Origin of the sequence: Psychrobacter alimentarius (genome assembly GCF_001606025.1) — a bacterium.
GTDB classification, from domain to species: domain Bacteria; phylum Pseudomonadota; class Gammaproteobacteria; order Pseudomonadales; family Moraxellaceae; genus Psychrobacter; species Psychrobacter alimentarius.
The window spans coordinates 980,412-1,038,082 of the sequence record NZ_CP014945.1 but is presented as its reverse complement, the minus strand read 5'-3'; the positions used below and the strand labels follow the sequence as shown (position 1 = coordinate 1,038,082).

Annotated in this window: 41 protein-coding genes and 2 pseudogenes (2 of these 43 cut by a window edge); 14 read left to right on the top strand and 29 right to left on the bottom strand. The window is 41.5% G+C overall.

Going from position 1 to position 57,671, the window contains the following annotated elements; genetic code table 11:
- Together A3K91_RS04380 and A3K91_RS04375 are read right to left on the bottom strand one after the other, a co-directional pair.
- Positions 1 to 1,319: the 5' portion of a SurA N-terminal domain-containing protein gene (locus A3K91_RS04380; RefSeq protein WP_062844163.1), read on the bottom strand. It extends 556 nt beyond the left edge of the window; the window shows 1,319 of its 1,875 coding nt (coding positions 1-1,319); the start codon lies at positions 1,317 to 1,319; the stop codon falls past the left edge of the window.
- Positions 1,320 to 1,718: 399 nt separating this feature from the next.
- Positions 1,719 to 1,991, bottom strand: a complete 273-nt coding sequence (locus A3K91_RS04375; RefSeq protein ID WP_045445077.1) for an HU family DNA-binding protein — start codon at positions 1,989 to 1,991, stop codon at positions 1,719 to 1,721.
- Positions 1,992 to 2,485: 494 nt separating this feature from the next.
- Here A3K91_RS04375 and A3K91_RS04370 point away from each other — a divergent pair, with 494 nt between their 5' ends.
- The 8 genes from A3K91_RS04370 to fdx all read left to right on the top strand — a co-directional run bounded on the left by A3K91_RS04370 (position 2,486) and on the right by fdx (position 9,659).
- Entirely contained in the window at positions 2,486 to 3,130 is a 645-nt protein-coding gene (locus tag A3K91_RS04370; protein WP_062844162.1) for a hypothetical protein, read from the top strand.
- Positions 3,131 to 3,573: 443 nt separating this feature from the next.
- Positions 3,574 to 4,083: an Rrf2 family transcriptional regulator gene (locus A3K91_RS04365; RefSeq protein ID WP_062844161.1), complete on the top strand. Its 510-nt coding sequence runs from the start codon at positions 3,574 to 3,576 to the stop codon at positions 4,081 to 4,083.
- Positions 4,080 to 5,306: an IscS subfamily cysteine desulfurase gene (locus A3K91_RS04360; protein ID WP_062844160.1), complete on the top strand. Its 1,227-nt coding sequence runs from the start codon at positions 4,080 to 4,082 to the stop codon at positions 5,304 to 5,306. Before A3K91_RS04365 ends, A3K91_RS04360 begins: the two co-directional genes overlap by 4 nt.
- 185 nt (positions 5,307 to 5,491) lie before the next feature.
- On the top strand, positions 5,492 to 5,890 hold the full coding sequence (gene iscU / locus A3K91_RS04355) for a Fe-S cluster assembly scaffold IscU (RefSeq protein ID WP_062844159.1): 399 nt from the start codon (positions 5,492 to 5,494) through the stop codon (positions 5,888 to 5,890).
- 217 nt (positions 5,891 to 6,107) lie between these two features.
- Positions 6,108 to 6,428, top strand: coding sequence for an iron-sulfur cluster assembly protein IscA (gene iscA, locus A3K91_RS04350; RefSeq protein WP_021814983.1), 321 nt, complete (start codon positions 6,108 to 6,110; stop codon positions 6,426 to 6,428).
- Between the two features lie 63 nt (positions 6,429 to 6,491).
- Positions 6,492 to 7,073: a Fe-S protein assembly co-chaperone HscB gene (gene hscB / locus A3K91_RS04345; RefSeq protein ID WP_062844158.1), complete on the top strand. Its 582-nt coding sequence runs from the start codon at positions 6,492 to 6,494 to the stop codon at positions 7,071 to 7,073.
- 272 nt (positions 7,074 to 7,345) lie between these two features.
- Positions 7,346 to 9,226, top strand: coding sequence for a Fe-S protein assembly chaperone HscA (gene hscA, locus A3K91_RS04340; RefSeq protein ID WP_062845862.1), 1,881 nt, complete (start codon positions 7,346 to 7,348; stop codon positions 9,224 to 9,226).
- Positions 9,227 to 9,320: 94 nt separating this feature from the next.
- Complete coding sequence (gene fdx / locus A3K91_RS04335; RefSeq protein ID WP_062844157.1) at positions 9,321 to 9,659, top strand: ISC system 2Fe-2S type ferredoxin; 339 nt, start codon at positions 9,321 to 9,323, stop codon at positions 9,657 to 9,659.
- 103 nt (positions 9,660 to 9,762) lie between these two features.
- Here fdx and A3K91_RS04330 read toward each other — a convergent pair whose 3' ends face one another.
- The 5 genes from A3K91_RS04330 to A3K91_RS04310 form a co-directional block, all read right to left on the bottom strand.
- Positions 9,763 to 11,181, bottom strand: a complete 1,419-nt coding sequence (locus A3K91_RS04330; RefSeq protein ID WP_062844156.1) for an adenylate/guanylate cyclase domain-containing protein — start codon at positions 11,179 to 11,181, stop codon at positions 9,763 to 9,765.
- A 306-nt stretch (positions 11,182 to 11,487) separates the two neighbouring features.
- Entirely contained in the window at positions 11,488 to 11,919 is a 432-nt protein-coding gene (locus tag A3K91_RS04325) for an HIT domain-containing protein (protein ID WP_062844155.1), read from the bottom strand.
- Between the two features lie 174 nt (positions 11,920 to 12,093).
- Positions 12,094 to 15,798: a transcription-repair coupling factor gene (mfd, locus tag A3K91_RS04320; RefSeq protein WP_062844154.1), complete on the bottom strand. Its 3,705-nt coding sequence runs from the start codon at positions 15,796 to 15,798 to the stop codon at positions 12,094 to 12,096.
- Positions 15,799 to 16,103: 305 nt separating this feature from the next.
- Positions 16,104 to 16,619, bottom strand: coding sequence for a ribonuclease E activity regulator RraA (gene rraA / locus A3K91_RS04315; RefSeq protein ID WP_062845861.1), 516 nt, complete (start codon positions 16,617 to 16,619; stop codon positions 16,104 to 16,106).
- Positions 16,620 to 16,758: 139 nt separating this feature from the next.
- A complete protein-coding gene (locus A3K91_RS04310) occupies positions 16,759 to 17,460 on the bottom strand; it encodes an NAD-dependent epimerase/dehydratase family protein (RefSeq protein WP_062844153.1) in 702 nt (233 codons plus the stop codon).
- Between the two features lie 611 nt (positions 17,461 to 18,071).
- On the opposite strand from A3K91_RS04310, the gene rpsT reads away from it, so the two are divergent.
- Positions 18,072 to 18,338, top strand: coding sequence for a 30S ribosomal protein S20 (rpsT, locus tag A3K91_RS04305; protein WP_010200097.1), 267 nt, complete (start codon positions 18,072 to 18,074; stop codon positions 18,336 to 18,338).
- 142 nt (positions 18,339 to 18,480) lie between these two features.
- Here rpsT and A3K91_RS04300 read toward each other — a convergent pair whose 3' ends face one another.
- The 20 genes and pseudogenes from A3K91_RS04300 to A3K91_RS04210 all read right to left on the bottom strand — a co-directional run bounded on the left by A3K91_RS04300 (position 18,481) and on the right by A3K91_RS04210 (position 41,615).
- Positions 18,481 to 19,317 (bottom strand): histidine phosphatase family protein, encoded by an 837-nt coding sequence (locus A3K91_RS04300; protein WP_062844152.1) that lies wholly within the window; start codon positions 19,315 to 19,317, stop codon positions 18,481 to 18,483.
- A gap of 159 nt (positions 19,318 to 19,476) precedes the next feature.
- Positions 19,477 to 20,274 carry a metallophosphoesterase gene (locus A3K91_RS04295; protein WP_062844151.1) on the bottom strand — a complete coding sequence of 266 codons (798 nt, stop codon included), beginning with the start codon at positions 20,272 to 20,274 and terminating at the stop codon, positions 19,477 to 19,479.
- 268 nt (positions 20,275 to 20,542) lie between these two features.
- On the bottom strand, positions 20,543 to 21,241 hold the full coding sequence (gene pyrF / locus A3K91_RS04290) for an orotidine-5'-phosphate decarboxylase (protein WP_062844150.1): 699 nt from the start codon (positions 21,239 to 21,241) through the stop codon (positions 20,543 to 20,545).
- A gap of 74 nt (positions 21,242 to 21,315) precedes the next feature.
- A complete protein-coding gene (locus A3K91_RS04285; protein WP_062844149.1) occupies positions 21,316 to 21,723 on the bottom strand; it encodes a lipopolysaccharide assembly protein LapA domain-containing protein in 408 nt (135 codons plus the stop codon).
- Positions 21,724 to 21,836: 113 nt separating this feature from the next.
- Positions 21,837 to 22,142 (bottom strand): integration host factor subunit beta, encoded by a 306-nt coding sequence (locus A3K91_RS04280; RefSeq protein ID WP_062844148.1) that lies wholly within the window; start codon positions 22,140 to 22,142, stop codon positions 21,837 to 21,839.
- A gap of 336 nt (positions 22,143 to 22,478) precedes the next feature.
- Positions 22,479 to 24,167, bottom strand: coding sequence for a 30S ribosomal protein S1 (rpsA, locus tag A3K91_RS04275; protein ID WP_062844147.1), 1,689 nt, complete (start codon positions 24,165 to 24,167; stop codon positions 22,479 to 22,481).
- Positions 24,168 to 24,461: 294 nt separating this feature from the next.
- Positions 24,462 to 25,205, bottom strand: coding sequence for a (d)CMP kinase (cmk, locus tag A3K91_RS04270; protein ID WP_099046720.1), 744 nt, complete (start codon positions 25,203 to 25,205; stop codon positions 24,462 to 24,464).
- Between the two features lie 190 nt (positions 25,206 to 25,395).
- On the bottom strand, positions 25,396 to 25,965 hold the full coding sequence (tadA, locus tag A3K91_RS04265; protein ID WP_099046691.1) for a tRNA adenosine(34) deaminase TadA: 570 nt from the start codon (positions 25,963 to 25,965) through the stop codon (positions 25,396 to 25,398).
- Positions 25,966 to 26,703, bottom strand: a complete 738-nt coding sequence (locus tag A3K91_RS04260) for a uracil-DNA glycosylase (protein WP_062844145.1) — start codon at positions 26,701 to 26,703, stop codon at positions 25,966 to 25,968. It abuts the gene before it with no gap.
- 163 nt (positions 26,704 to 26,866) lie between these two features.
- Positions 26,867 to 28,894 (bottom strand): annotated as a pseudogene (locus A3K91_RS04255) (AAA family ATPase); the annotation flags it as partial.
- Positions 28,895 to 29,095: 201 nt separating this feature from the next.
- Positions 29,096 to 29,377 (bottom strand): annotated as a pseudogene (locus tag A3K91_RS14385) (Clp protease N-terminal domain-containing protein); the annotation flags it as partial.
- A gap of 769 nt (positions 29,378 to 30,146) precedes the next feature.
- Positions 30,147 to 30,542, bottom strand: a complete 396-nt coding sequence (locus A3K91_RS04250) for an ATP-dependent Clp protease adaptor ClpS (protein WP_062845859.1) — start codon at positions 30,540 to 30,542, stop codon at positions 30,147 to 30,149.
- Positions 30,543 to 30,803: 261 nt separating this feature from the next.
- Complete coding sequence (locus tag A3K91_RS04245; RefSeq protein WP_228139910.1) at positions 30,804 to 31,568, bottom strand: hypothetical protein; 765 nt, start codon at positions 31,566 to 31,568, stop codon at positions 30,804 to 30,806.
- 204 nt (positions 31,569 to 31,772) lie between these two features.
- Entirely contained in the window at positions 31,773 to 32,840 is a 1,068-nt protein-coding gene (gene argC, locus A3K91_RS04240; protein WP_062844142.1) for an N-acetyl-gamma-glutamyl-phosphate reductase, read from the bottom strand.
- 129 nt (positions 32,841 to 32,969) lie between these two features.
- Complete coding sequence (hemE, locus tag A3K91_RS04235; protein WP_062844141.1) at positions 32,970 to 34,106, bottom strand: uroporphyrinogen decarboxylase; 1,137 nt, start codon at positions 34,104 to 34,106, stop codon at positions 32,970 to 32,972.
- Positions 34,107 to 34,360: 254 nt separating this feature from the next.
- Positions 34,361 to 35,533, bottom strand: a complete 1,173-nt coding sequence (proB, locus tag A3K91_RS04230) for a glutamate 5-kinase (RefSeq protein ID WP_062844140.1) — start codon at positions 35,531 to 35,533, stop codon at positions 34,361 to 34,363.
- Positions 35,534 to 35,611: 78 nt separating this feature from the next.
- Entirely contained in the window at positions 35,612 to 36,817 is a 1,206-nt protein-coding gene (cgtA, locus tag A3K91_RS04225) for an Obg family GTPase CgtA (protein WP_062844139.1), read from the bottom strand.
- Positions 36,818 to 37,128: 311 nt separating this feature from the next.
- Complete coding sequence (locus tag A3K91_RS04220; RefSeq protein ID WP_062844138.1) at positions 37,129 to 38,574, bottom strand: glyceraldehyde-3-phosphate dehydrogenase; 1,446 nt, start codon at positions 38,572 to 38,574, stop codon at positions 37,129 to 37,131.
- Positions 38,575 to 38,918: 344 nt separating this feature from the next.
- Positions 38,919 to 40,064: a lipocalin family protein gene (locus A3K91_RS04215; RefSeq protein ID WP_062844137.1), complete on the bottom strand. Its 1,146-nt coding sequence runs from the start codon at positions 40,062 to 40,064 to the stop codon at positions 38,919 to 38,921.
- 453 nt (positions 40,065 to 40,517) lie between these two features.
- A complete protein-coding gene (locus A3K91_RS04210; RefSeq protein ID WP_062844136.1) occupies positions 40,518 to 41,615 on the bottom strand; it encodes an NUDIX domain-containing protein in 1,098 nt (365 codons plus the stop codon).
- Positions 41,616 to 41,922: 307 nt separating this feature from the next.
- On the opposite strand from A3K91_RS04210, the gene hemP reads away from it, so the two are divergent.
- Positions 41,923 to 42,081 (top strand): hemin uptake protein HemP, encoded by a 159-nt coding sequence (gene hemP / locus A3K91_RS13935; protein ID WP_227672156.1) that lies wholly within the window; start codon positions 41,923 to 41,925, stop codon positions 42,079 to 42,081.
- Positions 42,082 to 42,191: 110 nt separating this feature from the next.
- On the opposite strand, the gene A3K91_RS04205 is transcribed toward hemP, so the two are convergent.
- A complete protein-coding gene (locus A3K91_RS04205; protein WP_062844135.1) occupies positions 42,192 to 47,186 on the bottom strand; it encodes a translocation/assembly module TamB domain-containing protein in 4,995 nt (1,664 codons plus the stop codon).
- 69 nt (positions 47,187 to 47,255) lie between these two features.
- A complete protein-coding gene (locus tag A3K91_RS04200; protein ID WP_062844134.1) occupies positions 47,256 to 50,780 on the bottom strand; it encodes a BamA/TamA family outer membrane protein in 3,525 nt (1,174 codons plus the stop codon).
- A 442-nt stretch (positions 50,781 to 51,222) separates the two neighbouring features.
- Between A3K91_RS04200 and A3K91_RS04195 the strand changes: the two genes are divergently transcribed.
- The 4 genes from A3K91_RS04195 to A3K91_RS04180 all read left to right on the top strand — a co-directional run.
- On the top strand, positions 51,223 to 52,554 hold the full coding sequence (locus tag A3K91_RS04195) for an MFS transporter (RefSeq protein ID WP_062844133.1): 1,332 nt from the start codon (positions 51,223 to 51,225) through the stop codon (positions 52,552 to 52,554).
- Between the two features lie 278 nt (positions 52,555 to 52,832).
- Positions 52,833 to 53,477, top strand: coding sequence for a 2-polyprenyl-3-methyl-6-methoxy-1,4-benzoquinone monooxygenase (gene coq7 / locus A3K91_RS04190; RefSeq protein WP_062844132.1), 645 nt, complete (start codon positions 52,833 to 52,835; stop codon positions 53,475 to 53,477).
- A gap of 224 nt (positions 53,478 to 53,701) precedes the next feature.
- The gene (locus A3K91_RS04185; protein ID WP_062844131.1) at positions 53,702 to 54,886 is read left to right on the top strand and encodes a tetratricopeptide repeat protein; all 1,185 of its coding nucleotides are present in this window, start codon (positions 53,702 to 53,704) and stop codon (positions 54,884 to 54,886) included.
- A gap of 324 nt (positions 54,887 to 55,210) precedes the next feature.
- On the top strand, positions 55,211 to 57,671 hold the 5' portion of the coding sequence (locus A3K91_RS04180) for an esterase/lipase family protein (RefSeq protein ID WP_062844130.1). It continues 5 nt past the right edge of the window; the window shows 2,461 of its 2,466 coding nt (coding positions 1-2,461); the start codon lies at positions 55,211 to 55,213; the stop codon falls past the right edge of the window.

Genomic DNA, 57,671 nt, shown 5'->3' with positions numbered 1-57,671 from the left:
TCAAAGGCCTGTTTGATAACCGCTGGCTGAGACAGTACCGATTGATTATTTTCTTTAGTATAGTCTTTAATACGTTTGAGCGTTACATTCTCTTGCTGAGCAATATCTTCAATACTAAACCCATCTGCTGCCAAGTCATTAATTGCGGTCACTTTATCGGCATACATCTCTTGGCGTTTGTATTCTTTTGCTTTAGCGGTTAACTCGTCACGCATGCTCTCTAGCGTTGGCATCTTACTGCCATTGTCTTCTGTTACAGTAAATATCTGATAGCCAAAGCTGGTCTTAACTGGCGCGGTCACGCCACCAACACTCAGCCCTTCTAAAGCTTTTTCAACTGCTTCTGCGTCATTACCGAAGACCGTTGGGTTAAATCGACCGATATCGCCACCTGTCTCTCCTGATGGATCATCAGATTCTGCTTTTGCCAATGCTGCAAAAGACTCACCTTTATTTAGACGAGCTTTTATCTTATCTGCTCGTGCTTTGGCATCATCACCTGTCAATAAGATTTGACTAATTTGACGCTCATCATTGATTGCCTGACTTTGCTTATAAGCGTCATATTGCTGCTGCAAGTCTTCCTTAGTGACATCATTAACTTGAATAGATTGAGGGGTCAGTTGCAAATAAGCCAAATCTACCATCGCTGCACTTTTTAGTGTATTTTTATTGGCATCGTAATAAGATTGTATGTCGCTTTTACTTACTTTGACCTGCTCTGCATAATCTTGCCATTTGAAACGATACAGCCAGATATTACGTGACTCAAGCTGCAAATCAATCAGTTGACTAACGGCTTTCATTGGATACACTGCCGTACCTACGATACTGGCATTAAGCTGATCGAGACTAAGCTGATTGCGAAATTCTGCAAATAACTGGTTTTTAGTCATACCACGCTGACGCAAAAAGTTTGCAAATTGATCGTTAGAGAAATTACCCTCTGCATCCTTGAATATTTCTTCTTCACGCAATAAACGATTGATGGTGTCGTCAGAGACTGTCATGCCAAGCTTACCAGCTTGCTGTTCTAACAACGTACGATCAACAAGACCTTTTAGTACCTGCTCATGTAATACATCTTCATTCAATAGGCTGGCATCATCAACTTGCTCTAATATCTCAGTGCGACGGTTATTTACGGCAGTCTGATACTCTGACAATCCTACGCTAGCATCACCCACCTGAGCGATCTGGTTGGGATCAACCCCGCCGCCAAAATAGCTTTCGACACCCAGTAGAGCGAGCGGCGATAGGCATAAAATCAATAAAATGCGACCTGGCCAGCTTTTTAAAAAATCGCGCAATTTATCCATAATTATCTCTGCTTTATTAACCTATATTGATGAAAAACCATTGTAATATTATTATTAATATCAATGCTATCTAAGCAGGCAATGGTAAGAATAAGAACATATGCATTTACTGAAAAATAATAAGGCCGTATAAAGCAGCCTTGTTTAAACAACGCATCTATCGCGCGCCCTATGATACGTGATTTTTGATATATACTCAAAATATTCACGTTGTCTGATACAAACTATCCCAATAAAAAAAGCACCCAGTTATTAGGTGCTTTTTTTCGTTCAAATCTTTACTTAGAGTAAAACCCAAGTCATGAACGATGATATATCTGTATCACGGCCAGCAAGCGCTGTCTTTGTTTATCTGCTTTCATCATACAGCGCATGCAGCTTATCGCTTAAAAGAACGGCTTAGTTTAAGCGCTCTTTTAGGTTTTTACCAGCTTTAAAGCTTGGTACCTTACTTGCTGGAATGCTAAGCTCTTCACCAGTCTTAGGGTTACGACCAGTGCGTGCTTTACGGTCTTTTACGCTAAAAGTACCAAAGCCAACTAGTGAAATGCTATCGCCAGCTTCTAATGCTTCGCCAACACTTTCCATAACAGCGTTTAGGGCATCACCAGCTTGGGTTTTGTTTAGACCACTTTTGTCTGCGATGCTATCAATTAATTCTGACTTATTCATAAAATTTCCTTCAAGTTTAAGGGGGATAATAAACGCTCACGCCAAGCATTGTAACGTTCTCATAGCATTTAAGCAATAAGAACTGCCTGACTGGCATATTAACAGGTGTCGCTTTGTTATCGTCTTTATATCAAGGCAGCATAAGGAGCGCAAGTGATTTTACATATTTTCGTTCTCTGAACTACGTATTTGACACTCAATGTTACGCAAAGCCTTTGCAACTCTCCACATAGATGTTTATTTTAGCTAAAATATCGATGATTCTGTTAGCAAAATGATATGTGTTACCTTCTACTACATTGATAATTATGAGTACCAGCTTTTTTATTGACTGCCAAGTAATCAGGTAATAATTTATTAACCAGCAGAAACTAGCGTTACTTTTTATTATAAAGACGTTACTATAAGAAAATAACATTGCATCTATTGAGGCAGAATTTAAACCTTGTTTATCTTCTGCCTCAGATTTGTCAAATAAAAAACGGATTATTTACATGAAGCGTTCTACGTTGTCCCACTCTCTTCTTAATATTATTTTGGTATTCATCGAGTCGGCGCTAACACTATTGTTACGTTTGGATCCCGAACTGCGTAAAGCCGCTTATCCGCTAGCCAAACAAGGTACTGTTGTAGCACTACGTTTGTATTTACCCCATGTCGAGGTTTTTGCTACTTTTAGCACTAAGGGTGTATTGCTAGATGCTGAACTACCAATTGGTCGTAGTGAGCCTGATGTCATCATTAATGCTTATAGTGTTCAAATTATCAACGCTATCAGCACTCACGATAGCGAGGCAACTGAGAAGCTACAAATGCGCGGTGAGTCTGTCCAAGTACAACTGGTCAAGCAATTTATTATGCAGCTTGGTGTTGGTAATTTGATTCGAGGCGTGATTCAGAAGTTTAAGGGTGGAAAAGATAAAAGCCATCCTACTGACGCTGAAATGGCGGATAAAAAAGAGAGCTATCAGCTCCGTATTAAAGAGCAGCAAACCCAAATTAATACCTTAACCATTAAAAATCGCGAACTTGAAACGACGCTAAAAGAGTTACAGAGTAAGCAAAAAACCCTGATGATCGTAACGGTCATTGCCATCGTTGTTATGATTGGCTCTATCATAGCGCTATTGATGAATTAGTTTTGATTAAGTATTAATAGACAGTGCGGTGCCGTCTGTATAAGCGTTTGATGCCTGCTATCTGATGGGCATTAAACGCTTTTTTGTTTTTATATACTTGTTAATGTTGTGCATAGATTTTTATTTTTAAAACAAAAGCTTGACGTCCTCTCCTCATCTATGTGGTTCCTTCTCTTTTTAATGTCATTGTTTTTATCAATCATCATGATGAGCTAGATTAACCATTCAACCATACTTTAATCTTGACTAAATTACTCAGGATTAAGTATAATGGGTTCAATCGTTGCACACATCGGGTCGATCATCTGTTGTTTAATAACGATAAGACAAATCTTAGCCAGTATCACATTTTACAAGTAGTGCTCATATTATGGGCTACTGTCATGCTCAGCTCGCTAAGAACGTTGTTAAATAAAAATGACATAAAAGTTTGGAGATAACATATGCGTTTGACTACTCGAGGCAGGTACGCCGTTACTGCATTACTAGATTTGGCATTACAAACCAGTCAGCAGGATACTGCAGTTTCTTTATCAGACATTGCCAAAAGACAATCGATTTCTATCTCTTATCTTGAACAGCTATTTTCAAAGCTTCGCAAACGTGGTCTTGTTACTAGTATTCGCGGTGCCGCTGGTGGTTATCTTTTAGCCAAACCATTACATGAAATAGATGTGATGACCATCATATCGGCGGTTGACGAATCAGTGAATGCGATGCAATGTGAAGGACGCGGCGACTGTCAAGATGGTACAATGTGTTTAACTCACGACTTATGGTCTGCGTTATCCAACCATATCGAACAGTACTTGAAAAATATAACTTTAGCGCAATTATTAGACATGGAAAACGTGCAATCGGTTTCAGAGCGTCAGCACATATCTACTAAAGATATTTCCATAAAAGACATCAACACTATTACTTTATCGAACAGCGAGGCAAACCCAGCATGAGCCAACATAACAACCTTATATACTTAGATTATGCCGCCACCACACCAGTTGCTAAGTCAGTAGCTGCTAAGATGAGCGAGTATCTGACTGTAGATGGCATCTTTGGTAACCCAGCCTCGCGTTCGCACGGTTACGGCTGGCAAGCAGAAGAAGCGGTGGAAACGGCTCGTCAGCAAGTTGCTGAAGTCATTAACGCTGACCCACGCGAAATTGTTTTCACTTCTGGTGCAACTGAATCTGATAACTTAGCTATTAAAGGTGCGGCACATTTCTACCAGTCTCGCGGTAAGCACATCATTACCAGTAAAATTGAGCATAAAGCGGTACTTGATACGTGCCGTGAGCTTGAGCAAGAAGGCTTTGAGATTACTTATCTTGAGCCACAACCAAGCACTGGATTGATTTTACCTGAGCAAGTTAAAGAAGCACTGCGTGATGATACGATTTTAGTATCGCTCATGATGGTGAATAATGAGCTTGGTACGGTAACTGATGTTGCTGCTATTGGCGAAATCACTCGTGAAGCTGGTATCGTGTTCCACGTTGATGGTGCTCAGTCTGTCGGTAAAGTGTTGATCAATCTTGAAGAGATGAAAATTGACTTGATGAGTTTCTCAGGTCACAAAGCATACGGTCCTAAAGGTATCGGTGCCTTATTTGTTCGTCGTAAACCTCGTATTCGTCTAAAAGCAGAACAGCACGGCGGTGGTCATGAGCGTGGTATGCGTTCAGGTACATTGCCAACACATCAAATCGTTGGTTTGGGTGCAGCATTTGCTCTAGCTAATGAGCGTTATGAAGAAGACCATGCTCATGCAGCGAAATTGCGTCAAAAATTATGGAACGGTCTACAAGATATCGAAGAGATTTATCTCAATGGTGATCTTGAGCACAGCGTACCTAACATTGTGAATATCAGCTTTAACTTTGTTGAAGGTGAATCACTCATGATGTCTCTAAAAGATCTAGCTGTCTCATCAGGTTCAGCCTGTACGTCAGCGACACTTGAGCCATCATATGTATTACGCGCTATTGGTCGCCCAGACGAATTGGCTCATAGCTCAATCCGTTTTAGCTTTGGACGTTATACCACTGAAGAAGATATCGATACGGTTATTAAACAAATGCATGAGGCAGTTGATAAATTGCGTGCCCTATCACCACTTTGGGACATGTATCAAGAAGGTGTTGATTTAAACTCAGTCGAATGGTCTGAGCATTAAAAATTTGTACCAAAATACTAATATGGTTATAAAATATAACCATTAAATAATTAATCAGACAATTATAAATTCAGTTTCTACAAACACTGTTTCTATAAATGACCAGTTTGACCCCAATTATCGATGAGTCAGTAGCGTTTTAAACACTTAAGCTACTGCTCATCATCTAACTAGGAGAAAACCCCATGGCCTATAGTGACCAAGTTATTGATCATTACGAAAACCCACGCAACGTTGGCAATCTTGATAAAAATGCCAAAAACGTTGGCACTGGTATGGTTGGTGCCCCAGCTTGTGGCGATGTAATGCGCCTACAAATTCAAGTTGATGACAATGGCATCATCGAAGACGCACGCTTTAAAACGTATGGCTGTGGCTCAGCGATTGCATCAAGCTCGCTTGTTACTGAGTGGCTTAAAGGCAAAAGCTTGGATCAAGCTAGCGAAATCAAAAACAACGATATCGCACAAGAACTAGCATTACCACCAGTAAAAGTGCATTGCTCTGTTCTTGCTGAAGATGCCATTAAAGCTGCTATTAGCGACTATAAAGGTAAGCACAGCGTAGAAGCAGCAGCCAGCTAACTTGTTCGTGCATAAGTTGTTATTTTATTAGCAATGCTTTAGTAGCAGTACGTTGAACAGCGACTAACGCTAAAGAGGTGACAATAACGCTTACGCAATTGTCACCTTTTATTTTCTAAACGTTGTTGGCACATTACTTTGGCGAACTCGTCATTTGGGTTGCCAGTTTGTATAATGTTTTATAGATATTTCTTATTGATAGTCAATGGGAGTTGGCATGATTGAAATGACAGAACGCGCCGCTCAGCATGTTCGAGATTTTTTGGACAATCGCGGTAAAGGTGAAGGCATTAGAGTCGGCATACGTACAGCAGGTTGCTCGGGTTTGGCTTATGTTTTAGAGTTTGTTGATACACCTGACGAAAATGACACGCGCTATGAAAGCCGTGGCGTCAGTATTTTTATTGATCCTAAAAGCTTGGTTTATTTGGACGGCTTGTTAATGGACTATGAAAAAGAAGGTTTGAACGAAGGCTTTAAATTTACCAATCCCAATCAAAAAGGTGAATGTGGTTGCGGTGAGTCATTTACCGTCTAAGTTTTTGTAATTTAATTGCTGATAGAAACGTTAAAAACAAATAAAAAAAGTAAGGCGTATGACATGACCGATATGACTCCAGAAGCTCAGTTTGATAACTTCTTTGCTCTATTTGAGCAACCAGTACAATTTGAGGTCCATCAAGAACGTCTCGATCAACATCTACGTCTGCTTCAAAAGCAGTATCATCCTGACAATGTTGCAAAAAATCTAGCAGATACCGCACAAGCTCAGCAGCATTCTGAGCAAGCATCCGCACTGATCAATCAAGCGTATCAGACATTAAGCGCACCTGATAGCCGTGCTAGCTACCTTTTAGAAATAGCAGGTCAAGCGCAGAATGTAGAGCACTCAATTGCAGATTTGGAGTTTTTAGAAGATGCGATGCAAATGCGCATGGATTTGGATGATGCTATCACCGATAAAGACCGTTTGGTATTACAGCAACTGCATCCGCAGATCGTAGAACGCTTGGCCAAACAATCTGACCGCTTCAGCAATGCGTATCAAAGTAAAGACTGGCAAACAGCCATCGATGCCACGCAAAAACTAAAGTTTTTAGTGAAGTTGAATGCTGATGTTACCACAGGTCTTGATGAAGTCGCGACCGCTCATCAGGCAGATGATGACGACCTATATGTTTAACATTTCGATATCGTAGATATCTGACCATTAAATTTGTACAACTTATCTGGTCTATTGGCTCTTGTGCAAAAGTATTTTGAACTTATGGTGCTTATTTGGACATTATGGTTAAAGTAATATCCGCTATATCGTATAATCTATTTTTTTATTTTCAGCACGCCTGATTGCTTCGCTTCGCTGCATTGAGAGCAAAATAGACGCCTTTAATGTATCACCGTACGTGTGTTGTATTTGCTTCATTTCACTTATTTATTTTATCTCTGAGTTATCTTATGTCTTTATTGCAAATTGCCGAACCCAATCAAAGCGCTCAACCTCATCAGCATCGTTTTGGCCTAGGAATTGACCTTGGTACCACACGCTCATTGGTCGCTGTAGTACGGTCAGGCAAGGCGCAAGTCTTAGAAGCTGATTCAAGCAATGACACTTTATTGCCGTCCATTGTCTATTATCCAAGCTCAGGTAATCCTTTGGTTGGTAACGACGCCTTCTCTCACTTGGCAGATGATCCAAAAAATACCATTGTCTCAGCCAAGCGCTTTATGGGCCGTAGTCAATCGGATATCAAATTTTCTCATCCTTATGAGCTAAGCGGTAATAAAGATGATATGCCGACATTTGTGACTGCTCAAGGTGAGGTATCGCCAGTTGAAGTCTCAGCACGAATTTTAGCAACGCTCAAGCAGCGAGCAGCGAGTGCGTTACCTGCTGACAGTATTGAAGGCGCCGTGATTACGGTTCCTGCTTATTTTGATGAAGCACAGCGCCAAGCAACAAAAGATGCCGCTCAAGCCGCTGGTATCAATGTCTTGCGTTTATTAAACGAACCAACTGCTGCGGCAGTAGCCTATGGTTTGGATCAACCAACTCAGGCCGATGCTAAAGAAAGCTATTATTTGATTTATGATCTTGGTGGCGGCACCTTTGACGTCTCTATTTTAAAGCTGACAGATGGGGTCTTTGAAGTATTGGCAACGGGTGGCAATAGTGCACTTGGTGGTGACGACATTGACCGCTTGCTGACCAATTGGCTCATCAAACAGTTGGATATCGACCCAAAAGATGTAAGTCGTCATGATAAATCAATCCTCGCCCAGCAAGCCAAAACTTATAAGCAAGCATTGACCGATGCTGAACAAGTGAATATTAATATCACTGTGAACAATCAGTTTTATCAAGGTGTATTAAGCCGTGAAGACCTACTTGTTATTATAGAACCCGTAAGCCGCCGCACGTTGAGCGTCTGTGAGCAAGTGCTGCGTGATGCTAAATTATCGAGTGCAGATTTGGATGAAGTCATCTTAGTCGGTGGTTCTACCCGTATGCCTGCAATACAGAAAGTAGTTACTAACTTTTTTGAAAAACAACCTCTTTGTCGTTTGAATCCAGATGAAGTCGTTGCCTTGGGCGCGGCGCAAACGGCCCATCAACTTGTCAATGGCGATGCTAATAATAATTTATTATTGTTGGATGTAACACCCTTGTCGCTTGGTCTTGAGACTATGGGCGGTCTGGTGGAAGTGCTTATTCCTCGTAATACGCCAATTCCTGTTAAAAAACGTCAAATATTTACCACTTATCAAGACGGTCAAACAGGCATGGTGATTCATGTCGTACAAGGTGAGCGCGAAACCGTAGAAAACTGCCGTTCGCTAGGTCGTTTTGAGTTGTATGGTATTCCATCAATGAAAGCAGGATTTGCTCGAATTGAGGTCACATTTAGTGTTGACGCTAATGGACAGTTAACTGTGACTGCACAAGAAACCACCACTAAAACCGAGAGTAAGATTGAGATTGTGCCTTCTTACGGTTTATCAGATGAACAAAAAGAGCAGTTACTTGTTTCAGGCTTTAAGTACGCAGAAGAAGATAAAAACACACGCTCTTTGATTGAAACCAAAGTGGAAGCTGAGCGAGAAGTATTGGCTCTACAGTCGGCTTTGAAGGAGTTTGCCCCATTATTGACCTCTGAGGAGCAGCACGCTTTAGCTGAGCAGATACAAGCATTACAGACAGCGCTTAGCACTGATGACTTGTCTGTAATCGAAACCAAGCAAGCTCAGCTCAAACCGCACAGTGATGCTTTTGCTGCCCGCATCATGAATCAGAGCGTAAAAGCCAGTATGGCTGGAACCAGTGCACAAGATTGGTAGTAGATACCTCTAGCCTTGTGACTTAGAAGCTGTCTTAAGCTTACCTCCTATATTTTTTATTTTTTTAAATTGATTAGCATTGGAAAGACAATTTATGCCAAAAATTACTGTACTACCCCATCATGAGATTTGCCCTGAAGGCACTGAAGTCGAACTAGAAGCTGGCAAAAACCTATGTAAAGCACTGTTAGAAAAAGGTATTAAAATTGAGCATGCTTGTGAGATGTCGAAAGCTTGTACCACTTGCCATGTGGTCGTTCGTAAAGGTTTTAATAGTTTAGATGAGATGGACGATGTCGAAGCTGACTTACTAGACCGTGCTTGGGGACTAGAGCCTGATTCGCGTTTATCTTGTCAAGTGATGCTTGAAGAAACCGATCTGACTATTGAGATTCCAAAATATACGCTCAATCATGCAAAAGAGAATCATTGATTAACTGTAGTGAATTAGATTTATAGATAATAAAAAAGCCAGCTATCTTTATCATAGCTGGCTTTTTTATATTTAAGGGTATAGGGATTTACTCTTCAGATTTTTATTTACGAGAGGTGGTATTACGATTATCTTCCACCTCAATATTTGTGACTACTTTTTCTTTTTCCTGCTCGATACGTTCAAGTGCAAAATTCAAACGAGTCATGATATCTTGATAATCATAATCTTTTATATCTTTAAAATTCAGATGCAAATTAAAACCGGGTAAGGTGTGATCCACCCATTTTGATTGATGAGTCACATTAGAATCAGGGTCCAATACTTGCCATGCATTTACTTTATTGTCAAAACCCTTTAGTTGAAACACTCCAGCATGCTCGCACTCGTAATTATGACAAATATAATCATATGTGCTCTCACTAACCAGTATCATGCCTTTGCCAGCGCTAGACTCAAGTCTCGCTGCCAGATTGGCCTCTTTACCAATCAAAGTATAGCTCAATCGATTATTACTACCAAAGTTACCCACGTGGCAATATCCTGTCGTGATACCGATACGAATGTATAATCCTTCAAAACCCATCAGTCGCCACTTTTGTCTTAAAGTACGCATTTCACGGCGCATATCTATCGCCATGGCCACACAGTCCAAAGCATCTTGTCGCGGACCACGGCTGTTTGGCTCACCAAAGAAACACACCATACCATCGCCAATAAACTTATCGAGTACCGCCCCATGCTTATTGGCAATTAAGGTCATACGCTCCATGTAAGTATTCAAAATATCAGCCAAATTATCAGCACTTAGGCTATCAGACAGCTCAGTGAAACCTACGATGTCTGAGAACATAATCGTTAGCTTGGCTCGCTTATTTGATACGCTGACAGGACTGTCTGCTCTGACAATTGGCTCCCAAATTTGCGGCGGTACAAACCGGGTCAGCTTATTTATGACAGACACCATGGTATTGAGTCGTCCTGCTGCTTGGTCAGCACGTACCTTATAATCTGTATACTCCTGATAGATGCGTCGAAATTGACATAGGATAACCATCATAGTAGCTAATAGCACAACAGATGGCACCCAACCCTCAATACATGCCGTTTCGACACCCTCTAAAATCGTACTGACATAATAAAAAATAACGGTCGTGACCAAAGCTACCGTAATTAGCTTTAGATGATCTCTAGGCTCGATGATCATGCGTACGCCAATTAAAGCTGCCAAACTCAGTGACATAACTGAACAAAACTGTAGAGATCCAATGACTGCAGACAATAAAATAATGACAATATTGGACGTCCAAAAACTTGTCTGACGTCGATAGTTATAAATAAGAATCATCAGACCAGGTAAGGCGGTAGTAACCAACAATGCCATTGAAGTGGGGCGAAAATCAAAATAATAAGCAATCAACGCTACAGTAAGAATCAATACAAAAACTTCTGGGTAATCAAATCGGCAAATTTCTTTGTCCTTCGACGGAGACTTTGATTTTAGTATGTCTAAGAAAGCCATAAAAATGATCACTTTATCTAACAGGCAACGAGAAAATTAAGTGTTATAAAAATATCTAAATACTGTTAATTTTCATAATAGCTTATTTATAAGTTTACCCAACAATATATTATACTTTCTAACTGTAATAAAGCCTATGCCACCGATAACTAAAGAAACTCCCTTCGTCCGTTAATGACTTACTTATTCTATCGTTTTATTGATCGATATATTTTAGATATAACATCATAAAGAAAGCCAGATAATACAATTATCTGGCTCTCTTTTATAATCAATAATGGTCAGCCAATTATTGGCAGTATTACCCTACATCTGCCAATCAAACGGCATTTGATGATGTCCACGTAGTGCCATCATTAAGGTCTGCTGCATCTGCGCCAATACGTCTTTGGTATAAGGAACAGCGGCCACGCCCCATACTGGATTCGGCCACTGCATGTCGTTTTGATAACGAACAATATGATGAAAATGCAGCTGAGGTACTTGATTGCCAAGTGCTGCTACATTCATTTTATCTGCTTGGAAAGTCTTAGCAAGCTGGCTTGATAACCAACTTGATTCACGCAAAAACTGCGCTTGGTCTGACTCAGACAATTCGTACAGCTCTTTAATGCCCGATACACGCGGCACTAAGATCAACCACGGAAACTGGCAGTCATTGATTAAACGACAAGTCGATAGTGGAAAATCACCCACTAAAAAACTGTCAGCAGCAAGTTTATGATGAAGTTGGAACATAATGACGGTTCTCTTGTTATGGCACTTAAATAAACGAAGATAAAAATAGGTAAAGATACAAAATAATCCCGTTATTTTATCAGGTATCTAACCGATAAAATAGCACCATTACTTATTGACTGCGTTTTTTAAACTGCAATACTCTAACACGCCTATCGCCATCCTCCAATTAGACTAGCTGGACTCATCAACCATATGTTCACTAAAGTAGCGAAGCAAGTCTTGGATGACAGTAACTCGCTGTTGCGGCGTTGCCAATTTATCAGCATCCTGATAACGAATACCAGAGGCACCATTCATTCGATATCGCTGCCCATCGGTTTGAATCAGTTTGATAATTGCCAATGCTTCGACTGGGGTATCTGGGGCAAACTCAAGCGTCATACTATTGCTATTGGCATCAATTTTATTAATCTTGAGCGGTTCTGCTTGTAAGCGCAATCCATGAACCGCAAAAAGTTGCTTAGTCTGATCCGGCAATGTACCAAAACGGTCAATCATTTCGGTACGGATGTCTGTGAGCGCTTCTTTATCATCGGCATTGCTAATGCGCTTATAAAATAGCAAACGCTGATGCACATCATGCAAATACTCTTCTGGTATCAAAGCAGAGCTATGCAAATTAATCTCACTGGTCAGCGACAATGGTGTACTCAAATCAGGCTCTTTACCTGCTTTAATGGCTTTGGTGGCACGTTCCAGCATATCCATATACAAGCTAAAACCAATCGCCTGCATATTACCACTTTGCTGTTTTCCTAATATCTCGCCAGCACCGCGAATTTCCAAATCCTCACTTGCCAGCATAAAGCCTGCGCCTAAGGTATTGGCATGTTCAATCGCATGCAGACGACGCTTAGCATCACCTTTAAGTCCTTTGATAGAGGGTACCAGTAAATAACAATAGGCTTGATGATGGCTACGACCTACGCGACCACGTAATTGATGTAGCTGCGCAAGACCAAACTTATCAGCACGCTCAATGATAATGGTATTGGCGTTGGGGACATCAATACCCGTTTCGATAATGGTCGAACAGATCAATACGTTAAACTTTTTATGATAAAACTGCTGCATCACTTGTTCAAGTTGACGTTCTTGCATTTGACCATGAGCGACACCCACGCGAGCTTCAGGAACAAGCTCACGAATAGTCTCCGCCATACGCTCGATACTGGCAACGTCATTGTGAAGTAAATATACCTGTCCACCGCGCAAAAGCTCACGCAAGATTGCTTCTTTTAGCAATGCTTCTGTCTTTTGCATCACAAAAGTTTTAATCGCCAGACGACGTGCTGGCGGGGTGGCGATGATTGACATATCTCGCATACCTGACAGTGCCATGTTAAGCGTTCTAGGAATAGGCGTAGCAGTCATTGACATACTATCAACGTCTGTTTGAATAGCCTTGATACGCTCCTTGTGACGCACACCAAAACGATGCTCTTCATCGACAATCATGAGGCCCAGATTGGAAAACTTCACATCCGGTTGTAGCAGTTTATGAGTACCAATGACGATATCGACTTTACCAGCCGCTAAATCAGCCAATACGGTATCTTGATGTTTTTTACCACCAAAGCGAGATAACGTTTCAATTCGTACTGGCCAATCAGCAAAACGATCGCGGAAGTTGTCTTCATGCTGACCTGCCAGCAGCGTGGTTGGAACCAAAACGGCAACTTGGTAGCCTGCACTAACCGCAATAAAAGCGGCACGCATGGCAACCTCAGTTTTACCAAAACCCACATCTCCACAAATGAGACGATCCATTGGCTGATTTTGTCTCATATCTTCCATCACGGCATGAATGGCATTCGCTTGGTCAGGCGTTTCTTCAAAAGCAAACTGGCTAGCAAAGAGCTCATATTGTGAGCTGTCTATTTTAAAATGAATACCGACTTTGGCTTCGCGCCGCGCTTGCATATTTAAGAGCTCAGCGGCCACGTCATGAATTTGTTCTAGCGCTTTTTGTTTTGCTTTATCCCATTTACCGCTACCAATTTTGTGCAACGGAGCTAACGCCGGATCTCCACCACTATAGCGATTAATCATTTGTAGATTAGCGACTGGGACATAAATACTGGCGTCATCGGCATACTTTAAATGAATAAATTCTTGCTCACCGTCACCAACGTCCAAAGTAATCAGACCATTATAACGACCAATCCCATGCTCGATGTGGACAACTGGGCTGCCTTCCGTTATTTCCGTAACGCTCTTTACCAAAAATTCTTCTGATACACCGCTTTGACGATGACGACGTGTTTGCAGCACCTGCCGACCAAATAATTGTGTCTCACTAATCAGTACCAAACGCTCAGGCACATAAACGCCGCGCTCAATGGGTGCAACTGTCAAGCCGACTTGTGGTAAGTTATTATCAGCGACTCTCTTTGTTTTATCCGCCGCTAAAAACGCTTCAAAGCTGTCATACGCCTTAACATTGACTTTACCCTTGAATAGCTCAATCAGAATCTCACGACGTCCTGCGGTTTCAGCAACCACCAAGACGGGTGTCGAGGTTTGCGCCTGTATACTCAAAAAGTCTAATAATTCGCTTAAAGGTTCAGCTTTTTGATGATTTACTGCCAGTTGTGGTGGCTTCTGAGCGCTTAGCGTGACTAGCCCTTGTTTTTGAGTAGAGGCCGTAGACGCTAATGATCCATTCTCTTTGTCTATAACGTCACCATCATTCATGGTAATCAACTCATCACGCGCGCTCAATATCACACGGGGATAATGATTCAGATGCTCATTAAAGGTATTTGATAATAGATATAACAACTCAGGGGCGACAATGGGCTTGTCAATATCGTGGCGGCGCTCTTCATAGCGGCGCTGGATTTGTGACCAGTAATCTGCCTGTTTTTCATGAATCAATTCATCAGTAATAAACAGTGCGTCACTTGGCAAATAGGCAAACAAACTACTCTCTGCCTCCCAGTCTTTTGTATCAAAAAATAAAGGCTGATAATACTCAAGACCGCTACTGGCAATACCTGCCATCACATCTTTATGTAGCTCAAATTTACGGCTACTAGTGTTCGGAAACATCGCGGCAAAATTTGTACGGAAAGTTTCGCGCCCTTCATCGAGTGGAAACTCTTTTGCTGGTAGGATTTGAAATTGTTTGATAGGTTTTGAAATATCAGGTAATTTATGCAATAGAGACAGTGATTCTTTGGCCATACTGCTGTCATTGCCCGTCATCATGGCATTGAGATCTTCAGTGGTCAACGTACGCTGGGTTTGAGGATTGAAGAATCGAATCGTCTCAATCTCGTCATCAAATAAATCAAGACGCAGCGGAAATGGCTGGCCCATCGCAAAGATATCAATGATACTACCACGCACAGCAAATTCGCCTGGCTCGAAAACATTTTCAACCGCTCGATAACCTGCTTTTGCCAGCAACTCACGCTGCGTATTGATATCAAACCGATCACCAACGCTCAAATCAAAGTGCTGACCAATCAACCAGCTTGGCGGTGCCACACGGTGCATCAATGCCTGTGCAGATATTAAGAGCACTCCTGAGGTTGGCATATCTGTCAGCAGATTAATACGCTCACTGACGATGTCTTGATGCGGTGATAGCTCATCGTACGTCAGCGTTTCCCAATCAGGAAACACATAGGCATCGACTCCACAAAATGCCAATTCTGTCTCTATCTGATTGAGCTGGTTTTGATCACGTGTCACCACGATCTTGAGACGGTCAGCAACCTCCCATATTGGCGCTTGTACCAAACTTGCCAGCCACAAACTACTGACAGCACCATGCACAGGCGCAAGCCAACGTCGCTCGGTATTTTGGATAGGAAAAAGCTGCTGATTAATAGGGTCAAATGCGTCAGTCAAAGCAGTGATAGGCATAAAAGATAGGATCGAAGTTAAGAGTCAGATAGCTATTATACGAATATTTAAGCAATTGCCAAAACTTATGCCGTAACGGTTTGTCACTTAACCATTTTGCTCAGCATTATCCAAATATGCCGCCTCTAAATTATTACTCTGCATTTTTTTAGAAGAAATCAAAGAGTGAAGAAACAATTTATATCGGTCCAAAAACAGCATTACGCATACCAAAAAACCTCAGTCCGTACAAGAACTGAGGTTTTTATGATTGACTAATAATTGATTGCCAATTGCCAAATACATTTTTGCTGATTGATTGGTTTTTAAATGAGAGGCTTATCACTCGCAATAATACCGTTATTGTCAGCGTAAACAAACATACCTGAATTCAGTGTTAAATCACCAAAGCTGATTTCGATATCAGTCTGGCCTTCATCGCGGCGGGTCGATTTGCGCGGGATACAGCCAAGTGCCATCACACCGATGTCCATTTTCGCCATATCATCGACATCACGGACACATCCATACACAATCACTCCGGCCCAGCGGTTATCGACTGCCGCTTGGGCAATCATGTCACCTAAGAGTGCACAACGCATAGAGCCGCCGCCATCAACAACCAACACCTTTCCATTACCGTCTTTATCTTTCCCATTACTGTTCAACAATGATTTAACATAGCTGTTGTCTTCAAAGCACTTTACCGTCACAATTTCACCGCAAAACCTGTCCTTGCCGCCAAATGTATGAAACGATTTGCCTTCAATATTGGGCAGACAGACTTGTGATTCGGGATTGGCATCTAATAGATCACAAGTCACAAAGTTTTCGTCACTCATCTTCGCTGATTCTGACACGATCAAACTCCTTTTTAACGCTCAAACAAAAATATTGATTTTGCTAAATCTTAGATTATTTACGTTCACTTAGGCTATTTAACACATTAAAGCTACTTACATGCCGATAGTGATTGATGATCTATTGTTTCACTCTTGTCATCGACAACATCTGTTTATTTTCAATAATACGGGTTGTATTCGTCCTAGGCTCTGAGCGATATTTACTGCGCTCATAAATATCATGCGCACTCATTGCCATGGCACTAGCAACGCGCTTAGCGGAGATAGGATGCAATGGCACAGATTCTGATACCAAAGGTGAAATGAGCTTAAAAGCTTTTTGACCCATGCTTTCAAGAGGACGACCTTTATGTTTACCAAGCAACAACGAGGGACGGAAAATGACAATTTGCGCAAAATCCAACGCCATAATGGATTGTTCAGTCTCAGCCTTTACTCGGTTATATAAAAAACGACTGTTAATATCTGCATTCATTGAAGACAGTAAAAAAAAGTTTTCAACGCCCTTATCTTGACAAAGTTTGGCGAAATTCACATTGTAATCATGATCAATTTTTCGAAAAGCCTCACTGCTACCAGCTTGTTTCTTTGTCGTACCAAGGCAGCTAAACGCATCTGTTTTCTTATCTACACCAACGCTTGAAAATATTTCAGCCAAATTATCAAAATCATTGACCTGATAAAAACGCATACTGACATTAATATAGCGTGGCGGACGCCTTGCAATCACAATCAATGTGTCATAAAGCTCACTCAGTTGCTTAACAAGATGTTGACCTACCAATCCTGTCGCACCAATTACAATTGCTTTTCGCTGCATATCCTATCCACTTATATACGGTTGGAAAATTTCTTATAATGAAAAGCGCAATTTTTAAAAGCGCTTCTTTTTAGTATCATACCTAAATTACGCAACCATTGACGTTATTCTGTAGAGTTTATTGTAAGAGATTTTGTCTGCTATAGCTGATTCACTCATCAAACCCTTAGCGATTTTGAGTCATTTTTTGCCATCTATGTACAGCATACTCTTCAACAAATAAAAATTACTCATACTAACAGCCTAAATGGATAGTACTTATCCTTCTATCTTAATCAATGATAATTTTTTAGATGGATAAACTTCCTATATCCATTCATAGAAACGTGAAAAAGCCGGCAGTCCAAGTGTTGTCGCAACTTCTTTGAGCATTAATCATCAAATATATTGTCCTAAGCACAATAATTTGATAAGATAACCGGCTTTACACGTCAACGCTGTTTAATTATTCCAAACAGTTCTGGCGCTTGCGATGATCTATTGATATTAGATACTTTGATATCAGACATCGACATCATGTTTGACGAGACGGCTGCTCGTCACCAATGATTGTTAAACCCATTATTGCAATCAACATTCATATTTTATCTGTCTTTATCAAGGAGATACGCGTGGCTAATACTGCACAAGCTCGTAAACGCGCCCGTCAAAACACCAAACGTCGTCAGAACTCTGCGTCACAACGCTCTATGGTTCGTACTTACTTAAAACGTGTTGATGCGGCTATCGCAGCTAAAGATTATGACGCGGCTACCGAAGCTTACAAAAAAGCGGTACCAGTTCTTGATCGTATGGCTGACAAAGGTATTATTCATAAGAATAAAGCTGCTCGTCGTAAGAGCCGCCTAAACAAAACAATCAAAGGCCTACAAGCTTAAGATTTGTACTGTTTAGACCGCATTGCGTGATCATAGCGCATTGACTAAAACCTTGTTACTGGTTCTAATACTGGGGCAAGGTTTTTTTATGTTTGTGTAAAATACGACTTTAGTATCGAAAGTTTTATCTTCGGAAGTAGGATTATTTTAATTTTGCAATTGGCGGTAACAACAAGGTGCTGGCATGGAAACCCGCTGCACGGTAACTGTCCAACAAAGAGCTTATCGGACGAACGTATATCTCACCTCGCCAGACAAAATGAGCATTTGCTTGTTCAAAAGGCTTATCATCAAACCACAAAAATACCCCTTCCATCATCTTTGGCCAATCATTCCAGTCAATCTCAACCACATCAAACATAACCGCTAAAAATGCCGACAGCAAAGTATCATGACTGACTGCCAACATTAAATGACCATGTTGCGGCTGATTTTGATAAAAAAGCGATAGAATATCAAGACCGCCTTGATAGGCATTTTTGGTGCCTTCAAGATTTCCTTGCAAGAATCGGTTGATAAAATTAAGAACGCCAATTTCTTTAAATATGGGCGTGGCAATATCAGGTTCAGTGACCAAGCTACCCGGCTCTACCAGTAAGGACTGATGCGCAATATCACGTCTAAGCCCTGCCCCTTCTTGCATTAACTGCGCAGTATCAATACAACGACCGATCGGACTTGAAATACTGTCGACATCAAGTGAATACGGCAAATGCCCTGACAACCATCGCCCCCAAGACTTTGCTAGTACGCGCCCTTTCGGGGTCAGTGGCAATTGATAACTGGCAAAACCATTACCATCAGAGCGCTCTCGTAGCGAATGTCTAGTAAATAAAATTAAGCGCTCACCTTCAGGCAACAGACGGACGGATGAGATCATGCTATCAGGCAGATGCGAAGGTGCCGGCGCACTTGGAGTGTGATTCGCAAGCTTCTCAGCGGATAGTTTGGATAAGAGATTATTCTGATTTTTACTCATATTAATAAGCGTAGCAGATTTTTGGATAAGAATGAATGAAATATAAGATCAATTGTAATATAAGCGATCACTATAAAAATAAAAGCTTTTGATAAAAAAGTAATTCATAGAAGTTTTATTGTATTGTTCGTCAAGACATTTAAACTCCGCATATCCAAACTAGTCAATATGAATCACTTTATCCCATGAAAATGCCAAAGCCGTACTGCTAACTTCATTAGGATAGGCACGCGGATTGACGATCACACGCGTATTACCGATACGGTAGTCAAATGCTTCGTGAGTATGACCATGTACCCAAAGTGTTGGTGCCCAATCCTCGTGCATCCACTCAGAAAAATCACTAACAAAAGCAGCATTACTCGGCAAGCTAGCGTATTTCTCTGAGACTGATAGCGGGCTTACACTATGATGGCTCATCACAATGGTCTTTTTACCCAGCTCTTTTGCTGTGATCAAAGCTTGCTGAAGCCATTGGCGCTGCTTAGCATGAATTTGTATCGACACCTCAGGTGAAAATAGCTCATTGCCTGCATATATTTGCTTGTAATCACGCATAAAATGTTTAGCCGCTGCCATGGTCTCATCATTGGCTTTGTACTGATAATCGGTCCACAACGTACATCCTAGAATTCGTACATCACCAATATCAATGTGTTGGCACTGTAATATTTTTACCCCTTGCATTGACTCATTATTATAGTTGTCCCAAGTGGCCAGTTTCTTATCAAAACCTAGCACATCCTCATTAAAGTATTCATGATTACCTGCAATGGTAATCAAAGGTACTTGTAGACGCGCTGCCTGCTCTTGTAGCCAAGGCATTCCGCTGTCACTATTGGCAGTATCTCCTGCTACTAACACTATGTCTGCATCTGTTTTAGGGATGTGTCCAATAGGATGCGACTGACGGGCATAGCTATCGATATGTAAGTCGCTTAAAATCTGTAATTTCATATTTTCCAATATTATTTTATGATGCTATTTTAAAAACTCGAGTGATAAGCAAAATCAAAGTTGCTGGAAACAAATTGAGTCATTGTCATACGCTCAAACACAATTTTAGGTATGATATGAGCACAGTCTCAAACAGTGTAGCACCTTTTCTAATACCTACAAAAAGTAAAAAAGACAGCATATTAGGCTGTCTTTTTTATGATTTTCTCGAGAAGCAATTTTAGATATACTCGTTTCTAATTGTTTCATTAGACTTTCAGGCACGGTCTTAGATACTTTGTAATATCTTTTGTAGCTTAGCAGCAGGGTCTAATGCCTGCGTGATTGAACGACCAATAACCAAATAATCAGAACCATCATCGAGTGCTTGCTTTGGCGTACAAATACGTTTTTGATCATCAGAACTGTCTTCTGGCAAACGAATACCAGGAGTCACTAATTTAAAATCATGGCCGCATAGCGCTTTAAGTACCTTAGCTTCCTGTGCTGAACAAACCACACCGTCAAGACCCGCTTGTTTAGTCAGTTGTGCTAATCGACTGACCTGTTCATCCAATGCCACAGTGATGCCTGTCTGTGCCAGCGCTGCTTTGTCCATTGATGTTAGAACCGTAACGGCAATGAGTAATGTCTCAAAATTACCGTCAAGCAAGCGCTGTTTGGATAACGACATTGCCTCTAGCCCTGCACTTGCATGCACATTCACCATCCAGACACCAAGATCGGCAGCAGCTAGGACAGCCTGTGCTGTCGTATTTGGAATATCATGAAATTTTAAATCTAAAAACACATCAAAGTCACGCTGATGTAATGCCTGAACGATGGTCGGACCACAGCGAGTAAAAAGCTCTTTACCTACTTTTAATCGACACAATGCTGGATCTAACTGGTCAGCTAACGTTAAAGATGCCTCCATACTCATGTTGTCTAAAGCGACTATGATAGGAGACTTAGTTACATTATTCATGGTTTTGCCATATTTATATTAAATTATTAAAACACCACATATAGGGTTTAATCGCAAACCTCTTACTTACCAAGCTAATCTCGTTTATGCTTGGTAAGAATAGGCTCTTTAGCTGCATTTATTGTTGTAGTGTCTTGCATGCCAGTCGTAGTAGAACCATATACAGCATCTTCTACCGTTGGTGAATTTGCTTGACGATCAATCACAATATTCGCTTGGGTCAATTGCTCTTGTAAGTTAGTATTTGCTTTCTGCAAACGTGAGATCTCCCATTTGTTTTGTAATACACGGAAGATCAGTAAGGCCAGCAAGATACCTATAAAAACACCAAGTATGAGGCAAAGGATTAATAACAACCCTAGATTCATTGTAGGCGCTTGCGAAAATAGTAAGTTTACGCCAATTTCGGTATTATTTGCCAATACCAAACCAAGTGCATAAGCAAAGCTTAAAAATAATAGGACAAAAAGTAAAAATCGCATGAGACATGTACCTCGATTTGGAATATCGTTAATATTCTGAAAATAATATACTAGTAAAAATTCCTAGCATACTATCTCCTTAAGAATTTTCATCCAATCAGACTTTATAATAATTAACCATTTGCAACTTTATCATTGACTGCTTCACGTAATGCTTTGCCTGGCTTAAAGTGTGGAATAGCTTTGGCTGGTACTGGTACACTTTCTCCTGTCTTAGGATTACGACCCATACGAGCGCGACGATGATGAAGACAAAAACTGCCAAATCCACGAACTTCTACCCGACCGTCATTTGACAAAGTATGGGTCATCAGATTCAATATTTCGCGTACTGCGTCATCGACCACTGTATCAGTCATCGTGTCACAGTTTGCACTCAAATTACTAATAAATTCGGACTTGTTGATTGCTTGCTGCATTATTACGCTTGCCTTGTTAATTAATGGATAAGATGATTTTAGGTTAGACCGCTGCTATCGAGTAGTATTTTATAACAACCATGTTGAAAATATCACTCTTATAATCGCATCGATTACGGTAAAAATCTCTCGATCATGTCAATACTATGATCCAAAATAAGCCATGATTTTAATATCGTTATTCAATATTGCAAATGATAGCGGATATTATAGTAAATGAAAACAAGAGTTTGCCTCTTTGAGCAAAAACCTTATTAAGAGCTAATAAACCCAAAGTTTACTTATAAAAAAAAGCGACCGGAGTCGCTTTTTTTATCATACTTTTATATTAGCAATTTACTGCATTTGCTCTTTGATCAAATCACCAATAGTTTTTGGTTGTGCTTCAGAACCTGGAGCAGCAGCCGTGCTAGTGCTACCAAGATCTTTGATCGCTTGACGCTCTTCAGCTTCGTCTTTCGCTTTGATAGACAAGTTGATATTGCGTGTTTTACGATCAACACTGATGATTTTCGCTTCAACGTCATCACCAACGCTCAAATGCTTAGTCGCATCTTCAACGCGGTCACGCTGGATTTCAGAAGCACGTAAGTAAGCTTCGACTTCATCAGCAAGCTCAATAGTTGCGCCTTTAGCATCTACTTCTTTTACTTTACCATTAACGATAGCACCACGGTCATTGTTGACTAGGTATTCGTTGAATGGATCAGAGCTTAACTGCTTCACGCCTAGGCTGATACGGTTCGCTTCTGCATCTACAGACAATACCATCGCTTCTACAGTGTCGCCTTTGTTGTAGTTACGGATAGCGTCTTCGCCAGTTTCGTTCCAAGAGATATCAGATAGATGAACAAGACCATCAATACCACCGTCTAGACCGATAAAGATACCGAAATCAGTGATTGATTTGATCGTACCAGTGATTTTATCACCGCGCTCATGTTTCTTATCAAACTCATCCCATGGGTTGGCTAGAGTTTGTTTTATACCTAGGCTGATGCGACGACGTTCTTCATCGATATCAAGAATCATTACTTCAACTTCATCGCCCACTTGTACTACTTTAGATGGGTGGATGTTTTTGTTGGTATGATCCATTTCTGATACGTGTACTAGACCTTCAATACCTTCAGAAATTTCAGCAAAACAACCATAATCAGTCAAGTTGGTTACGCGAGCTTTTACAACACTACCAACTGGGTATGTACCGCCAACGTTATCCCAAGGATCAGTACCAAGTTGTTTTAGACCTAGGCTTACGCGATTGCGCTCACGGTCAAACTTCAATACTTTAACTTTTAGGTCTTGACCAACTTCTACAACTTCAGATGGATGCTTGATACGGCGCCATGCCATATCAGTGATGTGCAATAGACCATCGATACCACCAAGATCAACGAATGCACCGTAATCAGTTAGGTTCTTAACGATACCTTCGATCTCAATACCTTCTTCAAGCTTGTTCAATAGCTCTTCACGCTCAGCTGAATTCTCAGCTTCCATAACTGCGCGACGGCTAACAACAACGTTGTTGCGTTTTTGATCAAGTTTGATAACTTTAAACTCTAGCTCTTTGCCTTCAAGATGCGTCGTATCACGAATAGGACGTACATCTACTAACGAGCCTGGTAAGAACGCGCGTACTGAACCCACGTCTACAGTAAAACCGCCTTTCACTTTGCTAGAAATGATACCTTTCACGATCTCATCGTTGTCATAGATTTTTTCAAGGACATTCCACGTTTCAACGCGTTTGGCTTTTTCGCGTGACAGTAAGGTTTGACCCATACCGTTGTCAACCGCTTCAACCACAACATCAACGCTATCGCCAACTTCAACTTCAAGTTCGCCTTCTTCGCTTAAAAACTCTTCACGAGCGACGATACCTTCAGACTTAAGACCAGTATCTACTGTGATCCAATCACTGTCGATGGCCACAACAGTACCTGTAATAACCGAGCCACGCTCGATATCCAGACCCTGTTCTTCAATGCTCGCTTCAAATAGTTCAGCAAATGATTCCATTATTTCTACCTTTGTATAGCCGTATCCTGTCCAGCACAGTACGGATCAAATTTATGACTGCATAAAACGAGAATACTGGTTTTATATCTTATATAGTCATATAAAAAAACGTTTGTTGATAATAAGCAAATAGCTTAAAGTACTCATTAACAACAACTGTCTTAAATACTTACCCTTTCGAGCTTATTCAGCAGTCCGATAGTTTAGTCAATCTGCCAAGATTAATGTTCATACAATTTTATACTAAAGTTAAAGCTTATAGTGAAATTTTTAGTACTTAATATGTTGTTTTTATTAACTATTAAAACAAATACCCTTATCTCGACAATGTTGTTTCACTTGCTCATACACAGCATTGGCATCTAAGGTTGAGCTATCAAGTAACAAGGCATCTTCTGCAGGCTTAGACGGTGCAGTTGCACGATTTTCATCACGGTCATCACGGGCTTTAATCGTCGCTAAAATGGCTTCAAAATCCGCTTCCTGACCAGCTGTCAATAGCTGCGTCACACGTCGATCAGCACGCGCTTCAGCACTTGCCGTCAAAAACACTTTCACATCAGCGTCTGGGAATACCACTGTTCCCATGTCGCGACCATCAGCAACCAATCCTGAACGGGTTGCCATGTCTTTTTGGAGTTTAAGCAATGCTTGTCGAACTTCTGGAAATACTGCTATCTGTGAGGCGTAGCCGCCAATTGTTTCGTTACGAACTTGTTCACCAACTGCCTCACCATTCACAATAATATCGACACGGCCTGAGTCATTGTTCGGTACAAAAGATATCTTTAAATTTTGTGTTAACGCTAATACCGCCTGCTCATCAATCGCATTGCTGGTATCTTCGGTAATCAAACCTGCCTCAAATGCTTTAAGACCTACAATACGATATAAAGCACCTGAATCGAGCAACTGATAATTCAAAGCTTGAGCCAAACGCCACGTTACCGTACCTTTACCTGCACCACTTGGCCCGTCAATACAAATGACCGGAAAACGCAATGGTTGCGCTGAACCATTTTCCTTATTACTGGGCATAGGGCTATCAGGTGTAGAAACAGTCATAATACTCACTCAGTGATAGATGATACCTGTATGATCTTTTGCAATCTCGCCGTACTTACTTGTTTATCAAATTTTTGACTGCGCTTTTATGATTCCGCAGTCAAATAGGGCAATATTATAGCAAAGAAAGCCAACTATCACTAGCGGCAAGACTAATATCTTGTTAATTGCTTACATTGTCTTCGATTTTCGCGGCTTTACGACGGGCACGAAAAAATGCCTTTAGCATTTGACTGCTATGATGGCTACATAGCCCACTGCTTACTTGCATACGATGATTATAAAAAGGCTGGTTGGGCAAGTCCATCTGACTACCAACCATGCCTGCTCTTGGCTCATTTGCTGCATATATCACTCTACTGACACGTGCATGAATCATGGCACCAACGCACATAGTACAAGGCTCTAGCGTCACATACAGAGTCGTCTGCAATGGCAAGCGGTAATTTTTTAGACGGGCACAGGCATCTCTCAACGCCACAATCTCAGCGTGAGCAGTTGCATCATGACGCCCAATTGGTTCATTGAACCCTTGACCAATAATCTGTTGATTATGTACCAGTATGGCTCCTACTGGCACTTCTCCAAGCACTGCACCTTGTCTGGCAAGCGTTAGTGCTTTTTGCATCCACTGGACGTCTTGAATCTGCCAAAACATATAGGTTTTGAGATCTATACTTGCCAGCTGAGTCGCTAATAATACAGATTGTTGAAAATCAAAAGTATTCATCATTTACTGTGGTAACTGCCAATCGATTGGTGTTTGACCATACTGTTTTAAATAATCATTGGTCTTAGAAAATGGCTTAGTTCCAAAAAATCCCCCACGATTCGCAGCAAGGGGCGAAGGGTGGACAGCCGTTAAAATCAGGTGTTTGTCTGTGTTAATATATTTGCCCTTTTTTTGAGCTTTACTACCCCATAATATAAAGACAGTGTGTTCGGTTTGCTCATTAATCACGTCAATAACGGCATCTGTAAACTGCTCCCAACCCTGATTTTGGTGGCTATTCGGCACACTTTCTTTCACAGTCAATGAGCTATTCAAAAGCAGCACACCTTGCTCCGCCCAATAGGTCAAATCCCCGTGATTCGAGGGACGAATACCAATATCATCTGCCATCTCTTTTAATAAGTTATTCAGTGAAGGTGGCTTTGGTATGGCTTTAGGTACCGAAAAAGATAACCCCATTGCTTGACCTGGACCATGATAAGGATCTTGCCCCAAAATCACGACTTTTACTTGTGACAAAGGTGTCAAATTAAAAGCATTAAATATCAAAGGAGCTGGTGGGTAAATACTTTCGTTTGATTGATAGGCACTCTTTAAAAAGGCTCGTAAATTATCCATATTATCAGACGTGAGTTCTTCTGCTAATGCCTTTTTCCAGTCTTCTGGCAAACGCACATTGTCTAAAATGGCTTGCTTTTGTTCGGCTGTTTTTGTCTTCGGCTCATCAAACAGTTCCATAATATATCCTTTATATTTTTTATAAATAGAGAAAATAAGCACGTGAATACTTTTTAAGATATAGCCAAAAAATAATCTATTGGCGTAATCATAAATTATAACAATAAAAAAACGGCTACCCCACTAACATGGTAACCGTTCTTATAATATTGGTACGAATGATTTAACTGGCTAGTGATTCAGAGTCTGGATGTGGCTCATGAGTCTCTACGACTGTTAAGACAATACGACTACTTGCTGAACCCTTATCTGAATTTTTACTCAATTTCACTGCTGCCTCATCTTTTGAATCAGTCGCTTCAGGTTCTAAAGTAAGATGTACTACCCCGCCGTTGACCAAATCACCAAACAAAATCATACTGGCCAATGGCTTTTTGATCTCATCTTGAATCAAGCGCTGCATTGGACGGGCACCCATCAAGCGATCATAACCTTTGTTCGCCAAATAGTCGCGTACCTCATCATCAATCTCTAGCGTTACTTGTTTATCATCAAGCTGTACTTGTAGCTCAACCAAGAACTTATCAACCACTGACACCACGACTGAGGTATCCAATGGATTAAATTGAATAATCGCATCCAATCGGTTGCGGAACTCAGGTGTGAAGACACGTTTAAGAGCTTCGGTATTATCGCGACTATGATCTTGCTGGGTAAAGCCCATAGAAGAGCGACTAATACTATCGGCGCCAACGTTTGTGGTCATAATCACAATGACCTGCTTAAAGATGGCAACACGACCATTGTTATCCGTCAACGTACCATGATCCATAACCTGCAATAGTAAGTTAAAGACATCAGGGTGCGCTTTCTCAATCTCATCAAGCAACAATACGCAATGTGGATACTGATTGATTTTTTCGGTCAGCAAACCACCTTGATCATAACCGACATAACCTGGAGGCGCACCAATCAAGCGTGACGCTGTGTGGGCTTCCATATACTCTGACATATCAAAGCGTACTAGCTCTACCCCTAATAAGTTTGCCAATTGACGTGACACTTCTGTCTTACCAACCCCGGTTGGGCCAGCGAACATAAACGAACCAATAGGCTTATCTGGCGCTTTAAGACCAGCGCGTGATAACTTGATCGCGTCAGCCAAGGTCTCGATGGCTTCATCTTGACCAAATACCAAATGCTTAAGATCACGATCTAAGTGCTCAAGAATACTCTTGTCATCGCTCGACACGGATTTGGGTGGAATACGCGCAAGTTTTGCGATAATGGCCTCAATGTCTGCCACATCGATCTTTATTGGTGGCTTCTTCTTGCTTTTAGAAGTTTCAATTTTATCAGACGATTGAGCACGATCATTGGCTTTTGCCGTATCGGCCTCACTCTTCATTTCGTTGTCAACACCCTCGTTATCGGTGTCAAAACCTTCATCACTATCTATTTGCGAGTCAAAGTCTTGCTCTATATCAGCAATGAAGCTTTCTTCGGCATCGATATCAGCAGCATCAGGAATCACACCCAAACGCTTATAAGCACCTGCCTCATCAATCACATCAATCGCTTTATCCGGTAAAAAACGCTCATGAATATGCTTAGCAGATAACTGTACCGCAGACACTAAGGCTTCATCCGTATACTCAACGTTGTGAAATTCTTCATAACGCGGTTTGAGACCTCGCAAAATGTCGATACTGTCATCAACACTTGGTTCTTTCACATCAATTTTTTGGAAACGACGTGACAATGCATGATCTTTTTCAAACACTTGACGATATTCGGTAAAGGTTGTTGAACCAATGCAACGCAGCTCACCATTGGCAAGTGCTGGTTTGATCAGATTTGACACATCCATATTACTGCTCATTGACGACCCTGCGCCAATAATCATATGGATCTCATCAATGAACAAGATGGCATTTGGTTTTTTCTTAAGTGCATCAAGCAGCGATTTCATACGTTTTTCAAAATCACCACGATATTTAGTACCAGCGATTAAAGAACCAATATCTAAACTATAAATGACACAACCATTAAGTGGTTTTGGTGCTCTGTCATTGATAATTAACCACGCCAAACCTTCAGCAATGGAGGTTTTACCAACGCCTGGTTCACCAACTAGCAATGGGTTGTTTTTACGGCGACGGCATAGGACTTGGGCGGCACGCTCAATTTCAGAAGCACGACCAATCAATGGATCTGTTTTACCTTCAGCAGCACGCTGGTTCAGATTGGTAGCAAACTCAACCAACGGATCTTTACTGGTTTTTTCAGAGGCACTTCGGCGCTCACCCGTCATAGAGGCACGTGGCTCAGATGGCTCATCTTTGTCTTGACCGTGTGAGAGATATTGAGTCAGCTCAAGACGACTGATGCCCTGCTTTTTAAGCAAATAAACTGCATAGGTATCATGCTCTGAGAACATAGACACCAAGATATCCGAACCTTCAACAAGACGGCCACCACCAATAGACTGCACATGAAAAATGGCACGTTGTAAGATACGATCAAAGCTTTGTGTTGGTTGTGGTGACTGTTCAGTATCTACATCAACGGTTGGAGTGTGCTTATTAATATAAGCTTCAAGCTCAGTACGCAGCGTTGAAACGTTAGCATTACATGCCGTCAATGTATTGGCAGCATGAGTATTTTCTAATAACGCTAATAGTAAATGTTCAACAGTAAGATACTCATGCGATTTTTGGCGCGCAAGTGTCATTGCTAAACGCAAAGAAACTTCAAGATGACGACTTAACATAACGGCTTCCTACGGTTATACCTATCTTTATAATTGATAGCTTTATTAATGAGTTAGTAAGTAAATCAGGGCAATAGATGGATTGTTCAAGGGCAATATATATATTATTAAATAGGTAGCGATAAATAAGATGACTCATCCCTCATTTTGATATTTTCTGATTACCTATCATAGATAATGCTTCTTGATAATTGCTATCCGCTTTGTCTTTATCTCAACACGATACTCAAGCAGAGTCAATCTATTAACGCAGACTAAAATGTATCGAATCATACGGCTCGTTACGCCTGTTAGCATAGATAAGTAAATAAAACGTTAGATGACTTAAAAAGCTTAAAAAATGACAGAAATACAAAATGAGAATATAGAGAATTTGAAGGAGCTTTGTTTAAACAAAATGCTTAATAAATATAGAGAGACTCTAGATACTGTTAAAAAACAATGAGGATGAAATCGTGACTATATAAACCATTATTTGGTGGTTCAATAGATTATATGAGGTTATATCAAAGAAAAATCAAGACAATGATGAGATAAGCATTAACAGAAAAAATTTTATAAGAAAGAATTTTTGAAGACAAAAGCTTGCTTCAAAGCCCCTATCACACTTATCAATAATGTCAGTTGTTTAAAGAGCTTTGAGGATCATATGGTGTTGCAAGTAACACGAGAGATGAAGCAATTTGTAGTGACGTAAAAAATCTCGTAAAAGAGGATTTCAAAACAATAGTTATTCGCCTTGATGTGGCTCTATTTGAGTTAATAAAGGATAGCCTTCACGGTGGGCAAGACTGTTGACCTTTTTAGCCTTGGTCTCGGCAATGTCCTTAGGATAAATACCAGCAATCCCTTTACTACTATTGTGTATCGTCAGCATAATTTCAACTGCCGAATCCATACTATGACGGAATTCCGACTGTAAGACATAGACCACAAACTCCATAGGAGTATAGTTGTCATTGTACATTACGACTGCATACATTGGCGGCTTAGCCACCTCGGGCTCCGCGACGAGTACATCAGCTTGCGGTGAGGTTTCGTTATCTGTATCGCCTTCTTGCGCACGATGAGCTGGCATATTGGGAAAGTGCCAATCTAAAACAGTGGGCGTTGCTTCAAGTATCATTTGTTTCATAATAGTAGCAATAAAATTATAAGGTAAGTTTGGGTAGAAAAGAGTAAAAAATTAGAGAGTCGCATACCATATCTGCCCATCAAAGAGCTAATAAAGTACCTGTTATATTCACTTATCAAGTATACAGATTTTGCCCGCATCAATCTTATCAAGAGTGAGATAGAAAACAACTTAAAGTCATTTTATACAACCCCTATCTTTACTGAGGTTTGTAGCGTCGTTTAACTGATGCTTTCATCAATCAATATACAATCAAGGCTCAATAGGGCTTTCATCGACTTCTGATAAGTCGAGAAGTGAGAGAGGCATGTTATCAACGCTGGCTCCTAGCGACCAGTTGTATAATTGCTCTACCTTTTGTCCACCTGCTTGCAGATTGAGTTTAACCTGTAAAGGTCTAAAGCCTGTTGGCATCGTAAAACGACCACGAATACGAGTAATACCGTCAATGGTATAAACAGCTGGATCTAATGGCACTTCAACTAAAGAGTTATCATTAAGCAGTGTCAATGTTGGCTGTAAGCGTTTGGCTTGACCATCACTACTCAGCATCCCAACATCAAAACCATACTCAAACGAGTTCTCAGGTAGGGGTTTGATTTTTGCACCAAGTATCTTCAATGGCATACCGCCTTGATCAACAACAATCTCGGCATATGCTTCATTGAGTTGTGCAAGTTGTCTATTTTCGACCGTTAATTCTTTTTGGTTTTCACGCAACTCTTTGATATTGGCCAAACTTATTGCCAATTCTTGCTTAGAAGTAGCTGATTGCTTAGTCGCTATTTTGTTACTCAGGCGCAGTTTTTCAAGCTCTTTGGTCGCTTCACTGCTGTTAATCATCGCCTGTTTGGTTTCCGTCTGCATAGAATGAAAACCGCGTTGATAGCCCAGTTTGTGTCCAAATAACAATCCAACCGTAGCCGTTACCAAAACCACTACCACGAATAACGCCAACAACAATGTGGACGCCCCTCGCTGCCCTTTACCTGCCGCAATTATTGGTTCATTGCTCATGTCAAGAGAATATAATCTATGTTCTCCATAACGCAAAGCAGAGTTTTGGCACGATAAACGTGTTGGTTGTGAGCAAAAGCGTTGTACGAACTTAACACGCATTTAGACAATATCTCTTAACAGAAAAGGCAAGCCATTATAGCGGAATTTATAATCAATACCTAGCATCATAAATATGAACAACGTGCGAGTAACATGTCTTTATTAAGGGACAATAGGCGCAAAATTTAACCCCATAGACTCATCAAAACCGAACATAACATTCATATTTTGCACCGCTTGCCCAGCCGCACCTTTCACTAAGTTATCTTGTACTACGATAATGGTCAGCTCAGCACGTTCATTGTCTTGATGTACAGCAATACGTAAGCGATTACTAGCGCGAACGCTACGCGTGTCAGGATAAATACCCTTTGGCATAACGTCGACAAACGGCTCTGACGCATAGGTATTTTCAAATGCTTGCTGCCAATCAATAGCCGCACCTGCCTCAGTCAACTCCATATGGATAGAGCTCAGCATGCCACGAATCATTGGTACAAGGTGAGGCAAAAAGCGGATACGATGCGTAAACTGACTGTCTAGTAATTGTGCAACGCCTTGCTCGATCTCTGGCAGATGACGATGCCCTTCAACACTATATGCCTTAAAATTATCTGTCGTTTCAGCATAGTTTAGAGCAAGCTTTGCCTGACGACCGGCGCCTGAAACGCCAGATTTTGCATCAATAACAATACGTGACTCAACCAACCTTTCTACTTGCTGATTTTGAGTTTCAATTATCGGTTTCAAACCCAAAATAGCAGTGGTCGGATAACAACCTGGATTTCCCACTACCAAAGCGCTCGCAAGCTTTTCTCGATTGACTTCAGGTAAGCCATATACTGCTGTTTTTAATAAATCAGGACAAGCGTGCGACTGTTGATACCAATGTTCGAAATCTGCCAATGACTGCAAGCGAAAATCAGCAGCCAAATCAATCACCTTGACACCAGCTTGTGTCAATGCTTCGGCTTGCTGCATTGCAACACCATGGGGCGTGGCAAAGAACACCACATCACACTGCTGTAGTGTTGCAAGTGTATTGTCTCCTAAGTCACTAAAGACAATGTCTGACACACCGCGCAAACTTGGAAATATCTCGTCAGCTCTTGTACCTGCTTCACTACGTGAGGTAAGCAGATCAATAGACACTTCAGGATGTGCAGATAATAAACGAATCAGTTCAATACCTGTATAACCTGTACCACCAACAATCGCTGCCGAAATCATAAGATGTCCTTTTTCTATTACGCAGTAAATACTAGAGTGTAACCTCTATTTTTGAGCTTAACATTAACTTTGTGGTCACAAAAACGATAATCACTAGAGCTATAATATGGCTACTAGTATTCAGATTCTTTAAATTTGATACTCATGTACAGCATCGATAAATACTTTGGCATTATCTGGGTTGACCCACTGGGTAATACCATGGCCTAAGTTTGCTATATAACCTGTTTTTTCGCCGCTAGCATAAGCACTATCTAGCATCGCTTTTACTTCGCTGCGGATAGTTGTAGGTGAACCATACAATGTGGCGGGGTCTAAATTACCTTGAATGGCTTTGCTACTTTGTAGTTTTTTATGCTGCTTGGTTAACTGGCGCTGACTTTCAGTCAATACCTGTCTTGCACGATCAATTGGCATCGTCCAGTCTAAACCTAATGCATCAGCCTCGCTGTCTGCTTGAACATCAAGCCACAATCCGCCACCTTTGGTAAATAAAATCACAGGAATTTGTGGGTGACGTACTTTTAATTCAGCGACAATGCGTTTGTTGTATGCATGAGAAAACTCGATAAACTGACGATGACCAAGTGCTCCGCCCCAACTATCGAATATTTGTAATACTTGCGCACCAGCAACAACCTGTGCATCCAAATAATCAATAACGGCTGTCGCTAACTTATCTAATAACTGATGTAAAAATTCAGGATTACTATATAAGAAACCTTTGGTATAGCGATAATCCTTTGAGCTCCCGCCTTCAATCATATAAGTGGCTAATGTCCAAGGACTACCAGAAAAACCAAACAAAGGCACTTGACCATTAAGCGCTTTACGAATACTTGTCACAGCGCGCATGACGTAATCTAAAGAGTCATTAGCATTCAGTACTGGCAATCTATCAAGATCTGCCTGCTGGCGGATAGGGTATTTGAATTTAGGACCTTCTCCAGTCTCAAAATATAGCCCCAGCCCCATAGCATCAGGAATAGTCAAGATGTCACTAAACAAAATAGCCGCGTCCAAATCGTAACGGCGTAACGGTTGTAAAGTCACTTCAGTAGCGCGAGCAGTATCTTTGCACAAACTCATAAAATCACCCGCTTCTGCACGAGTCGCTTTATATTCAGGCAGATACCGACCCGCTTGACGCATCATCCAAACTGGTGTGGTATCTATCGACTCAAAACGTAGCGCTCGTAACAGTCTGTCGTTTTTTAAAGGTGCAAACTCTTGCTGGATCGAGCTACTATTGTCTGAAGCACTCATGTACAAATCCCCAAAGCATCACTGTATTCATCCTAAATAAAGAATACAGTGATGAATAAAAAAGTTAGATAAAAGAATTATAGACGATCATTACATATAGATTAGATTGGCCAATCTAGAATCACTTGGTAATACGTACAGCGTGATTTTCTAAACTTTTTAAAATTGACCAAATAAAAAACGCAACATTAACGACTAGCAATAACTTACCAACGAAACGTACCACATAGTCAATGCTCTGTACTTCTAATACGCTACACTGTCAACGCCAAATTATCACGATGCACCATAACTACCCGCTCTTCGCTACTGCCAAAAATCTTGTCAAATTGCTCAGTACGTTCACGAGCCACACGGCGTGCATCATGTGATGAGAAGTTGACCTGCCCAACTGCAATACGTTCGCCCGTATCCTGATGGACAATTTCTACGACATCGCCTTCATCAAAACCACCACGAACTTCTACAACACCAACCGGTAGCAAGCTTCTATTGTGTTCAGTTAATGCTCTTGCAGCACCAGCATCAACAACCAAGCTGCCTGACATACGTAGATGCGCTGCAAGCCATTGTTTGCGAGCAATGATTTTGTCCTCTTCGTTAGTCGTCAGTAATGTACCAACTGCTTCGCCTGAGACCACACGAGTAATGACATCGTCAATAGCACCGCTCACAATAACTGTTGGGCAACCACCCATCGCTGCAAGGCGACCGGCACGAATTTTGGTCAACATACCACCGCGTCCAAGCTTACCGCCGTCACCTGCGATATCAAATAAATAATCAGCCATTGCACGCTCTTGACGAATCATTTTAGCATCAGGATTGTCACGCGGGTTATCCGTGAAGACACCTTCTTGATCAGTTAAAATAATATATAAATCGGCATTAACCATGGCAGCCGCCATCGCACCCAATGTATCATTATCGCCAAATTTAATCTCATCAATCGTGATGGTATCATTCTCATTAATAACAGGTAATACGCGCCAGTCCAATAACTGCGTCAGCGCCCCTGTTGTATTAAGATAACGGCTACGATTAGATAAATCATCATGAGTCAATAATAATTGCGAGCTTTGAATACCATGCTGGATTAATGCTGACCACCAGGTTTCAATCAATCCCATCTGTCCAATAGAAGCACAGGCTTGTAGCGCTGCTAGTTTTTTGGGTCGTTCCTCAAGGTTCATACGTACCACGCCTTCGGCAACAGCACCCGAAGATACCAGTAATACTTCCACCCCTTGTTTATGCAGTTTTGCGATTTGCTTTGCCCATTCATATATGGCAGTACGATCTAGCCCTCGACCATTATTTGTCAATAATGATGAGCCAATCTTGACAATAACGCGCTGAATGTCGAAGTTACGATTTTGCTTAATAAATCTTGCTTCTTCGGTCGTATTTGCTATGTCAACTGCCATATAAACTCCTATTTATTATACGAATTGATTACGGGGATTATTTAAAAAATTCAAATATACTTACTCAAGCGTATTGGTTTAAGGAACGTACACCACCTCAACTCCATCGTCGTCATCGCCATCAAAATCAGACAAGTCTAAACCTTCGCGCGCCGCCCTGCGTGCTGCACGATACGCTTCACGCTGTGCTTCGGTATTTAAGCGTACTTCAGCTTCTAAACGCTCGAAACGTTCTTTCTGTGCTTCAGCGAAGATAGGATCTTCTATCTCACGTTCGCGCTCACGCTCAATCTCATTCATTAGATGATATTTGACGGCATCAACACCTTCACCAGTCAATGTGGCAGTGCGAAATACAATACCTGTCCAGCCAAGTTCGGCCACGATATGAGTGCAAAGCTCGTTCAAGTCTTCTTCGTTGACCTGATCGATTTTATTCAATACCAAAATTTGAGGTAAATTGGCCAACTCAGGAGAGAAACGCTCAAGCTCATTGAGAATAACGCGAGCATTTTGTACTGGATCACTGCCATCAACTGGCTTAACATCAACCAAGTGTAGCAAACGACGAGTACGAGCGACATGCTTTAAGAAGCGAATACCAAGTCCTGCACCTTCTGACGCGCCTTCAATCAGACCAGGAATATCTGCCATCACAAACGAGCGATGACGACCAATATCGACCACGCCTAAATTCGGCACTAATGTGGTAAAAGGATAGTCTGCCACCTTCGGTCTTGCAGCAGAAACCTGTCGAATAAAAGTAGATTTTCCTGCATTGGGCAAGCCAATTAATCCAACGTCAGCCACCACTTTTAGCTCAAACTTAAGGACTTTTAACTCACCTTCAAAACCAGACGTCGCTTTACGCGGTGCTTGGTTAGTAGAGCTTTTAAAATGAGTATTACCCAAACCACCATCGCCGCCTTTTGCGATCAGTAAGGTTTGACCAATTTCAATCAAATCACCTAACACTTCATCAGTTTCAGTATCAACCACAGTTGTACCCACTGGTACGGGTAAATAAAGATCATCTGATCCTTTGCCTGAACAATTTCTACTATGGCCATTTTCAGCGCGCATCGCATCGTGACGACGTGTATAACGATAGTCAACTAGCGTGTTTGTGTTGTCTTCTGCAATGACATAAACATCTCCGCCTTTGCCGCCATCACCACCATCAGGTCCACCGCGCGGCACATATTTTTCTCGGCGAAAACTGGCGATTCCATTACCACCGTCACCTGCTTTTACCGTTACGACGGCTTCATCAATAAATCGCATCTTACGTTCCTTAATTCACAATCCAGTTTATGTACTGGTACAACCCACGGCTGTATTTTTAGGTTTTCACTATATTCTATATTGTTCTAAATGAATGCTGTCACTTTCACATACTATCGACAACATACATTAAATTTGTATATGCCATCCGTTATGACAATAACACCCGATAATCAATCGGACTATCGGGTGTTTGGGTATGACATTTCAGATGCTGCCTCACATTACTGCTAGCAATAACAATAAGCACAGCTTTAGCATTATGCTTACTATATCATTTTACCGCATCTGAATTTTAACATATTGACAATTTATGCTGGAATCTGAGTATAACTGATGCCTGCCATTTGCGTTGCCAAACGTAGTACTTGGGTGCTATACCCTACTTCGTTATCATACCAGATGTAAACGATAGCATGATTGTCCGTCAAGATAGTGGCTTGTGCATCAACAATGCCTACATGAGTATCACCAACAAAGTCAGTCGAAACAGCTTCTGTAGAATCTGTATAAGCAATCTGAGTCTGCCAAGTGCTGCTGTTAGAGATATTGCGTAAGAACTCATTTAACGCTTCTACGCTTTTTGGTGCAGTTTTTAGATTTAGGTTCAAAATTGCTAAGCTAACGTTTGGCGTTGGTACACGAATCGCATTGCCTGTTAATTTACCGCTCAACTCTGGTAGTGCTTTGCCAACCGCTTTTGCTGCGCCTGTACTGGTAATAACCATATTAAGTACAGCACTGCGACCACGTCGGTCAGCCTTATGATAATTATCGATTAGGTTTTGATCGTTAGTAAATGAATGAATCGTTTCAACATGACCATTTTCGATACCATACTCATCATTCAATACTTTTAACGTAGGTGTAATCGCATTGGTGGTACAGCTAGCAGCACTGACAATCGTATCTTCTCCAACCGTGTCATTATTGACGTTGTAAACAACGTTTTTGATATTACCACCAGCAGGGGCAGTTAGCAGAACCTTTTTCACACCAGTAGACTGTAGGTGCTTACCAAGACCTGCTTCATCTTTCCAAATACCTGTATTGTCGATAACCAAGGCATTGTCGATACCGTATGCCGTATAGTCGATATCACTTGGGTCATTGGCATAAATAACTTGTACAAAACGGCCATTGATGATTAAACCATTGTTTTGCTCATCAACCACAACACCGCCAGCAAAGCTACCATGAATCGAATCACGCTCTAACAATGACGCACGTTTCGCCAAATCACCAGCAGCAGCAGGACGTACAACAATGGCTTTTAACTGTAGACCTTTGGCGCTTGACGCTTGTGACAATAATAAGCGCGTCAGGATACGTCCAATACGGCCAAAACCATATAATACAGTATCAGCTGCAGCATTGACGGTATTACTATCGGTGTTTACTGCTTGAAGCGCAGTCTGTAGATCGCTGTCATTAGCAATCAATTGACCAACATCCACTTGTGCTGACTGAAGACTATCATTAGCAGCTAATGCCTTTACCATTGCTAGAGTATCAGCAATATCGATAGCCTTAGCGGTCTGGTTACGTAACGCTGTTTTTTGATGCAATGCCAATATCTGACCAGTTGAAGTCGTATTAAGCGTATCACCGAACAAGGTCACTTGCACATCTTGCTCATTATAGAGCTTGTTTAGTAACCCAATAAGCTCAATTGCTTTTTGCTCTTGATTATTATAGTTGCTTAAATGGTCTTGATGTAGTTGGCGTAAGGTATCAGCGTTGCTCACGAGAAACATCCTTATGGTCAGTAATATGGGATCAATAATGTATGAAGAAAAATATAAGAAGTAATAATAGATAGTCTAAGCAATCACTCTGGTGCATCAAGCAAACACAATGAATGTAAGTTATTGACAATAGAGTATTTAGATCGCGTAGATTTTAGCCTAAAACGCCTTATTTTGCCAGTGATAACCGATCCACTAGTGTTATAAGGCGTTTTATTATTATTTGTCAGTCATCGAAAAAACGAAATAGAAATCCATTGCGTCACTTCTCTATGTGTTCTGTACTAGCCGATTACAACCTTTTGGCATTAGAAGGCTATCTTAAAAAAGCTGTCTTAGTTTTATACAAACAATTATGGCACCAGTCGAGTGGTTTGGTTTGTCTGCGGTGTTAATTTAAACTCTTTCAAATCATACCCTTGCTGTTGCGCAATTTGACGATACTTAGCGTAGGTTTCTTGACTGATATTTGGCGAACGAGCCAACAACCACAAATAGTCTTTATCAGGTGTCCCAACCAGTGCGGTCTTATAATCAGGATCACGTGCTAACACCCAATAGTCGGCACGGCCAACTGGTAACCAACGAATCCAAGATGGCAAAAAGGTCACTTTTAATTTACTACCAGTATCATCTGCTGGTTTGGCTAAACCTTCAGCTGTGATCTCAGAGCCCTCTTCACCCATACATTTATTAGTAACTACAATGCCTGAGCCATCTGTCTTTTCGGTATAGTTCGCTGTAACGTCACCAGCACACTTACGCTGGAAATACATAGGCAAGCGACCTATTTCATACCAAGTACCTGAGTATTTTTTTAGATCCACACTATCGACTGTGGTTGGCGTACTAGCAGGCTTGTGTATGATCGCATCAGGCTTAATTGATATATTCTCTTTCGCCATTGTATTTGCCGCTACATTTGCTTTAGCAGCATTATTTGTTGGCGGTGTTGCAGCATAAGCTGAAAACGCAGCTAAAGGTATGATAATCGCTAAAGCAATACCTGTGTGCTTGATCAATCCATTCATGAATACGCGCTCCGGTATTTCTTTATATGAAGTAATTTTTGGGGATAATGAATCAACATCTTGTCCCAGATCCTCTGTTAAGTTGTTCTCTTGTTCTTCTACAAACTTTGACATCAATGGTTCTTTTTTACTTAACTTCTGCGGCTGCTTGTAGTTATTGAGCATCTCGAAATCTCCATTGATCTTATCATTCGTTATACTGCCACGATTAGTCGCAATGGGGTCTTTCGTCTGCTTAGCACTTTTATATCCAAAATAGCCGTCTTGCTCAGATACATTGTCAGCTAAAGGATGAGAATAATCATCGTTCGAACTAGCATGGTTATAGCTAGAATCGTTGCTCGCATAGCTGGTCTGAGCGTTATTATCTTTTTGATAATAGCGGCTCGACTGGCTAGCCTGCTGAGACTGAGAACCAGCTTCCTGTGAATCAGGCCATGCTGATTTAGGTAACTTATTGGTTTTCATATGGGTACCATTGTTAATAATGTTAGTTAAAGTGTCTTATACGTCATTAATTATATTTAGTATCTTATTTGTCGCTCATATTGGAAAATATATCCAGTAAGCGTATGAATATTATAAAAATTACAAGTCATCAAAATAGTAATAAAACGTTTGTGTGAACATTTGACTTAGTAGAAGTACTACAAAGGCGCTTTGTTTAGGTAGTTTATATTAAGGACAGATGAGCAGTTAAAACAGTGTCGCAATGTAGGAAAAAGCAACGGTTTGTAAGTAACTATGTGTTTATGCTATGGAATAAACACATAGTTACTTAGCAGATAAATATGTTAAAAATCCGTTATTTAAAATAGGATTTTCTAATAAGCAACAGTCTTAAACAACGTTATATTGAGATCTGAATAGTTAATTAAAAATGAGAAGTTAGTATTATGAAATATTTTTTAGACTTTGAAATTAGTAGAACTGCCGGATGCCAGCCACACTGATACCACCATACGTTAAAGCTTGATCAATCATTGCAGGTGATAAACCGCCTAGACCGATGATAGGCATATCAGCCAATTGTGCCAAACTTGACCATGTCTCCCAACCGAGCGGCTCAGCATGAGGGTGTGTTTGAGTCATCAATATAGGTGATAAAAAAGCGCCAATTACTGGTGGTAATTGTTGCTGTAGACGGGTGCTGGCAAGGTGATTGGCTGCATTAATACTGGCAGCATCATGACAGCTGACGAACAATGGATGCGTATGCGAAATAAGCTGAGTAGATGCACTACTGTCTTGAATACTGTCGAACCATTGCATTAATGTAGTATGCGTTAAGTGATGAGCAACTATTTGCTCAGAAGTATGTTTATTTTCAACAACCAAATCTTTACTCATCAGAAATGAATAATCAGCATCATGAGAGACAATGACTGAGATATCTGGACGTTGACGCATCAAGCGCCCGACTATATCCTCCGACATCGCGTCTTTTACTCGCATATATACCCAGCTCTTTGAGGCTAGGTTTTCTTGATGATATTGTAGCCAAGCTGATCTTGGATCAGAATGCGTCTTGAAATGTGTTAACGGATAGGTAATTGCGATGGTTGTTGGTACGCTTAACCATTCAAGAATGGTCTTATTGGCGGCTGGTAAAGGATATTGCTCTGTTAACAAATCACGTTTATTTACCCATACCAGTGCCTGACCTTCTAATCCATATTGACAATGCTTGTGCTGCTCATACTGCGCCGTGGTTAGTTCAATCTTATAAACCTGCAAGCTCACTTGCTTATCGCCATAGTCGTGATGCAGCCGGCCAAGTTTGACGATAGTGTTATCTTGGATGGCGATACCAGTCTCTTCAGCAACCTCTCGAATGACTGCTTGCTCTCCGCTTTCATTGTTGTCTATCTTGCCACCTACAAACTCATAACGGTTGCCTTGGTGTTGAGCTGCATCTCTAAATCCTAGTAAATACTGGTCTTTGTGATGAATGACTGCCACTGCTACGTTTACGATGGCTTTTTGACTTTCTCGGTTTTTATTTGCTTTACTTGACATAGTATTCCATTTCTACTGTTATCGTGACTTTTGCGCTTTCTGACTAAGCTGAGTAAAAACTGTTTCTTTAGTCGTTAAACTATTGATTATGATAATTATTTTTATAAAAAATGCTTGATAAAAATACTTTATGTGTATCGGTTAAGATAAGTTTACATAATAACTGCATTTTATTTTATAAATTGACTTGCAAAATAACCAAATGTAAATGATAATTATTATCGTTAAAAGGCAGTCACACTATTATTGATTTATTCAGCTATTAATTTATTCAGCCACTTTTTATCAAAAGGAATTTGCCATGAGTATGGTCATCTCTCGTTATTTAAATTGCCGTGAAAACCGTCTACCAACGCTACAATCACAACACCTTTTTGCCTTAACCAAAGAAGTAAGAATCGAGCATGAAGGTGAAGAGTATCGTTTGCGCCTAACACGCAACAACCGCCTTATTTTAACCAAATAAATTTATTGGTTTCAACGTCGGATTAATTATAAAAAAACGCCTTCATTAAAAGGCGTTTTTTGTTGGTTCTAAATTATATCGTCATCATTACAGTCTTTTAAACCCAGACTCTAAAACTGCCAGCTATACACCACATCGACTACGTTTTCTACCGCTGAAGTCGCTTCGACATAGATACGACGAGTCAGCTGGTAACGAACCGACAGGCTATTTTGTGCATTGAACACACCGACACCATAGCGAATATATAGATCGGGAGACACATAACCTGTTACGTTGACATTGGTATCCTCACTGCTACCTGAGGCATCGACTGTCAGGCTTTGGAAACCAAAAGCTTGTCCAATTTGATTGGTTAAGTTACGCGTACCACCCAAACCAAAATTCAATCCAGCTGCTGCCAAATTGTTGGTAACTTGCGACTTAAATCCTTGCTCACTGATCTGTGTGGCGCTTCTATTATCAATTCGACCAGTTACTAGAGCATTCATCGCTTGCTGCTGGGTTAAACCTGCATTATTAAAGACAACAATATTTGGACTTTCAGTACTGCCTTTGACACGTACACCCACAGTCTTACCACTGATCTCTTTAACGGCTTCAATACTAAGATTGGGCTTCATGACATCGCCATTGAAGCGTACTTGGCCATAGTTAAGGTCCAAATTCTGACCAAAGATACCAACACTGGTACGACGTGATACTTGTACCACACCCCTTGCACGCATGACACCCGTACCAGATTGAGTGATATTAATCGCGCCTGCCAATGGAATAACGGCACCAAAACCACGGAAGTTGATATCATCACCCAAATCGACACCAACATCAGCATTGATGGACCAAGGTTTAGAGACAGCCAATACGTCATTAATATTACCAATCAAACGACGATCAAGTACAACGGCATCTTCGGTTTGTGTAATGATATCTTCACTGGCTTCTGGTGGACGAATAGTCGCTGAAGGCACAGTGACAGCGCCTTTAATATCAACATAACGATCAGTTGGACGTACGATAATATCAATATCAGGATTAATCTCAGCGACCAGTAACGGTGGCTGCGTGATTACCAAACGCTCTCCAACGATACTCAATTTGGCTTGTAGTTTTTGTTGCCAATTAACTGTCCCTGTTAAAGTGCCATTACCAGTACCACTTTTAAACGAGCCATCAATGGTTGCCTGTGTGCCGCGAATTTTGGCCTCAGTATTTATATTAGTCAAATTCACTGGCAAATCGAGCATCGCGATACGACCATTAGCAAGCTTTACATCACCGTAAAACTGCGGTGTATCTAATGTACCGCCAAGCCCACCTGCCATCGTGATATTGCCCTCAAGTACTCGCATACCTGGTAAGAAAGGTTTAAATACCGCTAAGTTAAGCTCATTTAGCACCAGTGCACCAGAGATTGGCTTAGGCGCTTTATATGGGTCAACCACGACTTCAGCGTAGCCGCGAGCGCCGCGGCCCGTATTGATGTCAGTACGTAGCTTGATACCCTCAGGAACTGATAAAGCAATAAGTGACACACGCTTGTAAGGTAAGGAGACAGGTGTGCTATCACCATCTTGGATTAAGCCGATTTTGCCATTATCTGAGTATAGTGTTGTATTGATGCTCGGTGGTCGACCTTTTTGCCAGCCAACAATAGCTTTACCGTTGATCTTGGCTTGCCAATCGATATCATTAGGTAAAAAGACGGAGAATAATGACGTATCTAGATTTTGCAAAGCGACATTGACTTCACCTTTATCTGGCGATGCCACTAAGTTTTCGCGTAAGCACAGCTTACCCGTTTGGTCAGAAGCTTGCCAACAATGGGCTGCCAGCTGCACTTTTAGGTCATTGTTTTTACCGTTCTGGTTATTAGGTAAATTCACAATCAGTTGTGCTGGCTGTAACTGGTTTAAGGTTGCGTATTTGGACTTGATACGGCCTCGACCAATCACACCAGACCAGCTAAGGTTATTACGATCAAAACCGCCCTTAAGCCTTGCATTGATATCAAGTTGCTCATTGGCAACGCCAAGATCGACGACATGTGCCTGCTCAGTACCATTGAAGGTAACATTGAGGCGCTTAAAGCTTTGACCAGCCGCATCTAAACCTTCAGCCGTGATAATCAATTGGCTTGGACTATTTGCCAAGTTGACCAGCTTGCCGCGCACGCGTCCTTGACGTAAGACAAAACCTGGCAGTGCAAGACGCTCACCTACCAAATCAATATAAATGGTTGGTAACGCCTGTCCTGCTGGCTGCGCTAAAGTCGCACCGCCTGTGACTTTACCTGTCAGCTTATCTGAAAGCTGATCCAAACTGGTAATATTGATTTTTGCTTGTAACTGCTTGGCATTACCATTTGCTGTAATGTAATTATCACCCCAGCGCAGTACTAGATTGTCCGCATTTAAACTATCAATCAAGGCATTGACTTGTCTATATTGTGCTTGGGCGTCTTGTGTTTGAAGACGTTTGAAATAGCTTGCTAAGTCTTTTGGCAGACGCATTTTTGCTGCTAAGCTGCCTTTGGCACTCAGCGTCTGGCCTTTTAGCATACCTCTAAGATCAATCTGATCAACATTGATGGTTTGCTGCGTATCACTCCAACGACCGTCAGTATTGATGGTACCCGTGATAAGACTTGGCGTGTCTTTTAAGAAATATCCTAGGTTAAAGCGATCCATTACCGCATCAATATCCCAAGCAATACCTTGACGCACATCTACGGTGCCTTTGGCGTCAATACTGCCTGCTGCGCCTACATGACGCAGACGTTTGATACGAATCAATTGCGCATCACCGCTAGCATCAACGGTCAACTTGCCTGCTGGTAGTTGCTCTGCATCTAGTATGCCATCGAAATTGACTGCAAAGCGCTGCAACTTGCCCGCCGCATTTGCTTGGTTTTTGGGCGCAGTTTGCCATTCACCACTGGTTTTTAGATCACCCGTAATGATTGCTGGGTTATTAGGTAAGAAATAGCCCAAGTTAAACTGATCGAAGCGTCCATCAATGGTCCAGCCAATATTTTTGCGCAAATCGATAACGCCTTTGGCATTCACAGCCCCTGCTTCACCATTGTAAGTGACTTTGCGGATGCTGATAAGATTTGGTGTACCTGCCGCATCGATAACAAGGCGTCCTTTCGGTACATCTGCCGTATCAATCTGTCCATTAAATCTTGCATCAAAGACAGATAGCTCACCATTGACGATATCGACACTGGCATCACCGCCACCTGTTATGCCAATAGTACGGCTATCTTGCGTGGCATCAAGCTGTGCCTGCAAATCCGTATTGTTTAAAGTAACAATATGGCGCTGACCACTTACGCCGCCTTTAGTAATATTCAATAGACGACCACGCGCACTGATGTTACCAGTCAAACGCTCAAGCGGTAAATCACTGCGATACTGTTTGGGCAATAGTCCATTGGTACGCGCATCAACTTGCCATGATAATGGGCGGCGTTTGTTTGCCAGCTGAATCTGTCCAGTACCTGATAAATCGCCCACTATACCTGTATAGTTAAGACGGTTGATATCAATAACATCTCCAGCTTTACGCAGGCGAACATCATAGTTTCCTTTGGGTGCAGCGTTCAATTCATTGATAACTGCCTTGCCATCGACGGAGAGTCGTGACCCCTGAACAATGACATTTGCTTGTCCGCTTGGACTGTCAATGTTGCCGATATTGGGCACATTTCGACGGATGAGGTTCTCCCATCTTGCATCAATGTACCAAGGCGCAGCTTGCTTAGATTTCGCTGATGTCTTACCAGCGACTATATTGGCATTAAGGTGCTCACCATCTCGTTGACGCAAATCTGCATCAATCTGTGTATTACCAGAGGTATTCTGAAGCTGATAATGCAATGACAGTCTACCGTTAAGCTTTTGCGGTGCATACGCTTTAAAGTCGGCATATTCATTCGGAATGGCTTTACGAATATCGAAATTGCTACCAGTCGCTCGCAGTTTTGCATCAAAGCTGTTCTGCCAATCTAAAATACCCTGCAATATCAAATGACCAGCAGGAACTTCAGCATCCAAGCGATCAATACGTAACTGACTGTTTGCGATAATACCGCGACCTTGATAGTGACCAGACGGAATGTCTTTTGCTGTTAGCTCAGTATTGATTCGCAAGCGTATTTCTGAGACAACCCCTGTTGCAGTTGCTCTACCACTTTTTAGACGAATGTTCTGATCTTCGGCATAGGGAATTAAAATATCATCCCACTGCAATTTTGCCTGAAACGGCGAATCAGTATCCAGTCCTTGCACAACAAAATCACCGCTAACATCACTATCATTATAGCGGCTACGTACTTTACCGACTGTACGTTTTAGCGTTCCTGTTGCCGTAATATTGAGCGGGTCGATATAGGCTTTTTCTAAGGCACTGACTTCTGCAATGGCACTCAAGTCCAGCGGATAATCACCTTGTAAATCAATATCACCTTGCAATGCACTGATTTTAACTATATCGCCATAGCGTAAATCACCACGTCCAACCGTCACCTTACTACCCACCCATGTCAAATCACGGGCAGCAATATCATGAACAATAATGGGGTCTTTAGTCACTTGCTTATAGATAACTTTTTTAATGTTAGCTTGATCAAAACGCAAGTTCACTGGCAACTGCAAGGTCTTATAGTCGAACGGCTCGCCTGTTGGCGGCTTATTATTGAGAATCTCAATGGTTTGTATGTCTGCATCACGCAAATGCACTTCTTTGGCAAACACAGCACGCCAACCAATCTTGACATAGGCTTTATCGATCAGTATTTCAAGATCTTCAGTCGCGTCGATATCGATGTCCGTAATCCAAATACCATCACGTAAGTTACCGCGCCCGTACTTAAACTTGATTCCTGTCTCGGCACTGATTTTGTCTAATACAAATTTGGTACCTGAATCGGTGCCTACCGCATAGAAGAAGACCGCAAACATAATCACTAATACGATTAAGATCAGCACCAGTAGCTTGAGTAAAAAAGACAGCGGATACCAACGTTTGACTGCACGAGCATCGCGCTGTGCTGGATCTTCATCTGGTGAGTTATTAGGCGGGGTATTATTTGTCAGCATGACACTCAACTACGTTAAAGAATGATTACCAGCAATTGGCACGATAAATAAAAAAACCACTAAATCCAATTATAAGGGCGAGCCAATAAAGAAATGCAGCCTGACTGGGATGCTATCTTCTGTCACCCCAGCTGCCACATCGACTCTGACCACGCCAATGGGTGATGCCCAGCGAACCCCAACACCAACACCAACTTTTGTCTCAGTATCAAAATTCTTGTCATAGGCATTACCTACATCAGTGAAAAATGCACCACGAAAGCCAGGTCTGAATTCATAATTGTACTCTGCACTACCCACTGCGAGAATCTGTCCCCCCGTTAGATAGCCTTTATCAATCGGAGATAAACTTTCATAGTCGTAGCCTCGGATACTCTGATCGCCACCTGCAAAGAAGCGAAGTTTATAAGGCACATCATAAAAATCATCCGCCCAAATGTAGCCTGTGTTTAGACTACCTAGTACCTGATGCTTTTTGTCTTCGCCAAAGCTATAAATACCACTGACCCCTGCACGCGCGATTGCCAAATCAGTATCACTAAAGGCGCTCTCTGTTCCAGCTTCAAGTGAGTAATACTGGCGTATACCACGCGTTGGATTGGTCGCATTATCAACACTGGTTTTATTAATACCATAGCCAAATAGCAATGCTTTTTGCTTAGGGCTAGAAGAAGTAAAACGTATTGGAAGATCGTCCAACTTAGTATCATCAACGCCTGTTTCAAGCTCATCCAAACGATAACGCACAGAGTAGCTACTATTCCAGCCTTCTTCACGACGGATATTGCGGTTCAATGCTGCTTTTAGTGTGCGAGTAGATAGATCAAAGTTACCTTCGCCTTGATCGATTACCTCTTCTTCATACGTGAGGCGTCCTTCCAACTTGTCATTGAGTGGATGCTTCCAAGGTCGACTGGCGTAAACGCCTATATTTTTATTAATTCTTGAGACTTCAGTTTCTGCTCCCGCCTGATAACCTTGACGGTTCAATAAGTTATAATCTATTTTTGCCGTTGCTCGTACGCCTGTATCTGTGCCATAACCAAGACCAACTTGAGCATCCCGAGGCTTACTGGAAGATACGAAAACATACAGCGGTACTTTTTTGCTTTCTACGACATCTTGCGGGGTTTTGCGTCCTGCTAGTGTTGGTGGCACAAAATTTTCATCTGCAAGAATACTTTTTTCATCAGGGAATATTTTTTGAGCCACATTACTGATTGAATCACTGATTTTGCCTAACAGATTCTGCGCTTCTTGATCTTTTTCATCTAATACACGATCATCTGGTAAGTTGCTCAAGCGTTCTGCTTTTCGTCTAATGGCTTGCAGTTTGTCTAGTGTTTCTTCATCCGCCTCAAACTCGAGGGTAGCAATATCAGCTGGGTTCACTGTATCGCCACTGTTGGCACTAGTATCGCTTTGGCTTGCTGTGCCAACCTCATCCGAATCAACAGAAGTGCTGGCATTGTCTTGGCTGATATTACGCGAATTATTGGCTGCTGTTAAGGTTTCTGCACCATTGGCATTATCAGCATTTATAGCGACAGCGCTTGTTGTCCCATCACTATTGATATCACCATCTAGTGTTTCATTATCGGTGTTTGGCGCATTGCTAAATGCCAATGTGCTGGCTTCACTGCGTTCATTTGGCGGCAGTATTGATTCGACGTTGACCGTATTAAAGTAACGTGTGGCTGACAAATCGTTGCTGAACTTAGTCACATCTGGACGATAAAACGGATCGCCAGGCTTGAATTCAAACAGCTGCTGTAATAATGACAATTCGACAGGCAGCTTATCTGGATCTTGAGTCAGCGTGTTCGTTTCTGCATCATATGTAAAGAACACTACATCATCAAACTCATAACGATCGCCAGTATTGTAGATTAAAGAGATATCTGCTGTATTATCAGGCAAGATAATATCGACAGACTTGTTCAACCAATATTGATCAAAATACCCATAGGTATTGCTCAGCGACTCAAGCGCAGCTTTGCTGTTTTGATACACACGATGATTAAAAATATCGCCTTCTTGTGGGGGCAGCTCTTTTTCAAACTCAATAAACTCTTTTTGTTCACGGCCTTCACCGCGAATCTCAACAATGCGACTATCCACGCGCACAGGTTCGCCCAATTCATCGATAATGACATCTATCGTATCGGCATTGGGCTGGCGTAAACGCAAGGTAACATCATAATATCCAACAGCTTTGGCAGCATCTAACGCTGTTTCGCGTAATCGAGGCAAGGCGGCTGTAAAGTCGACCACTGATTGTACGGTTGTATCATCAAGCGCTGCTTTGATGTTTTTCATAGGCTGAATATCATTATCTGCCTTGACTACTTTTGATGTGTTATCCACCGTACCATCAGGCGCTGCTTGACTCATATAAATCGTGGTGTCTACGTGTGGTAATGTTATGGCACCACTATTAAACAAACGGTTATAAAGGCGTTTGACGATATTTCCTCTGTTACGAGCTAAAGGCTTGGGTTTGTCCGCTTGCTCGATGCTTTGGCTAATCGCCTGATCTTCTGTTTGATAATCTGGCAAGTAATCATCAGGATTTATAATATCTGATGATGAGGTGCTCTCTGCACCAGTGACACCACCTGCTGCAACGATACCTTCACTCGTTCCTTCCTCATCTCTACTACTGACAGCATCGCTTACATCGATCGGGCGCGACATAACCTCAGACGTTTCGGCTTGCTCAGCTGCTGTCTCATTTCGACCTAATGTATCGAGGTTATTAGGTATGGGCAGACTGTTCGCATCCAGTTCCGCATCTAAGCCAATTGGCGGAGTAGTATCTGCCAACGTTGCAATTGGTCCATCAAAATCACTGTCATTGCTGCTGATAGTATTGCTCTTATTGTTAAGGCTATTACTATTGTTTATATCATCAATGTCTTGTGTATTTTGTAGATCCATCGCAGCCAGCTCACGATCAATCTGCTCAGGTGTCATCATCTGATAACCCTGTTGTTGTATCGTTGCGGCTTGTTGTGCTAAATCGTCATTGGCATTGTCAGACAGATCAAGATTGCTATCCACATTTTCTGCATAATTCATATTCGTCTGAGAGTTAGACGTGTTTGGAGACTGAGTATTTGGGTTTTGCGTGGTTTCAGTTTTTGAATCTGATTTTTTGGCACCGAGACTTTGTTCGGCGTAATCATCCAATACAGATTGCTCGATGATGCCTTGTTCTACTGCCTTCTTTAGGCGTAATGCATCTAAAGCCATATTAAGCTGATCATTCTCTTGCTCAGTGTTGCCTTCTACTAAGCTGGATGCTTTATCAGCCATGGCTTGATCAGTAATAGATTGATTATCAATTGTTGTACTATCTGTGGTATCAGCAAATGCTATAGGCACAATTCCAAAGCCGACTAGGCTGGTTGCTAATGCTGTAAAAAGTGCGGAACGTCTAAAATAAATACGTGGGACATTATTATGCGTATCGTTCATCGTCTTTTGAAAATTCTCTTGATGGCTGTGGTTGCTAATATCATCCTGTGTGTTGACAATAACACGCTGCATGATTGATACGTTGCGCGATGGCGTTGAAGGCTGATGTTTCATGTTCGGTTCCTATCACCTCACGCGGCACAATATTATTAGCGACAATAATCGCCAAGTCTTACCGGTGGATAAACGTCAAGCAGTTGATGAAAATGATGGTGACTATCTTACCTAACTTGGATAATGATAGCTTAAAAGACAGACTTTAGTCTTGTTTTGTACTTAATAAGAGTTAAAATTGGGTAATAGTGAACCTTTAGTATCACTCACACTTTATAATGCAACGATGCGAAATTTACAAATCATAACTTAGTTAATTATGAAATCATAGCATAGGCTGCATGTATTTTTTCTAAAGCCTTGCTATTATACTTCCTAATATTGACAAAACCTATGCTACATTCAAATAAGTTTTTGATAATATTGATAATTAACTTTATCTCAAAAATTATGTTTGACGTTTTTTCACTCAATCAGCCGCGACCTATCTGCAGGAACCTCCATGGCAAATCAGTTTCAACTGTTTAAGCATCGCCGTTTTAACGCTATGTTTTTTACCCAATTTTTGGGCGCGTTTAATGACAACATTTTTAAACAAGCACTCATACTGGTTCTGACCTATACCGCTGCTAGTCAGTTAGGAATGGAAGTAAGCATTTTAAATAACTTGGCCGCTATGTTATTTATTTTGCCCTATTTTTTATTTTCAGCACTGGCGGGACAAATTGCCGATAAGTTCGAAAAGTCAAAACTCACGCAATTTATTAAATTGTTGGAGTTAGTGATTATGGCAATTGCTGCGGTTGGCTTCGTTTTTGAGTGGTATGCGCTGTTATTTGTGGCGCTGTTTTTAATGGGTACACATTCGACTTTTTTTGGACCAATTAAGTACGCCTATTTGCCACAAGCGATGAAAGAAGATGAGTTAGTTGGCGCCAATGGGCTGTTTCAAATGGGTACATCGCTTGCCATTCTTTTGGGCATGATTATCGCGGGTGTGTTAACTCAGCTATCACAATCGCTATACTGGATTAGCGTCACTGTATTGATTGTCGCTGTTCTGGGTTATTTGGCTGCGCGATATATTCCTACCATGCCTGCGATGCAGCCCAATCTAAACATCAACTGGAACATCATCACCACCAGCTTATCAACGATTCGCTATTTATACTCATTGCCTTTTTTATTCTTTGTCATCCTTGGTAATAGCTGGTTTTGGTTTTATGGGGCCACATTTTTGACGCAAACCCCAGAGTTTAGCAAGGTCATTTTGCAAGGCGATGAGTCAGTGGTTATTTTCTTATTAACCCTGTTTTCTGTCGGCGTTTCAATTGGTTCACTATTGTGTAAATCATTGACCAAAAATCAGGTCAGTCTACGTCTACTGCCTTTTGGCATTGCAGGTCTCAGTATTTTCGCCATTGATTTGTATTTTTCGCTTTCAAGTCTGAATATTGATGTTAATAATAGCGCTTTACTCGGTATTCGCGATTTATTTGGACTCAATGGTAGCTGGCGTGTGTTTGCAGACCTGTTCTTTTTGGGGTTTAGTGGTGGTTTGTATATCGTACCTTTATATGCTTCTATGCAAGCATATGCCCCTAAAAGCCATCGTGCTCGTATTGTAGGTGCAAATAACATATTTAATGCCATCTTTATGGTGACCTCAGCCATTTTTGCGATTGTTATTTTGAACGCCTTGGGCTTAACATTACCGCAGCTTTTCTTAGTGACAGGCTTACTGAACATTGCCTTTGGTGCGTTTTTGTATGTCAAGCTCAACAAACACATCAAAGATGCCGTCATTCAAACAAATGATGTGGTCAGCTCATAATATTAAAGTGAGAGATGAAAAGCTTGTATCCCTGAGACATACAAATAAGCATCATTTCTGTTGCATGAGTAAATTGTGATTGTGAAGGCACTAATATTTGTGCTGAAATATTCGTGCTGATAATTTTGATTATTTGCTATAGTAAAAAACATGCCATCATGATTAGAATCATCCCAAAAAAGAAGCAGATAATTCTATTTTATTGGTGACACCTTATCGATAGAATGTATTTATATTACTTTAAGCCTTACAGTACTTTAAGCCATCAGGAGTGAATCATGGCCCCGCGTCCCTTATCCAAAATCGATCATTTATTACTTGGGGTCGACAAGGCATTACGAGCTGTCGTGCCCAATTCCAATCCTAGTACCCGTCCATTACCTGTAAGCAGTGATGATATTCCTGAGCTTACGATCACAGAAGCACGCCATGTCGCAGGTTTGATGCGTATTAATCATACAGGCGAAGTCTGTGCGCAAGGGCTATATCATGGGCAAGCGTTTACTGCCAAAGACGAAGGCGTCAAACAAGCCATGCAACACTCAGCCGAAGAAGAAGTCGATCATCTGGTTTGGTGTGAGACTCGTCTAAATGAATTGGGCAGTCATCCCAGTGTCTTTACGCCATTATGGTATGGCATGTCCTTTGGCCTTGGAGCGGTGGCAGGCGCCATCTCTAATGAGTTCAGTTTGGGGTTTGTCGCTGAAACAGAAGCACAAGTAAGTGAACACCTACAAGATCATATCAAGCAGTTGCCTGAACACGATCAGCGCTCAAAAGAGATACTGGCCCAGATGGACCTTGAAGAGTTGCACCATCGTGAGTTAGCACTGACAAGTGGCGGTGCAGCATTACCACCACCCGTTCGTCAGACCATGCGCTGGATGGCGAATCGCATGAAAGCCACTGCTTATCATTTGTAACGTTTAGATAGCTTTTATCGTCGTTAATATAGTAAGCACGATTAGCAATGTATAGTGTTAGCGATAGACCCCAACTTGGTTAATTTTCACCATTAACAATCCTACTACTGATAGCGTTGAGTTTAATTTGGTAGGGTATTAAAAATTTGTACGATTTTGCCTCACAGACATAACCCAATTGCCATCCATTTGCTCAACCATGAATAATTAAGGTAACGATTTTTATGAAAGCCAACCACCAATCGACTCTCTCTAGCCGCTTGCCAGCCAAGTCACCTAAGCTTGCTACCTTGACAGCACTAGCGGCTGCTTGTGCAATGATGCTATCAGCACCTGTTAATGCTGCTGAAACGGATACCGCTGCTGTGTCTGCGACCAGTACCTCTGTACCTAGTGCTATGGACTCAAGCAAACGAGTCATTCGTCTTGCACGGCCCAACGCTACTGTCAGTGCCACGGCACCTGACACACAAACAGCCCCTCAACCAGACACATCAATGGACGCTGTAGCTACTACCATGCCGCTGAATACTGCTCAGCAAAATAATAATCAACAAAATACCGTCCAACAGAACAGTGTCCAACAAAATAATCCACCAATGAGTAGCAGTACTACACCAAGACCAGCGACGGCTGCAGGAGTTGCCGACTCTGAATTGACAGGCAATACTACTACTCGCGTATACACGCCAAGTCCAATGGTCGCAGCGGGCATTGACCTTCGTGGCGGTCAGCTTCCTAATATTCCAACACCGCAAGTACAACTGTCTGACGTCAGCTTTGTCACTACTGTACTGATTCCTCAACAAAAGGGTCTTGGTACAGATAAACTAGATGTGAGTCTGCTTGATGCTTTCATCGCAGAAGCGTCACCCAATGCGCGTCATTACCCACCAAACTTTCCTAATCGCACCCAGCGCTATAATACTCGTGAAAAAATTAAAGTATTGACTGAATGGATCGAGCCTTATGCCCAATCGCCAAATGCTTCTTACGATGTCTTGCTTCGTGCTGCCAAACTAAACGGTATGGGACGTAACCTAGATTTAGGCTCGGATTACACCATACGTGGCGGAAAATATGTTGATCGCGCTATCAAAATTCAACCTGATAGTGGTGAAGCTAACTTTTTATACGGCATGATGTTGTCAGAAGGCGGTGGATTCAAAGAAGGTCAAAAATATCTGGATAAAGCGGTGTCTTTGGGGTACACAGAAGCAGAGCAAAGCTTGGCACAGTCAGATGTACTAAGTGATCGTCGTGATAATGCATTGCAGCGTTTGCGTCGTCTTGCTGGAGAAAATCCAAACAATACCATCATTCCTCAACAAATTAAGCTGGTAGAAGAAGGTAAGTTCTATATTTGGGATATTCCTGCTCCTGACATCAATGTTAAACCAAATGTCTGATAACCCTATATAATCTAGGCTTGATATTGAGCGCCATTATTTTATGTCGATAGTAAGTTGATATAAAACGATGGTGCTTTTTTATGACTGTAAAATCCCCTTTCGTCTATATTTTCTTTACTTATTCCTTTATTTTTATACATATTATATTTGATTATCTAAATTCAAATAATAACAATAATTTGACTGTCTACTCTAAAAAATAGAATTAAGTTATCAAGCTTAAATAAAATAGTTTAATTCTAGAAGTTACGCTACACTCATTCTTATCATTATATTCTGAAGTAATCGCATCCTCATGACTGACGTTTATTGGACTGACCTATGACTTTCGTTCGCTCTATCAAAAATATGGTGGCGCACACTAATAAGCAGCCTCTAACCATCATGTCAGTCGCTTTGATAGCCGTGGTCGCGCTTTTGCCTGCCTGTAGCACGGTGTCAGTGAATAAACAAACATCAGCGAAGACCATCACCGCACAGCGCGGCAATATTGTCACAGGTAAAAATCTAAGCAGTGACACAGCCTCAGCATTATTATCAGCAGGTCTCAATGAACAAGCCTGTATGCAGCAATTTGACTTATGCTTGACTCAGCTTACCGATAGTATTCTAAATCAACACTACCGCTCTGCCCTAGCGATTTTTGCAGAACTACATTATGCAAAAGCACGTCAGCTTGCCGACTCTCAGGATTGTCGCAATGCGCTTGCTCGTCCCCCGCTTGACCCTTATTATGCCAATGCTCCTTTGAGCGAAGCTGAATCTCAGTCTCAAGAACAGAACACCAGTCGCTGTGTGACCGATTATCAAGCTCGTCTATTTGACGCCATCAAGTCAAGTTATACCTATTTGTTTTATGACAGTTTGACACATGACTTTGAAGGCGCTGACCAAGAAAAGAATGCCTATACGCCAAACCGTATTCCAAGTGATATCGACATTCAAACCCAAGATATCTATAACGCTGCCAGTAACGATGTTATTACCCAGCTTTATCGATCGACCAACGGCTCAGAGAAGCGAATGGGTGATGTTAAGGTAGACTACCTACCAACAACCGCCACCAATCTTATTAATGATAAACAAGCCGCTATCGCCAATCCTTCTCCGCTAAAAGGAAAGACGGTTGATCAAGTCAAAGTCATGAAAGTGCAAGTTGATGACTATGATCTTGGTATCTATTTGCCAAACGAAAATAACTATCTACAGAATGCACACAAGCAAACCTCTGCTTTAGCAGACCTAGTATCCACTTATGAGTTACGCCTCTCAGGCCTTAACTCCATTAGCAAGCGTCCAGGATTGGGTATCAGCTTAGTGGCGTCATTAGACGATCGCTATACCACGACGATCCGTCAGCTATTGGTATCCTCATTATCAGGTCGATTGGCGAATGAAAAGAGTGATAGCAACGTAGACAACGCTGATCCAAGCACACGCATCTATCCTACAGGACACTTATTATTAACTGGATTGATTCAGCCAAGTGGTGATAGCGTGCTGGAGGTGTTAAGCAGTCGCAAGCTTGATATTCACTTATATAACCCGTACCGAAGTGAAAGCGTTAACCTTTTAAATAACGATTATCCTCTAGCGGCTAACTTCTCTGCTGGTTATGGCTTGTGGCTGTCTGAAAATCAGCTGGATGGCGTCGGCTATTTAAACTTGATAACGCGTCAACCCGAAGAAAGGCTGCCCAAACTCTTCATGCTTGAGCCTTATGATCCTGACAAGCGCGTGTTAATTATGCTACATGGCTTGGCCTCTAGTCCGGCGACATGGGTGAACCTGACCAACGATATTCTGAATGATGACAAACTGCGTGATAACTACCAAGTTTGGCAGATATTTTATCCAACCAATCTGCCCATTTTGGAAAATCGTTATCAAATTCAGCGTTTGATTGAAACTACTTATCAGCAAACTGACCCTAAAAGCCAAAATCGTGCTAGCGAAAATAGCGTCATCATCAGTCATAGTATGGGTGCTCTTATCGCTCGTATGATGCTCTCCGATGACAACTTAGCCAACAACTTAGATAAGTTGGATGACGAAGACTTATTGTCTGGTAGCGAAAAACGTAGGGTTCGCGATGCTCTCAAAGCGTCCTTTACAGAAAACAAGCTACAAGAGCGGTTTGAGCTTAAAGCATTACCGCAAGTGGATACAGCTGTCTTTTTATCCGCGCCTTTTCGCGGCACCGATTATGCAGATCGTTGGTTTACACGGGCGCTACGTCGCATTGTCTATCTACCCGTCGGCTTGGTAAAAACGGTCACGGATAACTTGGCCACGATTGCGACTCAGGGTGAATTAGCACAAAACCCACTGGGTGCTTTGTACTTACAAAATGGTGCCAGCCAGCTGAGCGATAAGTCATCCTTTATACAATTGACTAAAGACATTGCTATCAACGATCGCGTCACCTATCATTCCATTATTGCCAATAATGATGTCGATATCACTCAAGGCTTGGCGCAAATGCAGCCAAATGGTGCAAAAGTGGATCTTTCACAAGCCATAGAAGAAGATCCAACCGATGATACAAATAATGCTGCCAATACCTCAGCAATACCTGCTGAGCCTCTTGTGGCTGCCGTAACGGTTAATAGCGATATAAGCCAGGCATTGACTGAACGCTTGTCAGACGGCATTGTCCCTTATACCAGTGCGCATCTAGAAGGGGCAACTTCTGAGACTATTATTAGTGGTGGCCATAGTATTCAAACCAATCCACAAACCATTTTGACCTTGAGACGCATTTTGCATAAACAATTACAAG

Bases quoted from the DNA above. Each gene is read 5' to 3' on its own strand.
- A3K91_RS04295 (WP_062844151.1), bottom strand. From the start codon at position 20,274: ATGAAATTACAGATTTTAAGCGACTTACATATCGATAGCTATGCCCGT.
- pyrF (WP_062844150.1), bottom strand. From the start codon at position 21,241: ATGAATAATGTAACTAAGTCTCCTATCATAGTCGCTTTAGACAACATG.
- hemP (WP_227672156.1), top strand. From the start codon at position 41,923: ATGGTCATCTCTCGTTATTTAAATTGCCGTGAAAACCGTCTACCAACG.
- A3K91_RS04285 (WP_062844149.1), bottom strand. From the start codon at position 21,723: ATGCGATTTTTACTTTTTGTCCTATTATTTTTAAGCTTTGCTTATGCA.
- A3K91_RS04205 (WP_062844135.1), bottom strand. From the start codon at position 47,186: ATGCTGACAAATAATACCCCGCCTAATAACTCACCAGATGAAGATCCA.
- A3K91_RS04215 (WP_062844137.1), bottom strand. From the start codon at position 40,064: ATGAAAACCAATAAGTTACCTAAATCAGCATGGCCTGATTCACAGGAA.
- A3K91_RS04200 (WP_062844134.1), bottom strand. From the start codon at position 50,780: ATGAAACATCAGCCTTCAACGCCATCGCGCAACGTATCAATCATGCAG.
- fdx (WP_062844157.1), top strand. From the start codon at position 9,321: ATGCCAAAAATTACTGTACTACCCCATCATGAGATTTGCCCTGAAGGC.
- A3K91_RS04365 (WP_062844161.1), top strand. From the start codon at position 3,574: ATGCGTTTGACTACTCGAGGCAGGTACGCCGTTACTGCATTACTAGAT.
- hscA (WP_062845862.1), top strand. From the start codon at position 7,346: ATGTCTTTATTGCAAATTGCCGAACCCAATCAAAGCGCTCAACCTCAT.
- argC (WP_062844142.1), bottom strand. From the start codon at position 32,840: ATGATTTCGGCAGCGATTGTTGGTGGTACAGGTTATACAGGTATTGAA.
- A3K91_RS04310 (WP_062844153.1), bottom strand. From the start codon at position 17,460: ATGCAGCGAAAAGCAATTGTAATTGGTGCGACAGGATTGGTAGGTCAA.
- A3K91_RS04220 (WP_062844138.1), bottom strand. From the start codon at position 38,574: ATGTTTCTCGTGAGCAACGCTGATACCTTACGCCAACTACATCAAGAC.
- A3K91_RS04375 (WP_045445077.1), bottom strand. From the start codon at position 1,991: ATGAATAAGTCAGAATTAATTGATAGCATCGCAGACAAAAGTGGTCTA.
- cmk (WP_099046720.1), bottom strand. From the start codon at position 25,205: ATGCCCAGTAATAAGGAAAATGGTTCAGCGCAACCATTGCGTTTTCCG.
- A3K91_RS04370 (WP_062844162.1), top strand. From the start codon at position 2,486: ATGAAGCGTTCTACGTTGTCCCACTCTCTTCTTAATATTATTTTGGTA.
- A3K91_RS04195 (WP_062844133.1), top strand. From the start codon at position 51,223: ATGGCAAATCAGTTTCAACTGTTTAAGCATCGCCGTTTTAACGCTATG.
- iscU (WP_062844159.1), top strand. From the start codon at position 5,492: ATGGCCTATAGTGACCAAGTTATTGATCATTACGAAAACCCACGCAAC.
- hscB (WP_062844158.1), top strand. From the start codon at position 6,492: ATGACCGATATGACTCCAGAAGCTCAGTTTGATAACTTCTTTGCTCTA.
- A3K91_RS04260 (WP_062844145.1), bottom strand. From the start codon at position 26,703: ATGGAACTGTTTGATGAGCCGAAGACAAAAACAGCCGAACAAAAGCAA.
- A3K91_RS04330 (WP_062844156.1), bottom strand. From the start codon at position 11,181: ATGGCTTTCTTAGACATACTAAAATCAAAGTCTCCGTCGAAGGACAAA.
- A3K91_RS04185 (WP_062844131.1), top strand. From the start codon at position 53,702: ATGAAAGCCAACCACCAATCGACTCTCTCTAGCCGCTTGCCAGCCAAG.
- tadA (WP_099046691.1), bottom strand. From the start codon at position 25,965: ATGATGAATACTTTTGATTTTCAACAATCTGTATTATTAGCGACTCAG.
- mfd (WP_062844154.1), bottom strand. From the start codon at position 15,798: ATGCCTATCACTGCTTTGACTGACGCATTTGACCCTATTAATCAGCAG.
- A3K91_RS04325 (WP_062844155.1), bottom strand. From the start codon at position 11,919: ATGTTCCAACTTCATCATAAACTTGCTGCTGACAGTTTTTTAGTGGGT.
- hemE (WP_062844141.1), bottom strand. From the start codon at position 34,106: ATGAGTGCTTCAGACAATAGTAGCTCGATCCAGCAAGAGTTTGCACCT.
- A3K91_RS04300 (WP_062844152.1), bottom strand. From the start codon at position 19,317: ATGAGTAAAAATCAGAATAATCTCTTATCCAAACTATCCGCTGAGAAG.
- proB (WP_062844140.1), bottom strand. From the start codon at position 35,533: ATGGCAGTTGACATAGCAAATACGACCGAAGAAGCAAGATTTATTAAG.
- rpsA (WP_062844147.1), bottom strand. From the start codon at position 24,167: ATGGAATCATTTGCTGAACTATTTGAAGCGAGCATTGAAGAACAGGGT.
- coq7 (WP_062844132.1), top strand. From the start codon at position 52,833: ATGGCCCCGCGTCCCTTATCCAAAATCGATCATTTATTACTTGGGGTC.
- A3K91_RS04210 (WP_062844136.1), bottom strand. From the start codon at position 41,615: ATGTCAAGTAAAGCAAATAAAAACCGAGAAAGTCAAAAAGCCATCGTA.
- A3K91_RS04360 (WP_062844160.1), top strand. From the start codon at position 4,080: ATGAGCCAACATAACAACCTTATATACTTAGATTATGCCGCCACCACA.
- A3K91_RS04250 (WP_062845859.1), bottom strand. From the start codon at position 30,542: ATGATACTTGAAGCAACGCCCACTGTTTTAGATTGGCACTTTCCCAAT.
- cgtA (WP_062844139.1), bottom strand. From the start codon at position 36,817: ATGCGATTTATTGATGAAGCCGTCGTAACGGTAAAAGCAGGTGACGGT.
- A3K91_RS04280 (WP_062844148.1), bottom strand. From the start codon at position 22,142: ATGCAGCAAGCAATCAACAAGTCCGAATTTATTAGTAATTTGAGTGCA.
- iscA (WP_021814983.1), top strand. From the start codon at position 6,108: ATGATTGAAATGACAGAACGCGCCGCTCAGCATGTTCGAGATTTTTTG.
- A3K91_RS04245 (WP_228139910.1), bottom strand. From the start codon at position 31,568: ATGAGCAATGAACCAATAATTGCGGCAGGTAAAGGGCAGCGAGGGGCG.
- rraA (WP_062845861.1), bottom strand. From the start codon at position 16,619: ATGAGTGACGAAAACTTTGTGACTTGTGATCTATTAGATGCCAATCCC.